At 68.3% G+C, this 54,575-nt stretch carries 58 protein-coding genes, 1 tRNA gene, 1 other RNA gene and 1 pseudogene (2 of these 61 running past the window's edge); 38 read left to right on the forward strand and 23 right to left on the reverse strand.

From position 1 onward, the window contains the following. Positions 1-855, forward strand: partial view of a glycoside hydrolase family 68 protein gene (locus C454_RS13125; protein WP_004976396.1) — the 3' portion only. 435 nt of this gene lie to the left of the window's left edge; the window shows 855 of its 1,290 coding nt (coding positions 436-1,290); its start codon lies off the left edge, out of view; the stop codon is at positions 853-855. Between the two features lie 13 nt (positions 856-868). Here the strand turns inward: C454_RS13125 and C454_RS13130 are convergent, their stop codons facing one another. Next, a complete protein-coding gene (locus C454_RS13130; protein WP_004976397.1) occupies positions 869-3,046 on the reverse strand; it encodes a GH32 C-terminal domain-containing protein in 2,178 nt (725 codons plus the stop codon). 173 nt (positions 3,047-3,219) lie between these two features. Here C454_RS13130 and C454_RS13135 point away from each other — a divergent pair, with 173 nt between their 5' ends. The 5 genes and pseudogenes from C454_RS13135 to C454_RS13150 all read left to right on the forward strand — a co-directional run bounded on the left by C454_RS13135 (position 3,220) and on the right by C454_RS13150 (position 5,766). Then, entirely contained in the window at positions 3,220-4,293 is a 1,074-nt protein-coding gene (locus C454_RS13135) for an aldo/keto reductase (RefSeq protein WP_004976398.1), read from the forward strand. After that, positions 4,293-4,463, forward strand: a complete 171-nt coding sequence (locus C454_RS20790) for a hypothetical protein (RefSeq protein ID WP_004976399.1) — start codon at positions 4,293-4,295, stop codon at positions 4,461-4,463. The genes C454_RS13135 and C454_RS20790 overlap by 1 nt, the downstream gene beginning before the upstream one ends. A 102-nt stretch (positions 4,464-4,565) precedes the next feature. Further along, positions 4,566-4,861 (forward strand): annotated as a pseudogene (locus tag C454_RS13140) (alkaline phosphatase PhoX); the annotation flags it as partial. Between the two features lie 49 nt (positions 4,862-4,910). Continuing rightward, entirely contained in the window at positions 4,911-5,378 is a 468-nt protein-coding gene (locus C454_RS13145) for an SHOCT domain-containing protein (RefSeq protein WP_004976401.1), read from the forward strand. A gap of 139 nt (positions 5,379-5,517) precedes the next feature. Continuing rightward, positions 5,518-5,766, forward strand: a complete 249-nt coding sequence (locus C454_RS13150; protein ID WP_049905183.1) for a hypothetical protein — start codon at positions 5,518-5,520, stop codon at positions 5,764-5,766. 183 nt (positions 5,767-5,949) lie between these two features. On the opposite strand, the gene C454_RS13155 is transcribed toward C454_RS13150, so the two are convergent. The 3 genes from C454_RS13155 to C454_RS13165 all read right to left on the reverse strand — a co-directional run bounded on the left by C454_RS13155 (position 5,950) and on the right by C454_RS13165 (position 9,994). Further along, positions 5,950-7,509, reverse strand: coding sequence for a heme-binding protein (locus C454_RS13155; protein WP_004976403.1), 1,560 nt, complete (start codon positions 7,507-7,509; stop codon positions 5,950-5,952). 105 nt (positions 7,510-7,614) lie between these two features. Further along, a complete protein-coding gene (locus tag C454_RS13160) occupies positions 7,615-9,402 on the reverse strand; it encodes a site-2 protease family protein (RefSeq protein ID WP_004976404.1) in 1,788 nt (595 codons plus the stop codon). A gap of 139 nt (positions 9,403-9,541) precedes the next feature. Next, positions 9,542-9,994, reverse strand: a complete 453-nt coding sequence (locus C454_RS13165; RefSeq protein WP_004976405.1) for a hypothetical protein — start codon at positions 9,992-9,994, stop codon at positions 9,542-9,544. 131 nt (positions 9,995-10,125) lie between these two features. On the opposite strand from C454_RS13165, the gene C454_RS13170 reads away from it, so the two are divergent. Both C454_RS13170 and C454_RS13175 read left to right on the forward strand, forming a co-directional pair. Further along, positions 10,126-10,665, forward strand: a complete 540-nt coding sequence (locus C454_RS13170; RefSeq protein WP_004976406.1) for an LURP-one-related/scramblase family protein — start codon at positions 10,126-10,128, stop codon at positions 10,663-10,665. Positions 10,666-10,762: 97 nt separating this feature from the next. Beyond that, a complete protein-coding gene (locus tag C454_RS13175) occupies positions 10,763-11,290 on the forward strand; it encodes a BGTF surface domain-containing protein (protein WP_004976407.1) in 528 nt (175 codons plus the stop codon). Positions 11,291-11,332: 42 nt separating this feature from the next. On the opposite strand, the gene lysS is transcribed toward C454_RS13175, so the two are convergent. After that, positions 11,333-13,006, reverse strand: coding sequence for a lysine--tRNA ligase (gene lysS / locus C454_RS13180; protein WP_004976408.1), 1,674 nt, complete (start codon positions 13,004-13,006; stop codon positions 11,333-11,335). A gap of 1 nt (position 13,007) precedes the next feature. Beyond that, positions 13,008-13,721, reverse strand: a complete 714-nt coding sequence (gene pyrH / locus C454_RS13185) for a UMP kinase (RefSeq protein WP_004976409.1) — start codon at positions 13,719-13,721, stop codon at positions 13,008-13,010. A gap of 93 nt (positions 13,722-13,814) precedes the next feature. Here pyrH and C454_RS13190 point away from each other — a divergent pair, with 93 nt between their 5' ends. The 4 genes from C454_RS13190 (at position 13,815) to C454_RS13205 (ending at position 17,099) form a co-directional block, all read left to right on the forward strand. After that, a complete protein-coding gene (locus C454_RS13190) occupies positions 13,815-14,159 on the forward strand; it encodes a hypothetical protein (protein WP_004976410.1) in 345 nt (114 codons plus the stop codon). A gap of 24 nt (positions 14,160-14,183) precedes the next feature. Beyond that, on the forward strand, positions 14,184-14,969 hold the full coding sequence (locus C454_RS13195) for a molybdopterin synthase (protein WP_004976411.1): 786 nt from the start codon (positions 14,184-14,186) through the stop codon (positions 14,967-14,969). Positions 14,970-15,276: 307 nt separating this feature from the next. Further along, the gene (locus C454_RS13200) at positions 15,277-15,522 is read left to right on the forward strand and encodes a DUF7123 family protein (protein WP_008096551.1); all 246 of its coding nucleotides are present in this window, start codon (positions 15,277-15,279) and stop codon (positions 15,520-15,522) included. A gap of 437 nt (positions 15,523-15,959) precedes the next feature. After that, positions 15,960-17,099 carry a site-2 protease family protein gene (locus C454_RS13205; protein WP_004976414.1) on the forward strand — a complete coding sequence of 380 codons (1,140 nt, stop codon included), beginning with the start codon at positions 15,960-15,962 and terminating at the stop codon, positions 17,097-17,099. Positions 17,100-17,126: 27 nt separating this feature from the next. Here C454_RS13205 and thiL read toward each other — a convergent pair whose 3' ends face one another. Beyond that, a complete protein-coding gene (thiL, locus tag C454_RS13210) occupies positions 17,127-18,017 on the reverse strand; it encodes a thiamine-phosphate kinase (RefSeq protein WP_004976415.1) in 891 nt (296 codons plus the stop codon). Positions 18,018-18,182: 165 nt separating this feature from the next. Between thiL and C454_RS13215 the strand changes: the two genes are divergently transcribed. The 10 genes from C454_RS13215 to C454_RS13260 all read left to right on the forward strand — a co-directional run bounded on the left by C454_RS13215 (position 18,183) and on the right by C454_RS13260 (position 25,959). After that, the gene (locus tag C454_RS13215; protein WP_004976416.1) at positions 18,183-19,211 is read left to right on the forward strand and encodes a lysylphosphatidylglycerol synthase transmembrane domain-containing protein; all 1,029 of its coding nucleotides are present in this window, start codon (positions 18,183-18,185) and stop codon (positions 19,209-19,211) included. A gap of 115 nt (positions 19,212-19,326) precedes the next feature. Further along, entirely contained in the window at positions 19,327-19,782 is a 456-nt protein-coding gene (locus C454_RS13220; RefSeq protein ID WP_004976418.1) for a 30S ribosomal protein S19e, read from the forward strand. A gap of 105 nt (positions 19,783-19,887) precedes the next feature. Next, the gene (locus C454_RS13225) at positions 19,888-20,253 is read left to right on the forward strand and encodes a DNA-binding protein (protein ID WP_004976420.1); all 366 of its coding nucleotides are present in this window, start codon (positions 19,888-19,890) and stop codon (positions 20,251-20,253) included. Between the two features lie 3 nt (positions 20,254-20,256). Then, positions 20,257-20,847, forward strand: a complete 591-nt coding sequence (locus C454_RS13230; protein WP_004976422.1) for a DUF7411 family protein — start codon at positions 20,257-20,259, stop codon at positions 20,845-20,847. 74 nt (positions 20,848-20,921) lie between these two features. Then, the gene (locus tag C454_RS13235) at positions 20,922-21,827 is read left to right on the forward strand and encodes an EamA family transporter (protein ID WP_004976423.1); all 906 of its coding nucleotides are present in this window, start codon (positions 20,922-20,924) and stop codon (positions 21,825-21,827) included. Positions 21,828-21,948: 121 nt separating this feature from the next. Continuing rightward, complete coding sequence (gene hisS / locus C454_RS13240) at positions 21,949-23,244, forward strand: histidine--tRNA ligase (RefSeq protein WP_004976424.1); 1,296 nt, start codon at positions 21,949-21,951, stop codon at positions 23,242-23,244. 117 nt (positions 23,245-23,361) lie between these two features. Further along, positions 23,362-23,829 (forward strand): universal stress protein, encoded by a 468-nt coding sequence (locus tag C454_RS13245; protein WP_004976425.1) that lies wholly within the window; start codon positions 23,362-23,364, stop codon positions 23,827-23,829. Positions 23,830-23,897: 68 nt separating this feature from the next. Next, the gene (gene truA / locus C454_RS13250; RefSeq protein ID WP_004976426.1) at positions 23,898-24,791 is read left to right on the forward strand and encodes a tRNA pseudouridine(38-40) synthase TruA; all 894 of its coding nucleotides are present in this window, start codon (positions 23,898-23,900) and stop codon (positions 24,789-24,791) included. A gap of 64 nt (positions 24,792-24,855) precedes the next feature. Beyond that, a complete protein-coding gene (locus tag C454_RS13255) occupies positions 24,856-25,503 on the forward strand; it encodes an HAD family hydrolase (protein ID WP_004976428.1) in 648 nt (215 codons plus the stop codon). 108 nt (positions 25,504-25,611) lie between these two features. Continuing rightward, positions 25,612-25,959 (forward strand): hypothetical protein, encoded by a 348-nt coding sequence (locus C454_RS13260; protein WP_004976430.1) that lies wholly within the window; start codon positions 25,612-25,614, stop codon positions 25,957-25,959. Between the two features lie 9 nt (positions 25,960-25,968). On the opposite strand, the gene C454_RS13265 is transcribed toward C454_RS13260, so the two are convergent. Next, positions 25,969-27,306 carry a M28 family metallopeptidase gene (locus tag C454_RS13265; RefSeq protein ID WP_004976431.1) on the reverse strand — a complete coding sequence of 446 codons (1,338 nt, stop codon included), beginning with the start codon at positions 27,304-27,306 and terminating at the stop codon, positions 25,969-25,971. A 138-nt stretch (positions 27,307-27,444) separates the two neighbouring features. On the opposite strand from C454_RS13265, the gene C454_RS21375 reads away from it, so the two are divergent. The 3 genes from C454_RS21375 (at position 27,445) to C454_RS20560 (ending at position 30,052) form a co-directional block, all read left to right on the forward strand. Next, a complete protein-coding gene (locus C454_RS21375) occupies positions 27,445-27,600 on the forward strand; it encodes a DUF7563 family protein (RefSeq protein ID WP_013035426.1) in 156 nt (51 codons plus the stop codon). 84 nt (positions 27,601-27,684) lie between these two features. Continuing rightward, positions 27,685-29,484 carry an oligoendopeptidase F gene (pepF, locus tag C454_RS13270; RefSeq protein WP_004976432.1) on the forward strand — a complete coding sequence of 600 codons (1,800 nt, stop codon included), beginning with the start codon at positions 27,685-27,687 and terminating at the stop codon, positions 29,482-29,484. Positions 29,485-29,878: 394 nt separating this feature from the next. After that, the gene (locus tag C454_RS20560; RefSeq protein WP_156224364.1) at positions 29,879-30,052 is read left to right on the forward strand and encodes a hypothetical protein; all 174 of its coding nucleotides are present in this window, start codon (positions 29,879-29,881) and stop codon (positions 30,050-30,052) included. 78 nt (positions 30,053-30,130) lie between these two features. Here the strand turns inward: C454_RS20560 and C454_RS13275 are convergent. Next, positions 30,131-30,204 (reverse strand) — tRNA-Lys (locus C454_RS13275). Positions 30,205-30,290: 86 nt separating this feature from the next. Between C454_RS13275 and C454_RS13280 the strand changes: the two genes are divergently transcribed. Next, complete coding sequence (locus C454_RS13280) at positions 30,291-31,535, forward strand: M20/M25/M40 family metallo-hydrolase (protein ID WP_004976433.1); 1,245 nt, start codon at positions 30,291-30,293, stop codon at positions 31,533-31,535. Here C454_RS13280 and C454_RS13285 read toward each other — a convergent pair. Further along, positions 31,523-32,197 carry a DUF7119 family protein gene (locus C454_RS13285; RefSeq protein ID WP_004976434.1) on the reverse strand — a complete coding sequence of 225 codons (675 nt, stop codon included), beginning with the start codon at positions 32,195-32,197 and terminating at the stop codon, positions 31,523-31,525. The genes C454_RS13280 and C454_RS13285 overlap by 13 nt on opposite strands. Before the next feature lie 191 nt (positions 32,198-32,388). Further along, positions 32,389-32,559 (reverse strand): hypothetical protein, encoded by a 171-nt coding sequence (locus tag C454_RS20795; RefSeq protein WP_004976435.1) that lies wholly within the window; start codon positions 32,557-32,559, stop codon positions 32,389-32,391. A gap of 304 nt (positions 32,560-32,863) precedes the next feature. On the opposite strand from C454_RS20795, the gene C454_RS13290 reads away from it, so the two are divergent. The 4 genes from C454_RS13290 to C454_RS13305 all read left to right on the forward strand — a co-directional run bounded on the left by C454_RS13290 (position 32,864) and on the right by C454_RS13305 (position 36,663). Next, complete coding sequence (locus tag C454_RS13290; RefSeq protein WP_004976436.1) at positions 32,864-33,187, forward strand: hypothetical protein; 324 nt, start codon at positions 32,864-32,866, stop codon at positions 33,185-33,187. An 88-nt stretch (positions 33,188-33,275) separates the two neighbouring features. After that, positions 33,276-35,054 carry a nitrite/sulfite reductase gene (locus tag C454_RS13295; RefSeq protein ID WP_004976437.1) on the forward strand — a complete coding sequence of 593 codons (1,779 nt, stop codon included), beginning with the start codon at positions 33,276-33,278 and terminating at the stop codon, positions 35,052-35,054. 85 nt (positions 35,055-35,139) lie between these two features. Then, entirely contained in the window at positions 35,140-35,424 is a 285-nt protein-coding gene (locus tag C454_RS13300) for a DUF6360 family protein (protein ID WP_004976438.1), read from the forward strand. 318 nt (positions 35,425-35,742) lie between these two features. Then, complete coding sequence (locus C454_RS13305) at positions 35,743-36,663, forward strand: DMT family transporter (protein ID WP_004976439.1); 921 nt, start codon at positions 35,743-35,745, stop codon at positions 36,661-36,663. A 44-nt stretch (positions 36,664-36,707) separates the two neighbouring features. Here C454_RS13305 and C454_RS13310 read toward each other — a convergent pair whose 3' ends face one another. Then, on the reverse strand, positions 36,708-37,655 hold the full coding sequence (locus C454_RS13310; RefSeq protein WP_004976440.1) for a DMT family transporter: 948 nt from the start codon (positions 37,653-37,655) through the stop codon (positions 36,708-36,710). A gap of 202 nt (positions 37,656-37,857) precedes the next feature. Here C454_RS13310 and C454_RS13315 point away from each other — a divergent pair, with 202 nt between their 5' ends. Together C454_RS13315 and C454_RS13320 are read left to right on the forward strand one after the other, a co-directional pair. Beyond that, on the forward strand, positions 37,858-38,346 hold the full coding sequence (locus C454_RS13315; protein WP_004976442.1) for an Lrp/AsnC family transcriptional regulator: 489 nt from the start codon (positions 37,858-37,860) through the stop codon (positions 38,344-38,346). A 44-nt stretch (positions 38,347-38,390) separates the two neighbouring features. Continuing rightward, positions 38,391-38,666 (forward strand): hypothetical protein, encoded by a 276-nt coding sequence (locus C454_RS13320; RefSeq protein WP_004976443.1) that lies wholly within the window; start codon positions 38,391-38,393, stop codon positions 38,664-38,666. 16 nt (positions 38,667-38,682) lie between these two features. Here the strand turns inward: C454_RS13320 and C454_RS13325 are convergent, their stop codons facing one another. Further along, positions 38,683-40,791, reverse strand: coding sequence for a PAS domain-containing sensor histidine kinase (locus C454_RS13325; protein WP_049905173.1), 2,109 nt, complete (start codon positions 40,789-40,791; stop codon positions 38,683-38,685). A 242-nt stretch (positions 40,792-41,033) separates the two neighbouring features. Here C454_RS13325 and C454_RS13330 point away from each other — a divergent pair, with 242 nt between their 5' ends. After that, complete coding sequence (locus C454_RS13330) at positions 41,034-41,408, forward strand: SHOCT domain-containing protein (protein ID WP_004976445.1); 375 nt, start codon at positions 41,034-41,036, stop codon at positions 41,406-41,408. A 195-nt stretch (positions 41,409-41,603) separates the two neighbouring features. Further along, positions 41,604-41,744, forward strand: coding sequence for a hypothetical protein (locus C454_RS20800; RefSeq protein WP_004976446.1), 141 nt, complete (start codon positions 41,604-41,606; stop codon positions 41,742-41,744). A gap of 49 nt (positions 41,745-41,793) precedes the next feature. Here C454_RS20800 and C454_RS13335 read toward each other — a convergent pair whose 3' ends face one another. Continuing rightward, positions 41,794-43,026 carry an MBL fold metallo-hydrolase gene (locus C454_RS13335; protein WP_004976447.1) on the reverse strand — a complete coding sequence of 411 codons (1,233 nt, stop codon included), beginning with the start codon at positions 43,024-43,026 and terminating at the stop codon, positions 41,794-41,796. Positions 43,027-43,111: 85 nt separating this feature from the next. Between C454_RS13335 and C454_RS13340 the strand changes: the two genes are divergently transcribed. Beyond that, positions 43,112-43,474: a hypothetical protein gene (locus C454_RS13340; RefSeq protein ID WP_004976448.1), complete on the forward strand. Its 363-nt coding sequence runs from the start codon at positions 43,112-43,114 to the stop codon at positions 43,472-43,474. A 91-nt stretch (positions 43,475-43,565) separates the two neighbouring features. Here C454_RS13340 and C454_RS13345 read toward each other — a convergent pair whose 3' ends face one another. From C454_RS13345 to rnpB, 4 genes are all read right to left on the reverse strand, one after another. Further along, entirely contained in the window at positions 43,566-44,798 is a 1,233-nt protein-coding gene (locus C454_RS13345) for a digeranylgeranylglycerophospholipid reductase (protein WP_004976449.1), read from the reverse strand. Positions 44,799-45,033: 235 nt separating this feature from the next. After that, positions 45,034-45,345, reverse strand: coding sequence for a hypothetical protein (locus tag C454_RS13350; protein WP_004976450.1), 312 nt, complete (start codon positions 45,343-45,345; stop codon positions 45,034-45,036). Positions 45,346-45,445: 100 nt separating this feature from the next. Further along, positions 45,446-46,564 (reverse strand): zinc metalloprotease, encoded by a 1,119-nt coding sequence (locus C454_RS13355; RefSeq protein ID WP_004976451.1) that lies wholly within the window; start codon positions 46,562-46,564, stop codon positions 45,446-45,448. An 85-nt stretch (positions 46,565-46,649) separates the two neighbouring features. Next, an RNA gene (gene rnpB, locus C454_RS13730) (RNase P RNA component) lies at positions 46,650-47,081 on the reverse strand. Positions 47,082-47,231: 150 nt separating this feature from the next. On the opposite strand from rnpB, the gene C454_RS13360 reads away from it, so the two are divergent. Next, positions 47,232-47,834 carry a TIGR00296 family protein gene (locus tag C454_RS13360; RefSeq protein ID WP_004976452.1) on the forward strand — a complete coding sequence of 201 codons (603 nt, stop codon included), beginning with the start codon at positions 47,232-47,234 and terminating at the stop codon, positions 47,832-47,834. An 88-nt stretch (positions 47,835-47,922) separates the two neighbouring features. On the opposite strand, the gene C454_RS13365 is transcribed toward C454_RS13360, so the two are convergent. From C454_RS13365 to C454_RS13380, 4 genes are all read right to left on the reverse strand, one after another. Next, positions 47,923-49,080, reverse strand: a complete 1,158-nt coding sequence (locus tag C454_RS13365; RefSeq protein ID WP_004976453.1) for a nicotinate phosphoribosyltransferase — start codon at positions 49,078-49,080, stop codon at positions 47,923-47,925. Positions 49,081-49,170: 90 nt separating this feature from the next. Then, entirely contained in the window at positions 49,171-49,488 is a 318-nt protein-coding gene (locus C454_RS13370) for a hypothetical protein (RefSeq protein WP_004976454.1), read from the reverse strand. Positions 49,489-49,524: 36 nt separating this feature from the next. Then, positions 49,525-50,955, reverse strand: coding sequence for an Hvo_1808 family surface protein (locus C454_RS13375; protein WP_004976455.1), 1,431 nt, complete (start codon positions 50,953-50,955; stop codon positions 49,525-49,527). Positions 50,956-51,000: 45 nt separating this feature from the next. After that, positions 51,001-52,446, reverse strand: coding sequence for an Hvo_1808 family surface protein (locus tag C454_RS13380; protein WP_004976456.1), 1,446 nt, complete (start codon positions 52,444-52,446; stop codon positions 51,001-51,003). 99 nt (positions 52,447-52,545) lie between these two features. Between C454_RS13380 and C454_RS13385 the strand changes: the two genes are divergently transcribed. Further along, the gene (locus tag C454_RS13385) at positions 52,546-53,118 is read left to right on the forward strand and encodes a cysteine hydrolase family protein (RefSeq protein ID WP_004976457.1); all 573 of its coding nucleotides are present in this window, start codon (positions 52,546-52,548) and stop codon (positions 53,116-53,118) included. A 48-nt stretch (positions 53,119-53,166) separates the two neighbouring features. Here the strand turns inward: C454_RS13385 and C454_RS13390 are convergent, their stop codons facing one another. Next, the gene (locus tag C454_RS13390; RefSeq protein WP_004976458.1) at positions 53,167-53,652 is read right to left on the reverse strand and encodes a PaaI family thioesterase; all 486 of its coding nucleotides are present in this window, start codon (positions 53,650-53,652) and stop codon (positions 53,167-53,169) included. 114 nt (positions 53,653-53,766) lie between these two features. Between C454_RS13390 and C454_RS13395 the strand changes: the two genes are divergently transcribed. Continuing rightward, on the forward strand, positions 53,767-54,575 hold the beginning of the coding sequence (locus C454_RS13395; protein WP_004976459.1) for a PAS domain S-box protein. The gene runs 1,780 nt beyond the window's last position; only the first 809 of its 2,589 coding nucleotides appear in the window; the start codon lies at positions 53,767-53,769; its stop codon lies off the right edge, out of view.

A 54,575-nucleotide genomic window follows, 5' to 3' on the forward strand; every position in this document is an offset into this window, starting at 1 on the left:
TACACCCAGCGCATCGCAGTCGCCACCGGGGGGACCGTCCGCACCGACGACGCCGGATTCAGCATCGAGGGGTCGTGGAACCACCGAATCATCCTCACGCCGGACGGCGACTGGTACGAGCGCGAGGACCAGTCGCGCGGGATGATATACACCTTCCGCGACCCGTGGTTCTTCGAGGACCCCGCGTCGGGCGAGACGTACCTCCTCTTCGAGGCGAACACGCCCGTCCCCGAGGGGACCGGCGAGTGCGACGACCCCGTCTGGGAGGAGTTCAACGGGAGCGTCGGCATCGCCCACTCGCCGACCGGCGACCCGACCGACTTCGAACTCCGGCCGCCGCTTCTCGACGCCGTCTGCGTCAATCAGGAACTGGAGCGCCCGCACCTCGTCGTCCGCGACGGGACGTACCACCTGTTCGTCTCCAGCCACGTCCACACGTTCGCGCCCGGCCTGACGGGCTACGATGCCCTCTACGGGTTCGTCGCCGACGACCTCGCGGGCGACTACGAACCCCTGAACGGCCACGGGATGGTTCTCACGAACCCGAAAGGCGCGCCCTTCCAGGCGTACTCGTGGCTCGTCTACGACCACGGCGACGACCTCCTCGTCTCGTCGTTCTTCAACTACTTCGACTACGACCGACCGAGCCTCGACGACGTGGGACTCCTCCCGCCCGAAGAACAGCAGCGCCGCTTCGGCGGCACGCTCGCGCCGACCGTCCGGGTCGCTCTCGACGGCGACGAGACCGACCTCGTCGACACCCTCGGCCACGGACACCTGCCGCTGCCGCGCGAGGAACTGCCGACGCCGTGGTGGGAGCGAGACGGGGACGCCACCCGCGGCGGCGACTACTGAACGAACGCGGCGGTCACGCTCGTTTTCGCGCCTCGAACGTCGCGTCGAGTTCCCACGCGTCGAGCGAGCGGACGTCGACCCGGCCGTCGCCCTCGCCGCGTCGGACCGCGACCGAGACGCCGTCGGCGTCCGCGCGCGTCGGGTAGACCCGGGTCGTCAGACAGCGCTGCTCGTCGGCGAACACCTCGACGACCGAACAGTCGACGAACACGCGGAGCGACACCGACTCGCCCTCGACGGGCATCGAGCGGGGCTCTCGGTCCGCGTCGTGGGCTCGGGTGATCCGCTCGCGGTCGACCGTGACGCGGTCGCCGTCGTACCGGAGGACGGTCCGCTCGCCAAGCGCCGGCGACTCGAACAGCCCGAGTTCGAACGCCCCGTCGCCGTCGACCGCGACGTCGACGGCGAGTTCGTAGGCGTTGCCCGAGAGGTCGAGCGACGCGTGCTCGTCGGCGTCGAGCGCGCTCGCGTCGAGTTCGACGTGACGGCCGCGGAGGGTGGCGAGTTCTCCGGCGGGTCGCTGTCGGAACTCGCCGGCGGCGGTCACCGAAAGCTCGCGCGGGAGCGAGAGCATCCCGGACCAGCCGGCGCGCCACTGCGCGTCGACGCCGCGGGTCTCTTTGACCCACCCCCACGCGAGCGTCCGGCCGTCGTCGACGACGGTGGACTGCGGGGCGTAGAAGTCGCCGTAGTCGAGCAGGCCCTCGCGTTCGACCGCGAACTCCGGGGCGTCGAGGTCGGCGGTGCCGACGAAGTAGCGCACGTCCTCGTAGTTCGAGACGTGCAGCAGTTGGTGGTCGCCGAAGTCGAGGAGCTCCGGGCACTCCCAGACGGTTCCGTGACCCTCGCTACCGGAGAGAATCGGACCGACGTACTCCCACTCGCGCAAGTCGGGCGAGCGATAGAGGAGCGCGACGCCGCCGACCGCCGCGATTGCGGAGCCGATGAGCTGGTACCAGTCGTCGCCGACCTTCCAGACGGCGTGGTCGCGGAACTCCGCGGCCCAGTCGTCGGTCTCGAGGATGTCGAGGTCGTCCGGGGGCGTCTCGATGACTGGGTTGTCGGGCGCTTTGTCCCACGACCGGAGCAGCGGGTCGCTCGTCGTCGCCAGACAGGGAAGCTGGTGGTGGTCGCGACCGCCCGTGTAGATAATCGTCGGCACGCCCTCGTCGTCGACGACGGCGCACCCGGACCAACAGCCGTCGCGGTCCGGACCGTCCGGGTCCGGGGCGAGCGCGACCGGTCGGTCCGTCCAGTGCAGGAGGTCCTCGCTGGTCGCGTGGCCCCAGTGAATCGACCCGTGGAACGGCCCGCCGGGGTTGTACTGGTAGAACAGGTGGTAGGTCCCGTCGTGCTGGATGACGCCGTTCGGGTCGTTCAGCCAGTTTGCGGGGCCGGCGAGGTGGTACCGGGGTCGGAGATGGTCGTCGCCGAGTCGCTCGCGCATCGCGGCGAACCCCTCGGCGTCCGCGGGGCGGTCGGTGAACGCCGGTCTGCGGTGGACGGGGCCGCCGAGGACCGCGAGCGCGTTGCGGAGGAGGTGCTCGTTCGCGCCCATCGTCTCGAAGTCGTTGCCGTGGTGGGTGAGAAAGGCGACCTCGGCACCGATGCCGTAGACCGCGCCCGCGCCGCGGTCCCACGCGACGACGGACTTGAGCGCGACGAGGAAGTCGTCACCGTGGAGCGTGCTGGCGAGGACCTGCCCGTTCTCGGGGAGGACGTGTTCGTACCGGGCGAAGGGGCGCGGCGCTTCGGGTGGTTGGAGGTGGACGCCCAGCGTGTCGAACCCGTCGAACAGCGGGTGGTCCGCGTGGATGGACTTCGTCAGCAGTCCGGTCGGGTGCGGCGAGTTCTCGGTCCCGACCGCGTCGGGCGCGACGGGGTCGATTCCCAGCGCGTCGACCGCCGAGAGGGCGTTGAGCGTCAGGAGGAGTCCGCCGCCGTCGGCGAGGTACGCGTCCAGTGCGGGCACACACTCGGCCGCGAGAGCGCGCACGTCGGCGTCGACGTGGCGGTCGGAGTGCCACCACAGCACGTCGAACTCGGAAAGGTCGGTCTCCCCGGCTGCGACGGCGTCGAGGGAGATTGTTTCGACGCTCGCTATCGACTCGGCCCACTCGAACGCCACTCGCTGTTCCTCCATGAGTTCGGTCGCGAAGAGAAATCCGACTCGAACCGGAATCACGTCCATTGCTGGCGTGGTTCGACATCACCGTGCATGAATCTGCGGATTCACTCGGTAGCGAGCAAATACACACAGCGCCCGGAGCCGAGCGCGGGCCGCGAGCGCCGCTCACGCCGGGGATTCCCACGAGACGGAAACAAAACACACCCAATAAGTCGCCCCAATTCGTAGGGCCGGCCATGCACTACCGCGAACTCGGCACCTCCGGAATCGAAGTCAGCGAGGTCGGCTTCGGTGCGTGGGTCGTCGGGACCGACTGGTGGGGCGACCGCTCGGACGAAGACTCCATCGAGATGCTCCACCACGCCATCGACCGGGGTATCGACTTCTTCGACACGGGTGACGTGTACGGCCACGGCCACTCCGAGGAGGTCGTCGGCGAGGCCCTCGCCGACTACCGCGACGAGGTCACCGTCGCCACCAAAATCGGCTACGACTTCTACAACAACCCGCAGGCCGGCCACGGCGAACTCCCCAAGGAGATAACCGGCGAGTGGGTCCGCGAGGCGACCGAAAAGAGCCTCGAACGCCTCGACATGGAGTACGTGGACCTCCTGCAACTCCACAACGCGAACGTCGACGAGGTCACGCCCGACGTGCTCGAAGCCCTCGACGAACTGAAAGAGGAGGGCCTCATCAAGGCCACCGGCTGGGCGCTCGGCCCCTCCATCGGCTGGCTGGCCGAAGGCGACATGGCCATCGAAGAGGAGTTCGACGCGCTCCAAATCGTCTGGAACGCCTTCGAACAGGACGTGGGCAACCACTTCCTCGACACCATCCGCGAGACCGGTTCCTCGACGAGCCTCATCGCCCGCGTGCCGCACTCCTCGGGCCTCCTGAACGAGCAGGTCCGCCCCGAGACCGAACTCGGCTCCGGCGACCACCGCGGCTTCCGCCCCGACGAGTGGTACGAGACGGGCTGGGAGAAGCTCGAACAACTCCGCTTCCTCGAACGCGACGGCGAGCGCACCATGGCACAGGCGTCCATCGCCTACCTCCTCGGCTACGACGAGACCGCGGCCGTCACGCCGACGTTCCGCACGAAAGACGACATCGACGAGTGGGCGAAGGCCTCCGACGTGCCGAAGCTCACCGACGAGGAGCTAACCCGCGTCGAGGACCTGTACGCGGACAACTTCGGCATCGACCGCTTCGATGGCATGGACGCGCTCCGCTCGTCGGTCGACGGCGACGACATCCGCGCGGCCGGCCTCGACAAGCGCGTCGCGAAGGGCGCGCGCAACGAAGCCTGATGGGTCGCCTGAAGACCCTCCTCGGCGTCACCGCGGTTGCCCACGTCGCGCTCGCGTGGCTGGTCAGCCTCGACGCCAAGAAGCGCGGCGACGACGCCGGTCGCTGGATAGCGCTGACGCTCCTCACCGGCGTCGTCGGCGCCGTGGACTACGTCCGAAACGGGCGCTGACGGCGCGTCCGCGGTCGACCCCGGCTGTTTTCCGTTCTGTCCGTTCGGTCACCGACGCTCACGAGGGCTCCCCTTCGATATATATCGCACTTAGCAGCCTACTACACCGCCGCCGCCGAACTCAACGACGACATGTCGAACGCCACCGGCGGCTCCAGCTCCAGCGGGTCGACGACGCGCTCATCAACGTCGACAACCTCGCCGTGATGGACGACGGTCGCGTGCTCTGTTGCGAGGACGCCGACCAGTTCGGCCGCTCGTACAAGAACGACTGCCTGTACGTCTACACGCCGGAGGACGACGACCGCGGCCACGGGAACGACCCCGACGGCGACGACGCCGATAACCCGGGACGAAGCGACGACGCTCCGGGTCGCGGGAACGGCGACGGAAACTAACCCGACCCGCTCACGCAGTTTTTTGTATTTCGAGAGACACGTTCGACCAATGGTCCTCGAACGATTCGGTTCGGCGCTCTCCCGTGAGGCCCGCGCCGTCGCCCGAAGCCCACCGCTCTTAGGCGTGGTTACCGGGGTGTGGATGATGCTCATCGCGCTGATGATGGGCCTCGAAGTGCATCTCGCAGTCGTCTGGTTCCTCGCCGTCGCTCCGTCGACGGCGGTGGTGGCCTACGGCGGGCGGCGCGTCCTGCGTCGCTTCCGCGGTGACCGCGGCGAGTCCGACGGCGAAGACGAGTGGGCGCGGAGGGCGGACCGAGGGACCTACGACCCCGTGGACGACGAGTCGGCCATCGAGCGGCTGCGAGAGCGCTACGCGGCCGGCGACCTCTCCGACGAGGAGTTCGAACGCCGCCTCGACAAGCTAGTCGAAACCGAGAGCTACGTCGCCGGGTCGCAATCGCGGTCGCAGTCGCCCTCCGGAAACGCGAGAGAGCGAGCCTTCGAGCAGAACTGACGGAACGGGAGTCGGCCGGACGCAGGGACGGCCGCGGCGACCGGTGACCGAGTCGGAGTCGGAGTCGGAGCGCGCCTCGCGGGCGACCCGCGTGCCGGGACCAAAAGAGACACAACGCTCGACCGAGTCCGGGACGACCATGCGTAGTTCACTCGTCGACCTGCTTCCGGACCTCCTCGAACTTCTCGTCTTCAGTCTCGGGAGTGCGGGGCTTTCGCTCGCCGGCGCGTACATCGAGCGCTTCGCGCTCATCACCTTCGAACAGGGCAACGTCGAAATCGCCGCGTGGGCGGTCGTGATGGGCGCGGTGGCGCTGTACTTCGCGTACAACGTCGGAACCGACAAGGTCCGCCCGAAGCTCCGGGACGTTCGCGCCGCGCTCGCGTAGAAAAAGCTGCAGTCTGATTTTGGGCGTTCGACCGCGTTAGGCGAGGAAGACGTGTCGCGGCCGGTCCGCGAGCACGTACACGCCACCTTTTCCTGCGCTCGCTCCGCTCACTGGCAAAACCTGGACAAAAAGGTTCGTCACCCCCGATGGGGATTCCTCACCCCGCTCCCGATGGTCGCGGAGCTACGCTAAGAACACGTGTCGCGGCCGGTCCGCGAGCACGTCGCGACCCCACTGGACCGTGTCGCGGAACGCGTCGGAGCGGAAGAACTCCATGGCGTCGTCCTGCGAGCGCCACTGGCTGGCGATGAACATGTCGTCTTCGTCTTCGACGTTGACCATCAGGTCCGTGTCGAAGTGGCCGTCCATCTCTTCGAGGAGGCCGCCGACGGTGCCGAACTTCTCGACGAAGTCGCCGCGGTGTTCGGACTTGACGGTGTAGAACATCCCCATCGTGCCGAAGCCGGACTCCTCGCCGGCGCGCTCGACGATGCCGGGGAGTTCCGAGAGGAATCCCGCGGCGGTCTCGGCCGCCGACGCCGTCTCCCAGATGGAGACGACGGCGACCCGACCGCGCTCGTTTGCCTCGTAGACGGCCGTCTTGACGTGCGTCGGGTAGTGGTCGAAGTTGCCGCGGAGGCCCTCGACCTCGTCGAACAGCTCGTCGGCGTCGGCCTCGGAGTAGAGGACCGTCGCGTACACGTCCTCGCCGTGGGGCTTGCCGGCGTAGATGTTCAGGTCTTCGAGCTGCCCGCGGATGTCCTCGTCGCCGGCTTCGTCGCCGCCGTCGTCACCGTGGTGGTGGCCGCCGTCGTCGCTCTCGCCGCCGTGATGGTGGCCGTCGCCACCCTCACCGTGGTGCTGTCCGCCTTCGCCGCCGTGATGGTGGCCGTCGCCGCCGTGGTGGTGGCCACCCTCGCCGTGCGCGTGCGCGCCGTGGTGGGACTCGTCTTCGAACTCGCTGGTCGGGACGCCGTCGCCCGCGAGGAACGCGCCGAGGTCCGACGGCGGGAAGCGCCGGCCGACGTAGAACTGGCCGAACTCGCCGTACTTCGAGGAGACCTCGTCGAAGCGCATCTCGTAGACGATGTCCTTGATGTCGGTCGGGTCGTCGCCGAAGAGCGTGACGCCCCACTCGTAGTCGTCGAAGCCGACCGAGGAGGCGATGACCTGCTTGATTTTCCCGGCGTACTTCCGGCCGGTGTCGCCGTGGGTGGACATCAGGTCGCGGCGCTCGTCGAACGAGAGGTCGTACCAGTTGTGCTCCTCGCCGCGGCGCTTCGACATCGGGTAGAAGGACATGTAGGTGTCCGCCGGGATGTCGGGCTTGAGCTTGCCCTCGATGTAGCGGAGCAGCCCGGTGTCGATGTCCTCCTCGTTACCCTCGAAGTAGTCGTCCGAGACGTAGCCGGACACCTCGGTGACGGAGACGTAGGAGGTCGGCTGCTCGGTGAAGGCCGCGAGCGCGGTCCGCTCGAACTGCCGCTCGGCGCGGGAGATGTCGTCGAGCGTCGGCCGGAAGTGGACGACCACGAAGTCCGCCTTGTGGCCGAGCACGGAGAAGACGGCGGACGCGCCCGCCTCGGCGTCCTCGACCGCCTCGTGGGCGTCGAGGTATGCGACGCCCTCCTCGATTGCGCGGCGGCGCTCGCGGTCGGGCGCGTCACGCCACGCGTCCCAGTCGACGGTTCGGAAGTCGTGCAGCGCGAACCAGCCCTCGTCGGTCTGTGGGGCCTCTACCATACGGGGGCCTAGGGAGTCATCCGGTATTGAAGTTGCGAGTCGTTTTCGCGGTTCGAGAACCGTCGAAGGCAGGCGAGTCGACCCCGACAGGGGCGGCCGAGGCGCTCAGCCGAGGAGCGTCGGCCCGAATATCATGAGCACGAGCGACGCGAGCATCGTGAGCCCGATCGAGGTCGTGATGGTCCGGACGACGGTGTGGGGGTCGTCGACCGGGAGCCGCGAGACCACGGCCTCGGTCGAGGTCCGGAGGATGCGACCGCCGTCGAGCGGGTAGCCGGGGATGCAGTTGAAAAGCCCCAGCTGGAGGTTTATCCACGCCGTCCAGAACAGGACGTTGGCGACGATGAAGACGCCGCCGCCGAGGAAGCCGAGCGGGCCGCCGACCTGGTAGAAGTTGATGACCTCGCCGGTGAAGCCGGGGAAGTTCGGAATCCCGAGGACGACCGACGCGAGGGGCAACAGGAGCGACACGTAGACGAGCTGGAGGGGCGACCCGGCGAAGGCGCTGCCGAGGCCGCCGCCGTCGCCGCCGTCACCGCCGAGAAGCGAGAGGTACGTCCCCGCGGGGTACTCCTGCGTGCCGAAGTCCGTCAGGAGCAGGCCGCTCGTCCCCTGGAAGATGTTGACGCCGAGGAACCCGTTTCCGTCCTGCGGGTTCTCGCCGAGCGTCACCTGCACCGTCTCGAAGCCGCCGTCGCGGTAGACTTCGACGGCGACGGTCTGGTCGGGCGCTGTCCGGTCGAGCGCCTCCTGAAGTCCCGTCGATGAGGTGATGCGCTCGCCGTTGAACGACGAGACGATGAGGGGTTGCGTCGTCCCCGTGGCGTTGTACAGCGGGCCGTCTTCTGCGACGTTCGTGATGTAGGCACCGACCGGGATGGTGCGCTCGCCGGCGGAGGTGTCGAGGCGGGCGAACCGCGAGTCGCCGACGGCCGACTCGAAGCCGGCGCGCGTCGAGACGGCGGTCCCGTTGACCGCGGTCACGCGAATCGGGTCGGTCCCGGACTCGACGGTGAGGTTCGCGGGGTTGCCTTCGACGGAGCCGGCGACGACGAGTTCGCGCGTGACCGAGACGGTCCGTTCGCCGTCGAGTTCGACCGACACCGTTCCCGCGTCGGTCGCGAGGAGCGCGGCGTCGAGTTCCTGCGTCGTGTTGACCGGCGTGCCCTCGATGGCGGTCACGCGGTCGCCGCCCGAGATGCCCGCCGCGTCGGCAGGTGAACCGGCGTACGCGCCGGAGACGGCGACGCCCGGCGCGACGGTGATAGAGCCGATGACCGGGCCGAAAAGCAGGGCGAACGCGACCAGCGTGACGGCGAAGTTGTTCGTCACGCCGGCGGCGAACATCCGCGACTTGCCGCCGCGGTCGGCGCGGCGCTGGCTCTCCTCGGAGGGTTCGACGAACGCTCCGATGGGGAGTATCGTCAGGAGGACGATGCCCATCGACTCCACGTCGATGCCCTCGACGCGGCTGAGGATGCCGTGGCCGCCCTCGTGGACGACGAGACCGACGAGGAGGCCGAAGAGGATTTCCGGAGCGACCGAAAGCGGGAGGAAGTCGTTGACGCCGGGGATGACGAGGAAGTTCTGCGGCTGGTTCACCTGCGTCGGCGCGGGCGGGTTCTGGAGGATGACGACCGCCTGGTAGACGAGGAGGACGAACGTCCCCGCCATGATGACGAGGGCGATGCCGAGGCCGACGTTGCTCCACGCCCGCCAGAACCGCTTGGGGGCGGCGAGCCTGTCGAGGAGTTCGCGGCCGCGACGGGTGTGGACCGTCGTGAGCGGACCTTGGACGCGGACGTACTCGGGGAGAATCCCGCGAGCACGCAACAGCGCCGCGAGGAGAGAGTAGGCGATGAAACCGGCGAGAACCCAAAGCAGCGTGTTCATCGCCCGAAGGGAAGCGGCGCGGGCCAAAAGGCGTTCGGGTTACGGTACCACCGTTCGGGTCACGGTACCGCTGTTCGACGACCGCGGGCGGGCGTCGGCGGCCGCGAGCGCCGCCGCCAGCCGGCCGTCACGAATGGGATTACTCGTCTTCGTCGCCGTCGTCGCCGGGCGACTCGATTTCGACTTCGACCGCGCCGTCGTCGTCCGCATCGGCCGCTTCGTCGCCGTCGGCCTCGTCAGTTTCGTCGTCGGACGCCGCGTCTTCCGTCTCGTCTTCGGGGTCGTGTTCGACGGTGACCGTGGCGTCTTCGTCGTCGGCCGCGTCGTCGTCGGTCGCCGTCTCGCTCTCGGCGTCGTCGTCGGCGAGCGCGATGTCGGTAAAGGAGTCGCCGGACGACGAGCGAAGCCGGGAGACGGCGTAGGCGACGCCCACGAGGAGCAAGGCGACGAGGAACAGCCGGCCGTACGAGCGGCCGCCCGAGGACTCGTCGTCGACGGCTTCCTGTTCGGAGTCGGCGTCGAACTCCTCCAGTTCGACGTCGAATTCGTCTTGCGATTCCTCCACGGACCGGATGAAGTCGATGAGAGACATGTGAAGTGTGGTGCGGCGAGGCCGCGGTAGGCGTCGTTCGCGGGGGAACGAGCCCGTCCATCTGTACGCGCGTCGGGGACATAAGTCGTCCCCCAGAAGGGTTTTAGCCACCCCGGCGACCATCGAGTACCGTGTTCGACAGTTCCCGCTACGAGGTCCGACAGAAGGTGTCCATCGGCAACAAGTACGTCGTCTACGAGGGCGACGACCCCATCCTCTCGGCGAAGCAAAAGAAGTTCAAGCTGAAAGAGGACTTCCGGCTGGACGACCACGACACCGGCGAGGAGCGCTTCCGCGTCAAGGCCGACAGCGTCCTCGACGTGTCGACCGCCTACGACATCGTCGACAGCCGGACCGGCGAGCGCGTCGGCGCGGTCAAACGCGGCGCGTTCTCGTTCGCCAAACACACCTACCAACTGCTCGGCCCCGACGGCTCCGTCGTGGGGCGAATCGTCGAGGACAACGTCCCGATGGCGGTCGCCAGACGGCTCCTCACGACGCTCATTCCCTTCTCGTACCGCATCGAGGACGCGGCCGGCGAGCCGGTCGGCGCGGTGGACGAGCGGTTCTCCTTCCGGGACAAGTACACTATCGACGTGGACCGCGAGCGTCTCGACCCGCGACTCGCCGTCGTCGGTGCGGTCGTGATAGACGCCATCGAGGAGAACTGAGACCGACCGAGTCATCGCCCCCGCGCCGCCGGTAACTCAAAGAGCTATTTGACATTTGAGTATCTATTTCTCCCGAATTCGAGTAGTGTCGGATGGCATGTTCGAACGAATCCGACTCCGTTGGTTCGTCGTCGCCGCCGTCGTCTGCGCCGCGCTCGTCGGCGGGGCGACCGCGGCCGCAGCACAGGACGCCCCGTCGGTGAGCCTCGCGACGACCGGCGGGAACGTGACCGTCACGCAGGCCGAAGACGCGACGATTCGGGGGACGAGCGACCTCGAAGCGGGGACGACGGTCTCGGTCCGCGTCCAGTCGGCCAGCGACACGAGCCCGCGGTTCCTCAAGACGAGCGAGGCCGTCGTCGGCGATGACGGGAACTTCTCGGCGACCCTCGACTTCTCGGATATTCCGCCGGGCTCGACGTTCTCCGTCTCGGTCCGCAACGAGTCGAGCGCGCTCGCGGAGGCCGAGGGCGTCGTCGTCGAGGACGCAGCGACGACGACCGCGTCGACGACCACCTCGGCATCGACGACCGACACCGGAATCCCCGGCTTCGGCGCGGGTCTCGGCGCGCTCGCGGTCGCGGGGCTCGGCGCGGCGGCGTTGCTCGCGGGTCGTCGGGCGTGAGAATCGAAGTAAACAGCGAACCGCGCCCTGCGAGGCGCGAGGTCAGTCCTCGCGGCGGAGCCGCGTGACGACGAAGTCGCGCTCTAGCTCGCCGAGGAACTCGCCGAGCCGCGGGCCCTGTTCGGCGTCGAAGAACAGGCGGTAGCCGGCGGCGAAGAAGTCGCCCATCTCGATGTCGTGGCGGCGCGCCGTCTCGTAGATTTCGCCCTGAATCGCCTCGCCGTCGTGGCCCTCGGCGACGAAGTCAGCGAGGTCGTCGAGCGCGGCCTCGACCGCGGGCTCGAAGTCGAACTCGGGGAGGTCGACCTGCAGGCGGTAGTTGTACTGGTTGTCCATCTTCTCGGCCCAGCGGCGGGCGCGTTCGACCCGAGCGAGCGCCTCGTCGACCACCTCGTCGGGCGTGTCCTCGTCGAAGAAGCCCTCGTTGCGGGCCATCTTGACGCGCAGGTCCTCGTCGTCGGTCATGCCGAGGACGGCCGCGAACGTGTACGGGAGCCGAACCCGGTCCTCGCGGACCTCGTCGACGACGAACGGGTAGGCGCGCTCGGCGAAGCGGGTCAGACTCTCGTCGTCGACCTCGCCGAAGTAGGCGCGCTCGAAGCGGTCGAAGTCGTCGACGAGCTGGTCGAGCCGCGTGAGGTCGAGGTCGCGGGCCTTCCGCGGGTTGAGCGCGAAGAAGTACCGGAGCACCTCGGGTTCGAGCAGGTCGAGCATCTCCGCGACGGTGACGATGTTGCCGGCGGACGACGACAGCGCCTCGCCGTTGAGCGTGAACCACTCGTACACCATCGGCACCGGCGGCTCGATTCCGAGGACGTTCTCGGCGATGTCCGTGCCGGAGGGCCACGAGCCCTCGGCGTGGTCCTTCCCGAACGGCTCGAAGTCGACGCCGAGGACCTGCCACTGGCCGGGCCACTCGAAGCGCCACGGGAGCTTCCCCTCGCGGAACGTCGCGGTCCCCTCGTGGCCGCAGCCGTCGATGGTGTTGTCGCCGACGGTCATGTCGGTGCAGACGTAGTCGACGGTGCCGGCGTCGAGGTCGATGTCCGTGACCGTCTCCGTGATTTTGCCGCACTCGGCGCAGACGGGGTTGAACGGGACGTAGTCCTCGTCGACCTTCGACTGGTACTCGCTCAGCACCTCGCGCGCGGTGTCGGCGTGTTCGAGGACGTGTTCGACCACGGGGTCGAAGTCGCCGTTTTCGTACAGCTCGGTGTTGGAAATCATCTCCACCGGGACGCCGAGGCGGTCGGCGTCGGCCTTCAGGAGCGCCGCGAAGTGCGCCGCGTACGACTCGGCCTCGCCGAACGGGTCCGGAATCGACGTGTACGGCTTGCCGAGGTTGCGGCCGAGCGCGCCGGCGTCGACCTCGCCGAGACCGACGATGTTGCCGTCGGCGTCCGCGAGCTTCCGCGGGAGCTTTCGGAGCGGGTCCTTGTCGTCGCTGGTGAACACCTGCCGGACCTCGTGGCCGCGCTCGCGGAGCACCTCGGCGACGAAGTAGCCGCGCATAATCTCGTTGAAGTTGCCGAGGTGGGCCACGCCGGACGGCGAGACGCCGCCCTTGATTACGACCGGCTCGTCGGGGTCGCGGGCCTCGATTTCGTCGGCGACCTCGTCGGCCCAGAAGCCGTGGTGATTGGCGGCCGCGTCGCCGTCGCCGTCGGTCGCGTCCGCGGCGGGAGCGTCGCCGCGGGAGGGGTCGTCGGTCGTCATCTCAGGGGGCCCAGTAGGTCGGTTCGTCGCCGCCCTCCGGGATGATGTCGGTGCCCGTGTGCTCGCCGCGGAGGACCGCCGGCGTGATGCGGTCGGGGTCCGTGCCGTCGAGGACGATGGTGCGCATCTTCGCGCGCTCGATGAGCTTCGCGGCGAGGAGGTCGACCGGGGCGGACGAGCCGGCGTTCATCTCGATGTCGCCGATGACGTCGACGAGTTCCGCGGCGGTCATCTCCTCGAACTTCGTCGCGTCGGGGTCGGTGTTCGGGTCGGCGCTGAAGACGCCGTCGACGCTGGTCGCGTAGACGAGCAGGTCGGCGTCGACGTACTCGGCGAGCGCGGCCGCGACGGCGTCGGTGGTCTGGCCGGGCATGACGCCGCCCATCACCGAGATGTCGCCGCGTCGGATGGCGTCGCCGGCGTCCTCGTAGTCGTGGGCGACCTTGGGGTCGACCTGTGAGCCGAGCGCCGCGATGAGCAGGCGGGCGTTGATTCTGGTCACGTCGATGCCGATCTGGTCGAGTTGAACCTCGTTCGCGCCGAGGTCGCGGGCGGCACCGATGTAGTCGCGGGCGACGCCGCCGCCGCCGACGACCGCACCGATTTCGCACCCGTCTCGCGCGAGCGTTTCGACGACGGAGGCGTGACCCTCCACGCGTCGGGCGTCGAGGTCCGGCGCGAGCACGCTTCCGCCGATGGAGATGACGACTCTCATTGCACACGGATATCCGTGAGCGCATCTTAAGGGTTATCAAGTGCGAGACGCCCGTGTCGGGGGGTTTAAACCACTCTCGCGGCGACTACCGGTATGCGACTCGTCACCGTGGAGACGGTCACGCTCATCGTCGTCGGCTGGGTGCTCGCCCTCGGGGCGATCCTCGCCCGCCACCGACGCGGCGAGTTCGACCGGCGGACCGTCTTCAACTGGGCGTTGGTGGCCTGTTTTTCGGTCGGCTGGGCGCTCTGGCAGTTCGACACGCTGCCCGCGACGGCAGACACGCCCGTCGGCGCGGCGGCCCCGTGGCTGGCGACGCTCCTCAGTCTGGCCGGCGTGGCCCTCGCCGTCCACCTCTATCGGACCCGCCCGCGCCCCGAGGCGGACGAGGCGGAGCCGCCGGCCGAGTCTGACGAGACCGGCACGGAGCAATCTTAAACCGCCGCGGGCCGTCCTTCGGGTATGCACGTCCTCGGAATCGTCGGCGCGGGCGCGACGACGCTCTGCGACCGACTCGCCGCGCAGTTGGACGGCCGCGTCGCCACCGTCGAATCGCTCCCCGAGAGCGCGACCGAACCGAAGTCGACAGACGGTGCCGCCGCCGCGTACGGGCTCTCGCCGGACGGCAACTGGGTCGGAACCGGCGACGACCGCGACCTCGACGACCTCCTAGACGACCTCTCGGCGGAGTACGACTACGCGCTCCTGTCGGGATTCCCCGACGCGCGCGTCCCGACCGTCGCGCTCGCGGGTGCCGACGCGGCGAACGTCGTCGCGGAGGCCGAAACGGCCGACGCGGCGGACGTGGGGTCTCTCGCCGCCGAAGTCGACTCGCACGAACCGCACGTCACGCTCGAAACGCTGGTCGAGCGCGCGAAGGCGGACCCGCTCGAAGTGTACGCCGGAGCGATTGCGACGTTCACCGGACGGGTGCGCGCGAAGGAGTCCGAGGACGACGACCCGACGCTCAGCCTCGAATTCGAGAAGTACGACGGCGTCGCGGAGTCGAAGATGGCCGCGATTTCGGAGGAACTGGAGGCGCGCGACGGCGTCCTCCGCGTCCTCATGCACCACCGGGTGGGCGTCGTCGGCGACGGCGAGGACATCGTGTTCGTCGTCGTCCTCGCCGGCCACCGGCGAGAGGCGTTCAGAACGGTCGAAGACGGCATCGACCGCCTGAAAGACGAGGTGCCGATATTCAAGAAGGAGACGACCACCGACGAGGAGTTCTGGGTCCACGACCGCTGAGGCGGGGCGGATTATTCAGAATACGCGGATAGTCGCGAAGGCGCGAAAATCGGCCGATATTGCGGAGGTTGTTGCCGCAAAATGCGGCGTCTGACGGCGCAAAACGGGGCGTATTTGCCCCTATATATTCAAAATATGATTTGCAGAAAGGATTCCTCAAAACCGGTTCTAAAAAATCTAAGCCGATTTCGAAGATTCCTAAAATGTACCATTTGAGTCGATTCAGGCTGAAAGCGGCCGAACTAATTCTAACGGACCTTCCTTTATAACAGGTGATGGGCCATTAGGTGGAAGTGAGGTGTACCAGATGAGCGCAACAGTATCCCCCTCCACCGACAGTGGCTCCAAGGAAGACCGCCTCAAGCAGTACCTGCTCGACCGTGCGAAGGACGGCGAGATGTACTTCAAGAGCAAATTCATCGCCGACGACGTCGGCCTGTCTCCCAAGGAAATCGGCGCACTGATGGTCAAGCTCCGCGACTCCGCGACGGACCTGACCATCGAGAAGTGGTCGTACACGAGCGCGACCACGTGGCGCGTCGAGACCGCCTGAAACCCGCATTGCCCGCCCCGGCCCCGACCGACGCCAGCGCCAACACCGCGCACCGCCCGGACGGTCCCCGGACGAACTGAACGCGACCCCGAAGCGACCCACAGCCCCACAGCCCACACCGAGTGCGCTCGGAACCCAAGCCGAGACGTGACTCGACTGCCCGACTGCCCCGCTCGGTTCGTGACGCCGACGAACCGATGTCCCTCCCACGGCGCAGCGTAACCGAACCCCCGCGTAAGCCCGCTGGAACGGCCTCCACCACACTCCCCCGGTGACGGCCCGCCCGCTCCGCGGTGACGACCGCACGTTTTCGCCGACGCTCCGGATTCTCAAGTTGGTCGCAGACGCCCGGAGCGAGAGCCGTCTCGATCGCCGCCGTCGGCTCAGAGACGGGACCGTCACGGGGTTTATCAACGTCCCGCGCCTACCTGCCGTCGATGGAGCAGCCCGAATCGGCGGACGGACCGCCGGTGGAAGCACTTCGCGCCGTCTTCGACGTTCACGAAGTGCGGTCAGACGGTCGCCGACGAATCTACTACGGCGAGTCGCTCGTCCCCGAGCAGATGCTCGTCCGCGAAATCTGGCCGTCGTTCCGGGGGGCCGGCTACGACGTGCAGGCGCAGGTCGGCGACCTCGGACAGACTGACGTGGTCATCGTCGAACCGGCCTCGCAGGGCGTCGAGGGCATCCCGTGGAAGAACATCGCGCTGTTCGCGCTGACGGTCCTCTCGACGCTTTTCGTCGGCGCGTACGCGTGGTACTACATCCCCCTGTCCGACATCGTCGCGAACCCGCTCGTGTTGCTTCGGGCGTGGCCGTTCACCGCCGCCGTGCTCGGCGTCCTCTCGGTCCACGAACTCGGCCACTACGCGGTCGGCCGGTACCACGGCGTCAACGTCTCGCTGCCCTACCTCATCCCGTTTATCTTCCCGTTCGGCACGCTCGGTGCCATCATCCGCATGCGCGGCCAGATGCCCGACCGGAAAACGCTGTTCGACATCGGCGTCGCCGGCCCGCTCGCCGGGCTCGCGGCGACCGTCGTCGTCACCGTCATCGGCCTCTCGCTCGAACCGATGACCGTCCCGAGCCGGGTCCTCGCGGGGTCGGGCGACGTCATCGTGTTCAACAATCCGCCGCTCCTCGACGCCATCGCGACCGTGCTCGGTCGGCCGACGGAGTACGCCGACCCCCGGACCGTCGTCCACCCGGTCGTCATCGGCGGCTGGGTCGGGATGTTCTTCACCGTCCTCAACCTGCTCCCCGTCGGCCAACTCGACGGGGGCCACATGGTCCGGGCGATGCTCGGCGAGCGCCAGGAGTCGCTCGCGGCGGCCGTGCCGCTCGTCCTGTTCGGCATCGCCGGCTACCTCCACTACGTTCGCGGCCTCGGCCTCAACCAGTCCGTCGGCCTGTGGTTCTTCTGGGGACTGATGTCGACGTTCATCGCCTACAACGGCCCGGCGAAACCGATAGACGAGACGCCGCTCGGACCGGCACGGATGGCCGTCGGCCTGTTCACGTTCGCCCTCGGTGCGGCGTGTTTCCTTCTCGTGCCGGTGCAGGTCATTCCGGGCTGAGGCGCGACGGCGGAGAAAACGGCGACGCTATCCGTCGCCGTGGGTGTAACCGCGGTCCGGTACGGGCTCGCCGTCGGCGACGACGGCGGCCTCGGCGGATTCCTCGACGACGCTCCCGACGACCGTGAGCGGCACGTCAGTCGCGGCTCGGGCGTCCGCGAGCGCCGACTCGGGGAGCGTGAACACGAGTTCGAAGTCCTCGCCGAAGAACGCCGCGAGGTCGCGTCTGTCGTCGGAATCGGTCGCCACCTCGGCGACGCCGTCGTGGACCGGGAGCGCGTCGAAGTCGAGTTCGAAGCCGCAGTCGCTGGCCTCCGCGAGCTGGTGGACCGAGCGGGCGAGGCCGTCGCTCGAGTCCATCATCGCCGTGGCCGACCCGCGGAGGGCGACGCCGGCGGCGACGCGGGGCGTGAACCGAAAGAGGTCGTTAGCGCGGTCGGTCTCGCCCGCCTCGAACAGGCGGACGGCGGCGGCAGACCTGCCGAGTTCGCCCGTGACGCAGAGCAGGTCGCCCGGCTCCGCGCCCGAGCGGCGAACCGGGTCGTCGGTGCGGCCGATGGCCGTCGTCGCCGTCGTGAACTCCCGGTGGGTGTCGAGGTCGCCGCCGACGTACGCCGCGCCGACCGCCTCGCACACGTCCCGCGCGCCCCGGACGAAGTCGCCGAGCTCCGTCTCGTCGAGTTCGACGGCGGCGTAGGCGGCGACGGCGCAGGTGGCGCTCGCGCCCATCGCGGCCACGTCAGAGAGGGACGCGCCGACGGCGCGCCAGCCGGCGGTGTAGCGGGTCGTCCCCGCGGGGAAGTCCGTCGTCTCGTGGAGCATGTCGGTCGTGACGACGAGGTCGTCGACGACGGCGGCGTCGTCGCCGGCGTCCGGCAGGTCCGCGGCGAGCAGTCTGAGGGCGGCGCGCTCGTCCATATGCGGACGTGTCGGGCGGAGCGGAAATGTCCATCTATCCGAAAGTGAGCAGCGGTGTCGCGGACCGGGGAGCGCAACCGAATCCGCGACGGCGGCGACGCGAGACCTGTTTCTCGGCCGTCGAATCCGGTGACTTAATGCCCGTCGTAGACGCATCCCCAGCAAATGGCCCGCGAGAACCTCCGCGCGACGGTGCTCGGTTTCGCAGCGGCGGTCGTCGTCTTCGCCGTCCTGTTCTACTTCGCGGGCGTGGACGAACTCGTCGACAGGGTGACGATGGCCGAGCCGACCTATCTGGTCGCCATCCTCGCCATCACGCTCGTCTGGCTCGTCGCGTGGGGCGCGTCGCTGAAGACCGTCCTCGGCGTGCTCGGCGTGAACGTCTCGACCGTCCGCTCGTTTCTCATCTTCACGGGCGCGACGTTCTCGAACAACATCACCCCGTTCGGACAGGCGGGCGGCGAGCCCGTGACGGCGCTCCTCATCTCCCGGAGCGCCGACACCGAGTACGAGACCGGACTGGCCGCCATCGCCAGCGTCGACACCATCAACTTCGTCCCCTCGATCACCATCGCGCTCATCGGCGCGGGCTACTACGCCACCGAAGTGACGCTCGGCCGCAACCTCGAAATCGCGCTCGTCGCCGTCATCGCCCTCGCCGTCGGCGTTCCGGCGGCCGTCTACACCGCGTGGAAGCGCCGCTACGGTCTCGAACGCCGGCTCATCGGTGCCCTGACGCCGTTCATCCGAACCATCGCGCGATACGTCCCGCGGGTGTCGGTGCCCACGAACGACGGCATCGAGCGCCGCATCAACGGCTTCTTCCGCTCTATCGAACGCGTCGGCCGGAACCCGCGGGGACTGGCGGTCGCACTCGGCCTGTCGGGGTTCGGCTGGTTCTGCCAGATGGTCGCGCTCTGGGTGGCGTTTCACGCCATCGGCGCGCCCATCGCCTTCTCCATCGCGCTGTTCGTCGTCCCCATCGGGGCGATAGCCGGCGTCACGCCGCTTCCCGGCGGCGCGGGCGGCATCGAGTGGACGCTCGCCATCCTCGTCGCCGCCGCGAGCTCCGCCGTCTCGTTCGACGTGGCGACCGCGGGCGTCGTCGTCTTCCGGGGGTTCGTCTACTGGGTGCCCGTCGTCCTCGGCGGCCTCGTGATGAGCACGGAGAGCGCGCGCGGGTGGCGGTCCTGACGGCGCGGACGCGGGCTGTCGGCCCGGCAGACGCCGGTCGGGGCGCAGGAGCCTCCAACCGCCCGTATCGGGCGAATACGATGCCTTTAAACGCCGCGATTATGAACCAATAGCCATGGTAACCATCTATGACGTCCCGGCGGACGCCCTCATCGAAGAGGTCGCCGGACGACTCGAGGACCGTATCGAGCAACCCGACTGGATGGCCTTCGCGAAGAGCGGCCAGACCCGCGAACTCCCGCCCCAGCAGGACAACTTCTGGTTCGTCCGCGGCGCGAGCCTGCTCCGCAAGGTCGCCATGAACGGCCCCGTCGGTGTCGACCGCCTCTCCACCGAGTACGGCGGCCTCAAGCGCGGCTCCAACCGCTACAGCGTCTCCGGTGCGCACAGCGACGCCGGCAGCAAGAACATCATCCGCACGCTCCTCCAGCAGCTCGAAGAGGAAGGCCTCGTCGAGACCGCCAAGGGCGAGGGTCGCCGCATCACCGCCGAGGGGACGAGCTTCCTCGACAACGCCGCGTCCGACGTGCTCTCCGACCTCGACCGTCCGGAACTCGAACGCTACGCGTAGAGCCGCCGACACACACCGAGAGTTCTTCTTCGACGGCGGATTCCCCGAGAGCCGTCTGTATGCGGGTCCGTAATGGTTTTCAGACATCGGACCGTGCGCTAGGGTATGAGTGGCAGTCCCGACGATGAGCGACTGGAGGAGCTTCGAAAGAAGAAGATGCAGGAACTCCAAGAACAGCGGGGCGGCGGCGGACAGGGCTCCGCCGAGCAACAGCAGGCCGAGGAGGCCGCCCAACAGCGCGCCGAACAGCAGAAACAGGCGCTTCTCAAACAGCACCTGACCGACGAGGCCCGCCAGCGCCTCAACGCGGTGCAGATGTCCAAGCCGGACTTCGCAGAGCAGGTCGAGCGCCAAATCGTCGCCCTCGCCCAGAGCGGACGCATCCAGGGCCGCATCGACGACGACAAGATGAAGGCGCTCCTGAAAGAGCTGCAGCCCGAGTCGAAGAGCTTCAACATCCGACGCCGGTAACACGTGGAACTCGCGCTCCTCTACAGCGGCGGCAAGGACTCCTCGCTCGCCGCGCTGCTTCTCGATACCTTCTATGACGTGACGCTCGTGACCGCCCACTTCGGGGTCACGGAAGACTGGACGCACGCCCGCGACGCGGCGGCCGAACTCGGCTACGCCTTCGAGACGCTGGAACTCGACCGCGAGGTCGCGGCGCAGGCCACCGCCCGCATGGTCGAAGACGGTTACCCCCGCGGCGGCATCCAGCGCGTCCACGAACACGCTCTCGAAGCGGTCTGCGGCCTCGATTTCGACGCCGTCGCCGACGGCACCCGCCGCGACGACCGCGTCCCGTCCATCTCCCGGGCGCAGGCCCAGAGCCTCGAAGACCGCCACGGCGTCGATTATCTCTCGCCGCTTTCGGGCTTCGGCCGCGGTGCGGTCGACCGCCTCGTGGAGTCGCATCTCGACGTGGAAACCGGTCCGTCCGAGGAGATTCCGAAGGCCGACTACGAGGGCGAACTCCGTCGACTCATCGCCGCCGAACACGGGCAGGCGGCGGTCGACGAGGTGTTCCCGGACCACGTCCAGAGCTACGTCCACGGTCGGCGCTGAGGACGCCCCGGCCGGGACTCGCCGGCTCGCTCCGTATCGCGTCGTTTTTCACCCCGCCGCGCGCCGGATGAATCATGGACCCCGGCATCGCCTACTCCGTTCTCGCCGCGTTCGTCTGGGGCGTCTACATCTTCGCCCTGAAGCGGTACTTTCCGGGGTACTCCGGCGCGGTCATCACGGTCGTCGTCAACGCCTTCGCCGTCCTCCTGTACCTCCCGGTCACGGCGGTGACGTACGACCCCGCGGCCGTGCCCTCGCTGGCCGAACTCGGCGCGACCGGCGTGCTGATCGTCGCCGGCACGGCCGTTCTGGTCGGCGTCGCGTTCATCCTGTTCGTCGACGCGCTCGCCGCCGGTGACGTGTCCTACGTCGCGCCCATCAACAAGCTCGTCCCGGTGTTCGTCCTCCCCATCGAAATCCTGTTTCTGAACCAGTTTCTGACCGGATTACAGGTCCTCGGCGTCGCGGTCGCCACCGTCGCCGTCTACGTGGCGAACTACGAGGGTGGGGCGTTCCTCGACCCGCTGCGGCGCGCGGTCCGCTCGCGGCCCGCCCAACTCGCGCTGGCGAGCGCGGCCTGTTACGCCGCCAGCGACGTGGGAAAGCGCGTCGCCCTGCAGGAACTCGGCATCCCGACGAGCGTGTTCGTCCCGGTGCTGTTCACCGGTGCGGCGCTCGCCGTTCTGCCCGTCGCGGCCCGCAACTGGACGAGCGTTCGCGGCGACGTTCCGAAGTTCGTCGCGGCGGGCGCGCTGGTCGCCGTCGGCGAGCACGTCACCTCGACCGCCTTCGGACTGGTGCCGGCGAGCATCGCCTCGCCCATCGTCAACACGCAGGCCATCGTCGCCGTCGTCCTCGGCGGGGTCGTCCTCAAGGAGTCCCAGTTCGGCCTCCGCCTCGCCGCGGCCGTCCTCGCGGTCGCGGGCGTCTCGCTCATCGCCCTCGGCGACCTCTCGGCGCTCGCGGCGCTGGTCGGGTGATCGGTCGCGGCTCGACGAACCGCACCGCGCCGGCGACTCGACAGCGAACCGACGGCGAACCGACGACCGCTCGCCGCCCCGAACAACAGGTTTCAAGCGCGACCTTCGCCAACCAACGCGCATGTACGACCGACTCAAGGGGTTTCGTGACTTCTATCCCGGCGAGATGTCGGCCCGGCGCGAGGTCGTCGACACCGTCGAGACCGCCGCCGCCCGCTACGGCTTCCGCGAAATCGGGACGCCCCACCTCGAACGGACCCAGATGTACGTCGACAAGTCCGGCGAGGAAATCGTCGAGGAGCTGTACGCCTTCGAGGACAAGGGCGGCCGCGAGGTCACCCTCACGCCCGAACTGACGCCGACGGTCGCCCGGATGGTCGTCGCCAAACAGCAGGCGCTGTCGAAGCCCATCAAGTGGGTCTCGACCCGACCGTTCTGGCGCTACGAACAGGTCCAACAGGGCCGCTTCCGCGAGTTCTACCAGACCAACGCCGACATCTTCGGCTCCTCGGAGCCGGAGGCCGACGCCGAGATTCTGGCCTTCTGTGCAGACGCGCTGACGGACCTCGGCCTCACCGCCGACGACTTCGAGTTCCGCGTCTCCCACCGCGACATCCTCGGCGGTCTGCTCCGGTCGTTCGACGCCGACGTGGACGTGGCCGACGCGGTCCGCGCCGTCGACAAGTCCGAGAAGGTCGAACGCGAGGAGTACCTCGGCCTGCTTTCGGACGCCGGGCTCTCGTACGACCAGGCCGGCGAGTTCGCCGACCTCATCGATCGCGGCGACCTCGACGAAATCGCCGAGTTCGGCGGCGACAACGTCGAGGCTGCGGTCGAGAACCTCCGGAACGTCCTCGCCGCCGCCGACGACTTCGGCGCGGGCGAGTTCTGCGAGGTGTCGCTTTCGACCGCCCGCGGGCTGGACTACTACACTGGCGTCGTCTTCGAGTGCTTCGACTCCACGGGCGACGTGTCGCGGGCGACCTTCGGCGGCGGCCGCTACGACGACCTCATCGAGTCGTTCGGCGGCCAGCCCACCCCCGCCGTCGGCGTCGGCATCGGCGGCGCGACGCTCCAACTGCTCTGCCAGCGCGCCGGCGTCTGGCCCGAGGAGGAACTGGCGACCGACTACTACCTCCTCACCGTCGGCGACACCCGCGCGGTCGCCTCCGACATCGCCCGCGACCTCCGCGCCGCGGGCAACGTCGTCGAGGCCGACGTGTCCGACCGGAGCTTCGGCGCGCAGATGTCCTACGCCGACTCCGTCAACGCCGACACGGTCGTCATCGTCGGTGAACGCGACCTCGAAAACGGCGAGGTGACGGTCAAGGACATGGCGAGCGGCGACCAGACCACCGTCCCCGTCGACGACTTCCCCGGCGACCGCGACGCGCCGACCTACGAGGACTACGAGTAGCGAACGCCGGCTCGCACCGGGAAGTCCGGTCCTCGTACCGGCCGACTCCCGCCGGATTCTCGCGACCCGGAACCGGCGCACGCTCTTTTGTTCCCGCCCGTCGTACAGACGAGTGACATGTACGACAGGATTCTCGTCCCGCTCGACGGGAGCGCCCCCGCCGACGAGGCGCTCGACCGCGCCATCGACCTCGCCGCGACGGCGGACGCGACGGTGTACGCACTCTACGTCGTCGACGAACGCGTCCTCCACGCGACCCAACTCGACGCCGGCGGCCTCGTCCGCGCCTACGAGGAGGAAGGCGAGCGCATCGTCTCCGAGGCCGTGGAGGCGGCCGACCCGGTCGGCGTCGAGGTCGTCACGGCCGTCGAACACGGCTCGCCGCACCGGGCGATTCTCCAGTACGCCGAGGAGGTCGACGCGGACCTCATCGTGATGGGCACCCACGGCCGCCGGGGCATCGAGCGCTACCTGCTCGGGAGCGTCACGGAGCGCGTGCTCCGGATGGCCGACGTGCCGGTGCTCACCATCCGAAGCGAGGACTCCCCGGTCGAAGAGGAGGAGTCGCTGGACGCAGACGCGTAGTCACAGGACGACCGGAGCCGTCGAACCGGGTGGAGTCGGTTAAGTAGTCCGCCGGGAAATCAGCCGGCATGCGCGCCTTCCGCGTCGCCTACGACGGACGCCCGTACCACGGGTTCCAGCGACAGCCGGACGTGCCGACCGTCGAGGACGCCCTCTTCGACGCCTGCCGCGCGCTCGGCGTCTGCGACGACGACGAGGAGCCGACCGACTACGCCGCCGCCGGGCGGACCGACGCGGGCGTCTCCGCGCTCGCCCAGACCGTCGCATTCGAGTGTCCCGACTGGTGTACGCCGCGGGCGCTGAACTCGGAGCTACCGGGGACGGTCCGAGCGTGGGCCGCCGCCGACGCCCCCGACGACTTCCACGCCCGGCACCGACCGACCCGGCGCGAGTACGTCTACGACCTCCACGCCCCGAGCGACGGATTCGACGACGACCGGGCGCGAGACGCGTTCGACGCCTGCCGCGGCGAACACGACTTCCACAACCTCACCCCCGACGCCCACGGGACGGTCCGGGCCATCGACGGCGACCTGACCCGCGACGGCGACTTCCTCCTCGTCCGCGTCGAGTCCGGCGGCTTCGCCCGCGAACTCGTCCGCAGACTCGTCTCGCTCGTCCGCGCCGTGGGGTCGGGCGCGGCCCCGCCGTCGAAGGTGGACGACGTGCTCGGTCCCGACCACCTCGCTGGCCCCGAGGGCGTCCCGGCCGCGCCGCCGACCCCCCTGCTTCTCACGGCGGTCGACTACCCGAACGTCGAGTTCGACGTGGACTCGATGGCCGCCGAGAGCACCGCCGCGGCTTTCGGCGAGCAGGCCCTCGCGGACCGCATCGGCTGGCGCGTCGGCTCGCGCATCCGCGACGGGGTCGAGCGGGCGGGCGACCTCGGTGACGGGAACGCCGACGCCACCGACGACGACGGCGGCGTCGGGGGGAGCCGCGGGGGCACAAGGAGTCAATAGCCCTCCGGAGCGGTTGGGGTCGCACATAGTAACGTTATCCTGGCCCGGGTGCGAACCCCCGACCATGTGCTACGACGCTGTCATCTTCGACAACGACGGCGTGCTGACGAAGCCGACGCTCCTCGAAGTCCAGCGGGAGGCGGTCAGACGGGCGTTCGCCGAGTTCGACGTCGAGCCGACGACCGAGACGGTCGACGGCGTCATCAACGGCGGGCTCACGCGCCTGCGCCGCATCTGTGCGGTCCACGACGTGCCGGTCGACGACTTCTGGTCGCACCACGAGAGTCACGCCGCGGCGACCCAGCGGGCGTGTCTGGAAAACGGGACGAAGCCGCTGTACGACGACGTGGTCGCCCTCGATGACATCGACCACCCGCTGGCGGTCGTGAGCAACAACCAGCACGCGACCATCGAACACATCCTCGACGTGTTCGACATCGACGACCGCTTCGAGGTGGCCTACGGCCGCGACCCGACCGTCGAGGGCGCTCGGGTGAAGAAGCCGGACCCCCACTACATCGAGCGCGCGATGGGCGAACTCGGCGTCGACTCGGCGCTCTACGTCGGCGACAGCAACGTCGACGTGGTCGCGGCCGACCGCGCCGGCATCGACTCGGCGTTCATCCGCCGACCCCACCGCGACGGCTACCAGTTGGCCGCCGAGCCGACCTACGAACTCGACTCGCTGGACGAACTGCTCGCGGTGTGCTGACGGCCGGAGGAGCGACCCTCCGCCGCGGCCCCGTGCCACGCGCCCGCCGCAGCCCTACACCGCCTATCGACCAGTAGACACATCACGCGGCTCGCCGTCGGCTCACGCATGGACCGGTCCGCCGCGTGGGACGCCACCCTCCGCATCGTCTTCGGCCTGTTTATCATCGGAATCGGCAACGCCGTCGGCGGCTTCCTCGCCAGCACGACGGGCATCGCCGGCCTCGCGCTCTACCTCCTCGTCGCCGTCCCGACGTTCGTCTACGGGATGTACTACGTCGTCATCGGGGCCGGGATGGTCGTCGAAGCCGCGACGAAAAGCGCGCTGTCGAAGGCTGACCTGACGGTTGAGGTCGCAGACGGCGAGACAAACGGGCGCGACGGCTCGGACGGCGACCGCGGCGACGACCCCAGCGGCGACCGCGACGGAGGCTCCGACCCCTCCGCAGGCGACTGACCGCGCTTTTCACTCCCAGCCGTCGGGCCAGATGCCCGCGGCCTTCATCCCAGTCTCGAAGTCGGCGTCGCGGAACGCCGCGGCGAGTTCGTCGTCGTCGAGCCGCGGTATCTCACCGTCGGCGGCCGCCGCCGCGAGTTCGCGGACGATGAGCGCGGTCAGCATCCCGTGTTCGCGGACGTTTCTGTCGTCGACCTTGTCGCGGGTGTCGGCGTGGGTGTGGCCCCACCCGCGGCCGCGCTCGCCGCTCTCGCTCCTGAGTTGGAGCGCCGGAACGCCGGCGCGGACGAACGGCCACTGGTCGCTGAAGGGGTGCGGCTCGGGTTCGATTTCGACCGGGTGGCGCGTCTCGTTTCCGACCCGGGTGGCCACCTCGGCGGTCGCCTCGGAGGTGTGGCTGTGGGCGACGAGGTCGCGGAACCGCCCCGCGCCGTCGACGTTGACGACGGCGGCGACCCGGTCGAAGTCGAGGCGGTCCGCGAGGTGCTCGGAGCCGGTCAGCCCGAGTTCTTCCGCGCCGACGCCGACGACGCGGACGCCGAGGTCGAGGTCCATCTCGGAGAGGAGTCGCGCCGCGGTGACGACGACCGCGATGCCGCAGCCGTTGTCGAGCGCCCCCTCGGCGATGTCGTGGGCGTCGAAGTGGGCGCACAAGATGAGTTCGCGGTCGGTGTCGGGGCCGACGCGGCCCTCGACGTTCCGACTCTCGCCGGGCGTCGTCTCGGCGTCGACGGCGAGGGTCGCCTCGCCGCCGCGGGTCGCGTAGTCGGTCAACCACGACCCGGTCTCCGCGCTCACGCCGACCGCGGGAGCGGCGGCCTCCTCGTCGTAGCGGAGCGCCCCGGTCGGCGGGAGTTGCCCGGGGACGTGGTTGACGAAGACGAAGCCGACCGCCCCGGCGTCGATTGCGTAGTTGAACTTCTCCATCCGGTGGACGAACCGGCCGCCGGCGGGGGTCGTCGTGCTGGCGACGGCGAGCGCGCCGTCCACGTCGGCGGCGTCGATTTCGCTGGGCGTGCCGTAGCCGACATCCACGAGTGGGCCGGAGACGGTCGCCGGCGGGGCGTACGGGAGCGCGACGGCCTCGAAGCGCCGCTCGTCGGGGGCGGTGAGGTCGAGCGCCGTGTCGCCGCGAGTCCACCGGGCCATCTCGAAGGGGTCGAACTCGACGCGCTCGACGCCCGCGTCGGTCAAAGCGTCGGCGACGAGCGTGCTCGCGCGACGGTCGCCCGGCCCGCCGGCCATCCGGTCGCCGATGGCGGTCAGGTCGGTGAGGAACGCCCACGGGCGGTCGTCGACCCACGTCCGGGCGAACGCCTCGCGGACTGCGGGGGAGAGGTCGTCCATGGGGCTTCCACACGCCCGCCGGTCAAAGTGGTTTGCGCCGCCGGAACTCGCCGGGCGAGCCTCGCATCCGATTCCGGTGTCGGCTGGCGAAAATCGCCCATAACATCTAACTCAGTTGACGTGGTACGCACGACCGCCATGCCTACATGTCAGAACTGCAATTCTTTCGTCACGGAAGGCTACGTCAGGGTGTTCGCCCCGGAGGGCATGGACGCCCCCCGCGTCTGTCCGCACTGCGAGGATTTAGTCCGGGACGGCTCGCAGGTCCGAGAAGCGAGAGCGACCCGACACTAACCGCGACGCGACCGCCCTCCTCGACCCCGCTTCGCCCGTCGATTGATAAGGCTTACCACCCGCGCGTGCGTCGAATCACCCGACATGAGTTCGGTTCCCGAGCGGAGCGACATCGACGAGGAGTACAAGTGGGACCTCGACAGCATCTACGCCTCCGACGAGGAGTGGGAGGCCGCGTACGAGGACGTCGCAGAGCGCGTTCCCGAGCTGGCGAGCTACGAGGGCCGCGCCACCGAGGACCCCGAGACCCTCCTCGAACTCCTCGAGACGATGGAGTCGGTGCTCCGCGAGGTGTCGATGGTCGTCTCCTACGCGAACCTCCGCAGCAGCCAGGACACCCGGAACCAGGAGTACCAGGCGCAGGCCGGCCGCGCCGAGGCGCTGGCGTCGAAGGCCCGCAGCGCGGTCAGCTACCTCGACCCCGAACTGCAGGAACTCGGCCGCGACGGCGTCGCCGAGTTCGTCGAGGAAGAACCCGAACTCGACGCCTACGAGCACTACTTCGACGACGTGCTCCGGACGAAAGAACACACCCGCTCCGCGGAGGTCGAAGAGGTCCTCGCCGACCTCTCTGACGTGACCGGCGCGTCCAGCGACATCTACTCCATGCTGGCCAACGCCGACCTCGAGTTCCCGACCGTCGAAAAGCCCGACGGGACGTCGGTCGAAATCACGCAGGGCAACTTCACGAAGCTCCAGAAGCACCCCGACCGCGAGTTCCGCCGGACCGTCCACGAGGAGTTCTACGACCGCTGGGCCGACGTGCGCAACGCCGTCGGCACCTCGCTGAAAAACAGCGTCAAGAAGGACGTGAAGACCGCGCGCATCCGCGACTACGAGACCGCCCGCGAGGCCGCCCTCGACGGCCCCAACGTCCCGGTCGAGGTGTACGACAACCTGCTCGACACCGTCCGCGACAACCTCGGGCACCTCCACCGCCACGCCGAGTTGAAGCGCGAGGCCATCGGCGCGGACGAACTCCGGATGTGGGACCTGTACGTGTCTCTCACCGGCGACCACGGCCCCGAGATTCCGTACGAGCAGGCGAAGGAGTACATCGTCGAGGCCGTCGAACCGCTCGGCGAGGCGTATCAAGAACGGATGGCCGAGGGGCTCGAAGACCGCTGGGTCGACGTGTACGAGAACCGCGGCAAGCGCTCCGGGGCGTACTCCGCGGGCACCTACGACACCCAGCCGTTCATCATGATGAACTACCAGGACGACGCGGCGTCGATGTTCACGCTCGCCCACGAACTGGGTCACTCGATGCACTCCGAACTCGCCAACGACGCCCAGCCGTGGCACGACGCGAGCTACGAGATTTTCACCGCCGAGGTCGCCTCCACGGTCAACGAGACGCTCCTGACCGAGTACCTCCTGGAGAACGTCGACGACGACGAGCTCCGGACGCACGTCCTCGACGAGTACCTCGAACGGTTCCGCTCGACGCTGTTCCGCCAGACGATGTTCGCCGACTTCGAACTCCAGATTCACGAGATAATCGAGGACGACGGCGCGCTCACGCCCGACCGCTTCGACGAGCTGTACGGCGACCTGAAGGCGGCGTACTACGAGCCCGCGGCGACCGACGACCGCATCGCCCGCGAGTGGATGCGTATTCCGCACTTCTACTACAACTACTACGTCTACCAGTACGCGACGGGTATCTCCGCGGCGGCGGCCATCGTCGAGCGCATCCGCGAGGAGGGCGAGTCCGCCGCGGCGGACTACCGCGAGGCGCTCGCGCTCGGCGGCAGCGAGTACCCACTCGACGTGCTCCGAACCGCCGGCGTCGACATGACCGAGCCCGAACCCATCGAGGACGCGATGTCGGTCTACGCGGAGTTCCTCGACGAGGCCGCGACGCTCCTCGACCTCGAATAACCCCAAGAGCCGCGGGCGGGCGCAACCGACCTGAGCGAGCGTGGCCTGCCCGGACGCGCTGTCGGTGCGGACGTCGGACTCGCCGGTGCCGTCGCGAACGTCTTCGGGCGCTCGGTCGCCCCCTGCCACCCGTCGGCGGCTGCCACGGGGCGGAGGGTGTTCGCCGCTTCCGGACTGCGACCGACTGCGCCGACGACGTGAGCGCACAGTGTCGCCCGCGCGGGGACGCGTCAGCAGTGTGGGCGAACTGCACGTCCCATTCACGAGCTCCGAGGATTCTCGCATGAACACGGGGTGACAGTTATCGGCCGTGTCCGAATTTCACACGGAACTGTGCGTCTGCCAGAACATTTGTGTGGTTGGATGAGTAACACGTTTCGGGGGGCTACCAGACGTGGCAGAAGAGTATCTAACGCTAACTTTGGACGAGGCGACGGGGGTCGACGAGGTGGTGCTCGGCTTTCGAAAAGACGGGGAGTTCTACGAGCTCATCAGTCTCGAGCCGCCGGTGGAGGCGGAAATCAGGCAGCGAGAAGACGACGCGACCGGTGAGGATAGCGAAGCGTAGCTTTACGTTCCGCGCGACTCGCCACCAGATTCGACGACTCCAGAGCCGTTGCACTCCGCACGAAGTCCGTCGCAGAAACGGGCTGGGAGGGACTTGAACCCCCGACCGTCTGGTTAAAAGCCAGACGCTCTGCCTAACTGAGCTACCAGCCCTCGGAGTTTCTTTAAATGGGGATACTGATAAGCGTTTATTTTCACAGCCCCCGCCTGCTTTGTACCCTGTTGCCGTCCCCCATAATATGGACCTGCGCGACTTCGCGGACACCCTGCTCCGGTTCGAGAGCGTCGCCCGCGCCGAGGCCCCGGCCCAGCAGTGGGTCAAAAACCGGCTACACGACTTCGGCTTCGACACCTACGAGTGGACCGCCGACCCGGCGCGTCTGGCCGAACATCCGTCGTTTCCCGACGACCCCGACGACATCGACGCGGCGAACCGCCCGAGCGTCGCCGGCGCGTTCGAGTTCGGCGACCCCGACGCGGGCCGGACGCTCGTCCTCAACGGCCACGTCGACGTGGTGCCCGCCGACAGGGAACTGTGGACCCACGACCCGTTTTTACCCGACTGGGACGACGACGCGGGCACCGTCAGCGCCCGCGGCGCGGCCGACATGAAAGCGGGGCTCGCGGCGTGCGTCTTCGCCGCGCTCGACCTCCGAGACGCCGTCGAGGCGGGCGACCTCGACCTCGACGGGCGAGTGGTCGTCGAGAGCGTCGTCGGCGAGGAGGAAGGCGGCATCGGGGCCGCGGCGGCCGCGCTCGACACCCCCTACCCGTTCGAGCGAGACGCCGCGCTCGTCGCCGAACCGACGCGGCTCAAGCCGGTCGTCGCCACCGAGGGCTCGGTCATGAAGCGACTCCGCCTGACCGGGCGGACGGCGCACGCGGCCTCGCGCTGGCGCGGAGTGGACGTCATCGAGAAGTTCGAGGCGATTCGCGGAGCGTTCTTCGACCTCGAATCGGAGCGGACCGACGCGGTCACCCACCCGCTTTTCGACTACCCGATTCCGTGGCCCGTCTGCGTCGGCCGCGTCGAGGCGGGGACGTGGGCGTCGAGCGTCGCGGGGACGCTCACCGCGGAGTGGCGACTCGGCGTCGCGCCGGGCGAGACGGTCGCCGAGGTCGAAGCCGCATTCGAGGAACGGCTGGCGCGCGTCGTCGCCGACGACGAATGGCTCTCGGCGCACCCGCCGGTGTTCGAGCGCTTTTCGGTGCAGTTCGAGCCGGCCGAAATCGACGCCGACGAACCGGTCGTGGAGTCGTTGCGCGGGGCGCTGCGGGCGGACGGCCGCGACGACGAACCGGTCGGCGTGACCTACGGGGCGGACTCGCGGCACTACGTCGAAGCGGGCATCCCGACGGTGCTGTTCGGACCGGGCGACATCGACCAGGCGCACTTCCCTGACGAGACCGTCGAGTGGGAAGAAGTCGGGGTCGCGCGGGACGTGATTCGGGAGACGGCGACGCGCTTTCTTCAGTCGAGGTAGTCGTCGAGGGCGTCCGCGACCACGTCGCCGGGGGCGGCGTCTTCGAGCGAGGCGCGGCGGCGGAGTTCGAGATAGACGTCGGCCGGGAGCGTCACCTCGAGCGTGCCGATATCGACGCCGTGGGCCGAGAGCGCGTCCACGACGGGCGTGCCGTCGTTGACCTCGCTGGCGAGGCGACGGACCTCGCGGACGGTCAACCCGGCGTCGAGCGTGGCCCACGCGAGGTGGAGTCTGGCGTCGCCGGAGACGCGGGCGATGTGCTTTGCGGCCGTGGGAGCGATTCTACCGCGGGCGACGTGCCGGCGGACCGACTGCGGGAGGTCGTGGACGCGGGCCCACTTGCGGATGAAGGAGACGGACACGTCGCCGCCGGCGCGCTCGGCGGCGCGCTTGTAGGAGCCGACGCCGCGGACGAGCGCGGCGCAGGCGGCCGCGCCGCGGAGCATGAACACGTGGTCGTCGTCGCCGGCGGTGGACTCCGAAAACGAGCGGACCGTTCTGGCGGCCTCGGCGAGGCTGTCGGGGTCGGTGGGGTCGAAGCCGACGGCCTCGCGGGCGCGGTCGCCCGTGACGGCGGGGTCGCCGCGGACGACCGGTTCACCGACCGGTTCCCGTCGGTCGGCCGGGACCTCAGTCGTTCGTCGGCGTTCGTCGTTCGTCATCTACGAATCGGTAACGCGTTCTGGCTTAAAAACGTCCCCCCGAGAGGCGAGATTCGCGCGCGACCGGTCGCTGGGCGGAACACGGGCGAGCGGCTGGAGGCCGGCAAACGAGGGACGGCCGGGGCGGGGATACGCCGACGCCGACCGATTACGGGCGGGCGGTAGATGGTCAGCGGCCGGTCGACGGGCGGTTACTCCTCGCGGGACTCCGAGAGGTGCGACCAGATTTCGGTACAGCCCGCACCGTCTTCGAGGTCTTTGAGGTGAGCCGTGGGGTCTTCTTCGTCTACCTCAGTCGACGACTCGACCTCGGCGTCGGCCTCGCGGTCGCGTTCGGGTTCGAGTTCTGCCTCGCCGGTCATGCGTCGCCCTCCCGTGACGGTTCGAACAGCTCTGGGGCGACGTCGGCGGAGGCGTGTTGTCGGACGGCGGTGCGGTGGTCACTCATCACCACCACGTACCGGGCGGACCCGCATAAGGGAATCCGCACCTGTAATGTGTACCCCCACTCCCGGCTACCGGAACGGGTTGCCCCTACCTCTGACGGCCGATTTCGGCCACAATCGCACGACTACGCCGGAACGACCGCCGGAACGCGCGTCGCGCTCCCCCGCGGGGATTGCGGGCGTCGCCCCGCATAGGTAGCCGGAGCGCGGAGGGTGAGGTATGAGCGTCTCCCTACGCGTCCTCGACGACGGGGCGTGGGTCTCCGTGAACGACGCCAGAGAAGTGAGCGTGAGCGAACTCTGGCGGCTCGACGACCCGTCATTCTGTGGGTGCGAGCTTCCCGACTTCGTCGTCGAGAACGTCCTCGACGTCGGCGCGGACGGCAGAACCGTCTCCGCGAAGGTGTACGGCCAGTGCATCGCCTGCGGCCACGCGGGCGTGCCCGGCTGGGTTCCGGTCGGGAGGCTCCGCGAGGGCGAATTCGTCGATATCGACCGCGAGCGGGTTGTCCTCCCGGTTCGACGCGGCGACGACGACGAATAGGCAACATTCTCCGCTTTTGGGCAGCACCGGGAAGGGTTGACGGTACGCTCGGGGCCTTACGTGGGCACGTATATGGACATTCATACGAATGCCCACGGACGTCGAACGCTGGAAGTCGGAGGTCTACGGTAACGAGATACGAGAGCACCTGCTCGAATTCGCCGAGCAGGGCTGGGACACCATCCCGGAAGACGAGCGAGACGCCTGGTTCGAGCGCTTCAAATGGTGGGGCCTGTACCACCAGCGCAACGGCCAAGAGAGCTACTTCATGATGCGCATCGGGACGCCGAACGGCGTGCTGACGCCCGGCCAGACCGAAGTCGTCGCGGAAGTCGCCGACGAGTACGCCCGCGGCCCGGCCGAGAACCCCATCTTCGGCAACGGCTACGTCGACTGGACGACCCGCCAGTCGATTCAGCTCCACTGGATCAAACTGGAGGACATCCCGGAAATCTTCGAGAAGCTCGAATCGGTCGGTCTCTCGACGCAGCAGGCCTGCGGTGACTCGTGGCGGAACATCGTCGGCTGCCCCGTCGCCGGCAAGGACAAACACGAGCACGTCGACGCGCTCCCCGTCGCGATGGAGCTCAACGAGACGTTCAAAGGCAACGACGACCACTCGAACCTCCCGCGGAAGTGGAAGGTCTCCATCACCGGCTGCCGCGAGGGCTGCGGACAGGGCGACATCAACGACCTCGCGCTCGAACCCGCGACCAAGGAGATAGACGGCGAGGAGACGAAGGGCTTCAACATCCGCATCGGCGGCGGCCTCTCGCGGAACGAGCCGCGGCTCGCCCGCGACATCGACGTGTTCGTGACGCCCGAGCAGGCCGCCGAGGTCTCGGGAGCCATCTCCGCGCTGTTCCGCGAGAACGGCGACCGCGACAACCGCTACAACGCCCGCATCAAGTTCCTGATGGACGAGTGGGGCGCGGAGAAGTTCCGCAACGTCCTCCAGGAGGAGTTCGTCGACTTCGAACTGGAGACCGCCGGCGAAGACCTGCGCTCGGAGTACTCCTACAACTCCGGCTACGCCAACGGCGGCCACGCCGACCACGTCGGCATCCACGAGCAGGCCGACGGCAACTACTACGTCGGGCTCAACGTCCTCGTCGGCCGCATGGGCGTCGACGAGACGAAAGAGCTCGCCCGCGTCGCCGACGAGTACGGCTCCGGCGAGGTTCGCGTCACGCAGCGCCAGAACGTCATCATCACCGACGTGCCCGAAGAGAAGCTCGACGCGCTGCAGGACGAGGAACTCCTCGACCACTACTCGCCCGACCCGCACCCGTTCATGCGCGGCTCTATCGCCTGTACGGGCACCGAGTTCTGTTCGCTCTCCATCGTGGAGACGAAGAACCGGCAGGTCCGCTACGCCCGCTGGCTCAAGGAGAACGTCGAACTCCCCGCGGGCGTCGAGGACTTCCACATCCACCTCTCGGGCTGTACGGCCTCCTGCGCCCAGCCGCAGATTGCGGACATCAGCCTCCGCGGCATGAAGACCCGCAAGGACGGCGAGCCGGTCGAGGCGCTCGACATCGGTCTCGGCGGCGGTCTCGGTGAGAACCCCAACTTCGCCGAGTGGGTCACCCAGCGCGTCCCCGTCGACGAAGTTCCGGGTGCCATCAAGAACCTGCTCGCGAACTTCGAAGCGCGCCGCGAGGGTGACGAGACGTTCCGCGAGTTCGTCGCCCGGACGGACGAGGAGGACCTCGCCGAACTGGTCGAACCCGAAGAGACCAGCTACGAGGACCCGATGATGCACAACACGAAGCGCACGTGGTACCCCTACGCGGAAGACGACTCGATGGACGCGAGTCCCGCGCCGACCCACGCCGACGGCACGCCCATCACGAGCGACGACTGAGCGGGCCCGTCTCGGGACCGACCCGCGTCGGTGACGACTCGCCGCCGCGCTACCTATTTACGACGACACCATACACTACTCACAGATGCCAGACCGAATCCTGAAGGTCAACGCCTACACGACGCTGGACCTCGTCGACGCGTCGGCGACGGGTCACGACTTCGAGGAGTCGGCGTTCGCGGTGTGCAACGTCACCTCGCCGCGGAAGCACCCCGACGAGATTACCCTCGAACTCGAACTCGACTGGACGCAGCTCGACGCGCTCCCGCCGCACGCCGACAAACTGACGCTGTCGCCCGAGGAGGCTCGAACCCTCGCGGCCGACCTCGAAAAGCACGCCGACCGCGTCGAAGCCGAACAGCGCGACTGACCGCGGCCCCCCGATTTTCGACGACCGTTCGACGCCCCGAGCGGCGCGACCGCCCGCGCGATCCCGACGGTTCGTGGCAACACCACCCATGAGAACTTCTATCCCGATTTAGTCAACGAATCGTGTGAATCCGTGTCTCGAATGTTAGAATTGTGTTGCAACAGAGCCAATCGTTAGACATATGACTTCGGAACCCGCAGGATGTATTGTGATACAGACGACGCCCTTACGCCGTCCACGCACCGAGCGTCGACCGCACTCCACCTCCCGCGCTCACCCGGCGAATCGAACGCCGGCCACAGCGCGGGGGGTGGTGGCGTGAGCCGTCACCGGACCCTCGTCCTCTTCGTCGCGGCCGCGGTGCTGTTCGGCACCTCCTTCGTCGGCATCAAGGCCGCCATCGGCTCGGTCCCGCCGGTGCTCTTTGCGGCCTTCCGCGTCGACGTCGCCGCCGTCGTCCTCCTGACGCTCGTCGCCGTCCGCGGCGGCTACTGGCTCCCGCGGACCCGCGCGGACGCGCTCGGCATCCTCGCCAGCGCCGCGTTCGTCCTCGGAGCGAACAACGTGTTCCTCTTCCTCGGCCAGCAGCACGCGACGACGGGCGCGGCCGCCGTCATGTACAGCATCATGCCCGTGGCCTCCCCGGTGTTCGCCGTCTTGCTCCTCGACGACGCGCGCATCTCCGCGGTCGACGCCGCCGGCATCCTGCTCGGACTCGTCGGCGTCGTCGTCATCGTCGGCCCCGAGAGCGTCCTCGGCGGCGGGAGCGTCGGACAGGCGCTCATCGTCTGTTCGGCGCTGTCGGTCGCCTTCGGGACTGTGCTGCTCAAGCGCGTTGGCCCCTCTATCGGAACGCTCCCGCAGACCGCGTGGGCGATGGCGGCCGCCGCCGTCGGCATCCACGCCGCCAGCCTCGGTCTCGGCGAATCAATCGCGCAGGTCGCGTGGTCGCCGGAACTCGTCGCCGCGATTCTCTACGTCGGCATGCCCGCGACCGCCGCGGCCTACCCGGTCTACTTCGCGCTCCTCGCGGAGGCCGGCCCGGTCCGCGGCAACCTCGTCGCCTACGCGATGCCTGTCGTCGCCACCGTCACCGGCTGGGCGTTCCTCGGTGAGTCCGTCTCGCCGGCGACCGTCCTCGGCTTCGGGGTCATCCTCTCGGGGTTCATCTTGGTCCAGCGCGACAGCGTGGCCCGGGTGGTCGGCCTGCGGGGAAGCGTCCCCGCGGAAGCTGAATAAGCGAAGAGAACAGCATAGAACAGAACTCGAAACGCGGACCGATTTCAGGCCGCGACCCGCCGCCGGACCGCGACGGCGACCGACACCAGCGTCTCCTTTTTCATCGCCGCGAAGCCGAAGAAGATGGCTCCGAAGCCGACGAGCGCCGTCGTGTCGATGACGTGTCCGAGGAGCGCCCAGCTCATGAGCGCCGCGACCACGGGCTCGACGTAGCCGATGAGGTTGAGTTCGGTCGGCCCGAGGCGGTCTAAGAGTTCGAAGTAGAGGAGGAACGCCACCGCGCCGGAGACGAGCGTCAGGTAGAGGAACGACGCGATGCCGGCGGGGGCGAACTCGATGGTCGAAAGCGACTCGCCGCGGACGAGTGCCCAGCCGTGAAGCAGGACACCGCCACCGAGCATCGACCACGCCTGCATCGACTGGACCGGGAGGTCGCTCCGGAGCGGGCGGGTGAGGACCGCACCGAGCGCGAACGACACCGCCGCGAGGAAGATGAGGACGATGCCGAGTCCCTGCGCCGACCCGGACGACCCCGAGAACGCCGAGACCGGGTCAGCCACGAGCACGGCACCGGCGAACCCGGCGAGCAGCCCGAGCGTCCCGGTCTTTCCCAGCGACCCCTCGGTGAGGATAACGGAGGCGAAGACCGCAGTCAGGATGGGCGAGAGGCTGATGATAATAGAGGCCACCGCGCCGGGGACGTGTTCCTGTCCGAGGTAGAGCAGGCCGTGGTAGGCGGCGATGATGAACACCGCGCCGATGGCCGTCGCGAGCAGTTCGTCTCTGGCCTCGGGTCGCCAGCGGTCGGTGGAGTAGCAGGCGTACGCCAGCATCACGAGCCCCGCGAGTTCGTAGCGGAGCGCGGCGAAAGAGAGCGTCGGGAAGAACTCCAAGCCGACCTCGATAGCGACGAACGAGGTGCCCCACATCGCCGCGAGCGCGACGAAAAGCAGGGGCGTCGTCGGAATGTTTCTCCAAGTGGTTCGCGTCATGGTCGAATCTGTTTCAGTTCTCAGAGACGCGTCTTGTTAAATCCTTCTACAAGAGATTTGTTTTGAATTGAATTTTAGAGGAAGAATTCTGGGTTTTGCTGATCTAAAGTTTCTATAATTCGTGATAGTTCGAGAGCGAGAGAGAGGTGGCGAAAACGGCGGACAGAACAAGGACTTACGTCACCGACCGCAACGAGAGGGTATGGACGAACGCGACGTGCGCCTGTTGAAGGCCATCGCGGACCTCGGGACGGGCAGTCCCGAGAAGCTACACGAAGCGACAGACATCCCTGTGTCGACCATCCACTACCGCCTGAACAACCTGAAGGACGACGGCGTCATCGAGAACGACCTCTACGACATCGACCTAGAGGCGTTCGGACTCGGCGTCACCGTGGTCGTGGAGGTGCTGGCGGACTACAGCGGGTCGTACGAGGAAGTCGGGAACAAACTGCTGGAGATAGAGGGCGTCACGCAGCTCTACTTCACCATGGGCGAGACGGACTTCATCGTCGTCGCCCACCTCGCGGACTCCGACCGCGTGGAGCGCCTCATCAGCGACTTCGAGGCGACGCCGGAGGTCGAGCGGACGAACTCGACGTTCGTCATCTCCGCGATGCGCGACAGCCACCGGGCGCTCCAGAGCTACACGCTGGAGACGCTCCTCGACGAGCTCGGCATCGAGGACTGAGAATCGGCCGGGGACGTATCACGGTTCGTCGCGTACTATCGACCATGTCGAACGACGTGCGAACGTGGCTGGTCGAACGGACCTACTCGGACGACGAACAGAACATCATCATCCTCGTGTACGCGACCACCGACGGGACGCGCTACCACCGCAAAGAGCGCTCGCTGACGAGTTTCGAGTCCGACGTGCGCGACACCTACGCCGCCGTCGACGTGCCCGAGGACGAACTGGGCCGCGTCTCCGACGAGGAGACGAGAGCGGCGTACGCGGCCGCCGCGACCGAGATGGCCGAGTCGCACGAGCCGACCGACACGGTCTGAGAGCGTCGCGGTCGGCTCAGTCCGCCGACGCGAGCGGGAGCGAGACGACGACGACCGTGCCGGTCGGCTCGTTGTCCTCGAAGTGAATCTCGCCGCCGAACGAGTCGACCAGTTGGTGGACGAGGTAGAGTCCGAGGCCGGTGCCGGTACTCTCCAGTCCCTTTTCGCCCTTCCCGAAGACGACCGACTTCCGCGCGTCGGGGATACCCGAACCGTCGTCGGCGATGCGGATGACCGCCATGTCGGCGTCGTCGTCCACGGTCGCCGAGACGGTGACGACGGTGCTGCCGTCGTTGTGCTGGACGGCGTTGTTGAAGAGGTTACCGAGCACCGACGCGATGAGCGGGTTCGCGCGCACCGCCACGTCGGGTATCTCGCCGTCGACCTCGAACGTCGCGTGCGGGAACGCCTCGCGGCGGACCGCGAGTTCGCGCTCGACGGCGTTCACGAGCGACATCGGGCGCGTCTCGACGCCGCCGCCGCTCATCGTCTCCATCAGGTCGCGGGCGACCTCGGTTATCTCGATGGTGTGGCGACCCGTCGAGAGGATGCGCGAGAGGATGTCCGCGCCCTCTCCGTCGACGTGTTCTCGGAGTAGCTCCGCCCAGCCGACGACGACGGCCATGTCGTTTCGGATGTCGTGGCGGACGATTCGGTTGAGCGCCTCCAGTTCGGCGTTCGTCCGTTCGAGTTCGCGCTCGCGGGTGCGGCGGGCGGTCACGTCCTGAATCGTCCCTCTGAGCGCCGCCACGCGCCCGTCGCGGATGACGGGCTCGCCGCGGGTGCGGACCCACAGCTCAGACCCCTCCGCGGTCACCAGTCGGTACTCGTCTTCCCACGGGATGCCCTCGGACCGACAGCGGTCCAACAGCTCGCGGACCCGGTCTCGCTCCTCGGCGGCGTAGAACTCGATGGCGTCGTCGACGTTCGGCTCGTAGTCGAGCGGCACCTCGTGGATGCGCTTGGTCTGGTCGGTCCACGCCAGCGTGTCGGTCGTGAGGTCGAGCTCCCAGCCGCCGACCTTCGAGATGCGCTGGGTGCGTTCGAGGAAGTCACGGCTCCGTTCGAGTTCGTCCTCGCGCGCCTTCTGCTCGGAGAGGCTCTGGAAGACGATGACGTTGCGGTCGCCTTCGAGGGACGTGATGGAGAACCGAACCGGGACGAGCTCGTCGTCGGGCCGGCGAATCGCCACCTCGCCCTGCCACTTGCCGTCGGCTTCGAGCGCGGGCGGAATCGTCTCTCTGAGCCGTTCGAGCTCCGACTCGTCGTGGAGGTGATTCCAGCCCGTCCCGAGCATCGACTCGGGGTCCGAGTAGCCGCAGATGTCGGCCGCGGTCTCGTTGACGTACGTGTGCCGGTCGTTCTCGGTGATGGTGACGCCGGCGTCGACGGCGTCGACCGCGCCCTTGAACGCCTCGAGGTCGCGTTCGCGCCGGCGCTCTTCGGTCACGTCCTCGACCGTCGAGATGAGTCGGTCCCGCCCCGATATCTCGGCGACGGTGAGGCTGACGCGAATCCAGACGGTGTCGCCCGACGCGTTCTCGATGGGCCACGTGAAGACGGACCCGCCCTCCTCGCGGGCGGTCTCGACCTCGTCGAGGGCGCGTTCGTCGTCGTAGCCGGGGAGGTCCGCGGTCACGTGCGTCGGACTCGTGTCGATGACCGCCGCGCGGCCGACGCCGAGGATGTCCAGGTAGTGCTGATTGATGTCGACGAGTTCGAGCGTTTCGAGGTTTCGAACCGCGAGACCGACGTTGACGGCCTCGAAGAGCGCGCGGTGGTCGAGCGAGCCGACGGTGTTCCGGGCGGCGTCGTAGACGACGCGGCCGAGGTTGTCGAGGTCGTGTTCGTCGGGGGCGGGCCGCTCGAACGAGACGAGCGGAACGCCGTCGACCCGCAGCTTCGAGACGAGCGGCTGACCCTCCGAGTCCGTGATCCCAGTGGAGACGACGAGACAGTCGATACGAGCGCGTTCGAGTTCCGCGTGGACCGCGTCGAGGTCGTCGACGGCCGAGACGCGGACGTCGGTCGTCGCGTCGCCGATCGAATCGGGGAGCTCGGTCGCGAGACGCTCGCGAACGGCGGCGTCCTCGCTGACGACGAGGACAGTCAACCGACCAGGCATACCGGCGAGAAGAGAGCGAGGTTCAAGTATGAACCGACAGCTGTCGGTTCGGAATCACGAGCCGCGGTCCGACCGACCGTCGGACTCGCCCGCGTCGAAGATTCCAAAGTTCGGGCGAGGAGAAACCGACGAAATCGAACCTTCATCCCCCATCGGACCCGAAGCGTCGAAGCGACAATCGACCTAAACGTGGAGCGCGTACTGACACCTGTGGGGCGGACACCACCGCCTCGGTGAACACCATGACGACGACAAACGACTCGACGCGACTCGCGGGCATCGTCCTGCTCGCGCTGGCCGCGCTGTTCGCGCTCCCCGTCCTCTTCGGGATGGCCGGCCTCGGCGGCGGCATGCCGATGGGGTGGGGCGGCGGCTGGATGCACGACACGTGGATGCACGGCGGAACCGGCGGGACCGTCCCGTGGTGGATGTGGGGGATGGGACTGTTCGGCCAACTGCTCGTCCTCGCGGCCGTCGTCGGCGGCGGCGTCCTCCTGTTCCGCGCCCTGCGCGGCGGGAGCGACGACGCGCTCGACGAACTCCGCCGGGCCTACGCCCGCGGTGACATCGACGACGAGGAGTTCGACCGCCGCCGCGAGCGACTCGAACGCGACTGACGCGTCGAAACTCGGGACAGTCGCCGCGTTGCAGGCGAAACGAAGGGGTTCGGCCGGATAGCGGTCGGCGAAAGGCGGTCGGCGAAAGGCGGTCGGCGAGAAGCGGTCCCGGGGAGTCGGCGCGCGGCCGCCTCCGTCGGAGAGAGTGCGCACGCCGACCGCAACGACTATAATTATTTAGGCCAACCTAAAACCATGAGTTCGGATTCATCCGATGGGTCGTTCGGTTCGTTCCTCGGTCGCTTTCGGTCGCGGCGAACGCGACTTCGCGTTTCCGCGTGCGTCGCCGCGAGCCGGTCGATAGCGGTCCCGGAGACGGACGACGAGCGCGACTGAGCGCCGGAGACGGAGACGTCGGGTCGCTCCGCGCTGGTCGCCGCGCGCCTCAGACCTCGACCGTCGCTCCGATTTCTGGAGCCGCGGCCTCGTAGCCGTCGGCCCGGAGTTCCTCGGCGAACGTCGCACAGCGGTCGCCGTGGTTCACGAACACCGGCGCGCCGCGGTAGTCGTCGAGAAACGACAGGAGCCCGTGCCGGTCGGCGTGGGCGGAGAAGTCGTACATCTCGGCGCGGGCGGCCACGGGGACGACCCCGCCGTTGAGTTCGCACCGGCCGCGCTCGACCAGTTCTCTGCCCGGCGTCCCCTCGACCTGATAGCCGGTGAGACAGATTTTGTTCGTCGGGTCTCGCCGAATCTCGGGGATGTACGTCATCGCCGGCCCGCCCGAGAGCATCCCGCTCGTCGTCACGATGACCGAGTTCTGCCGGGCGATGCGCTTTCGCTGACCGTCTCGACCCGAGACGATTCGCGCGTTCGACTTCGCTCGCTTGAGCGCCGCGGCGTCGCGGACGTAGTCGGGGTGGTTCCGGAGCATCCGCAGCACGCGCGTCCCCATGCCGTCGACGTAGCAGTCGATGTCGTGGGCGTCGAGCACCATGAGAATCTCCTGGGTCCGGCCGATGGCGAACGCGGGGACGACGACGGTGCCGCCCTCCCAGACGGTCGTCCGCACCGACTCCACGAAGCGCTCTTCGACGGTCGCGCGGTCGTCGTGTTCCACGTCGGAGTAGGTGGACTCGCAGATGACCACGTCGGCGTCCGGGCGGTCGGTCGTGCCCGAGACCAACCGCTGGTCGTCGGTGTGGAAGTCGGCGCTGTAGAGCAGACGCGTCTCCCCGTCGTCGACGAGGACGTGGGCGCTGCCGGGGATGTGCCCCGCGTTGTAGAACGTGACCTCGTGGCCGGCGGCCTCGAACGGCTCGCCGTAGTCGTGGTGTTCCGACTGCTGGGTCATCCGCCGGACGTGCGTCTCGGTGAACGGGCAGTTGTAGCTCCCGCCGTGGAGTTTGAGCGTGTCGCGCGCGAGCGTCCGGGCGAGTTCGTCGGTCGGCGGCGTCCAATGGACCGCCGGCCAGTCGTCGCCAGAGAGGAGCGAGGGGACCGTCCCGACGTGGTCGAGGTGGCCGTGCGAGACGACGACGGCGTCGGGGTCGACGGAGCCGACGGGGAACTGCGGGGGGTTCCCGGTCAGCATCCCGTAATCGAGCAGCAGCGAGTCGTTGACGAGAATCGCGCTGCGCCCGACCTCCTCGGCCCCGCCGAGGAACTGGAGTTTCATTGCCGGCAGTACCGACCGGAGGGGCTTTTGCTCGTCGGTCCCGCCGCACTCGACGCTTTTCACGCCGGCCGTCGTCTCCCGAGGTGTGACCGGCTCCGACCCCGAATCCGACCGCGGTGGCGACGACCTCGAACCAGACACCGAGGCCGACCGCGACGACCTCGACCGACTGGTGACGACGCTCCACGACCGACTCGCCGCGACGGCGACCCGGCCCGTCCGCGAGGAGGCGAGCCGGTGGCTCGGCGAGGCGGAGGCCGTCGCGGGCGACCTCGCGGTCGGCCCGCTCCCGGACGACGAGGTGGTTCGGAGGCGACTCGGCCACGTCGAACACCTGCTGTCGAACGTCGGCGAAACCGAAGACGAGGCGGCGGACGAACACGTCGCGTCGGCGCGGGCGGCGCTGGCCGACGCGCTGGCGACGCTCGGTGACGGCGGCGGCGAGTGAGTTTGGGGAGACAAAGAGAGGCGAGACGGGAACCGCGAGAGATACACAGCGAAGCGCGGGGACCGAAAGAAACGCGCGCGCTTCCCGGCGCTCAGTTCGAGAACCACTCCCTCGCGGTCGACGCGAGGATGGAGAGGTCTTCGAACTTGAGCATGCGGAACATGGCGAGGGGACTGCCGCCGTTGGCGGCGTCCAACTGCTCGTTGGGGAGGCGATGGAGGTCTTCGAGCAGTTTGTCGTAGCGCTCGTTGGAGGCGCGGTAGAGCATCTCCGTCATGAACAGACGGTTTTTGACCTTCGGCGCGACGCGCTCGTGCCACAGTTGGTCGTAGATGGCGAGTTCGGACGCGGAGGTGTCGCGCTCGGAGTTCGTGAGCGCGCGGTCGGCGGTCGCCGCCGCGACCCGGCCCGAGCGCATGCACTTGTCGATGCCCTCGCCCCACAGCGGGTCGACGGTCGGCACCGTGTCGCCGATGGCCATGAAGTTGTCCGTGCTCATGCGGCCCGGAAGCTGGATGTGCGCGGAGCCGCGGTGCTGTTTGCCCGCGATGCGCTCCGCGTTCGCGAAGCGCGGGTCGGTGTCGAGCCAGTACTGGAGGTAGTCGTCGATGGTGTAGCCCGACTTGGCGTTGTGGCGGTGTCCCTCGTTTTGGATGTAGCAGACGCCGACCTTCGCGGTGTCGCCGCCGGTGTGGAATATCCACGAGTAGCCGCCGGGCGCGATGTCGTGGTCGAGCCGAAGCATCATCGCGTCGGTGAGGTCGCCGTAGCCCTCGGGCGCGAGGTCCATGCCCTCGAACTCGAACTCGATGCCGATAGCCTGCTTCTGTCGGTTGAGATCGCACACGTCGAGGGCCTTGGCGAGCGGCGCGCTCGGTCCGGTCGCGTCGATGACGATGTCGGCGTACACTTCTTTGTCGCCGTTGTACCGGACGCCGACGATTTCGCCGCCCTCCATGATCGGCTTGGAGACGCGCGCGTCGAAGCGGTACTCCGCGCCGTCGGCTTCCGCCTCGTCGACGAGCCAGTTCTTGAAGTCCGCGAACTCGAGGACCGCACCGGGCTGGTGCCGGTAGTAATGGTGGTTCGGGGACTCCAAGACGACATCGTCGGTGAAGTTCATCACGACCTCGTCGGGGATGTTGAACGAGGCCATCGCCGACGGGAACGTCCCGGCGGTCGACTTGTTGCTTCTGGAGGGGAACTCGTCTTCGGACTCGGTTTCGAGGACGCACACGTCGTAGCCTCGGGCGGCGAGGTCTCGTGCCGCCTGTCCACCTGCAGGGCCCGCGCCTGCGATAATCACGTCGTAGTTGTCTGTCATTGTAGAGTAGGCATCACCGGTAGGGTTGGTCGTACGCGTTACACACCCTTTCTGTAACAAGCGTGTAATCTGCTTTGGTTTTGAACGGTCGGAAATACGGGGGCGTTCGGCGTATTCCGACCGCTCAAAGGCGACAGATACGGCGGAGAGACGGCGGACGATGGAGGGCGCGACACGTCGCTCGACACGGGGAGAGACGGTGGCAAACGCGGCCACGGCGCGGCTAAAACTCGGGTCAGGCTTTCGGGATGCGGCGGACTTGGAACTCGCGGTAGCCGCCGTAGGCGGCTTCGAGCGCCCCGAGCCACCAGTTCCAGCGCGTCGCGGGGCCGCCCTCCGGCGCGTCGCGCATGTTCCGCACGATTTCGTCGCCCGTGAGCGCCGCGCCGCGGTCGGCTTCGGCCTGCCCCGAGTCGGCGAGGTCGCGGGCTTGACGCGCGACGACCCGACGCTCCGCATCGGTGCCGCCGAACTCGGCGAGCGCGTCGCGGAACGACTCCTCGTCGAAGGCGGCGTGGGCGTCACCGTGCCTATCGGTGGGAATCACGACTGCTCCTACGGGGGCCGTCCCAAAGAAGGACTCGGCCGATTCGACCGGGCGAGAACCGTCGTTTTCGGCGCGAAGCGCGCCGGCGCGGGCGACGGCGCTACGTCCACCACTCGCTCCGGCGCTCGTTGTACGTCGCGTTCCGGAACGGCTCTGGCTTTTCGTCGTCGGCCTCCGCGCCGAGGTAGTGTGCGGTCCAGTAGCCGACGTGCCAGCCGACGGCTTCGGTGTCGAGGTCGACGAGGATGACCCGATAGCTACCGTACGTCTCTAACGCGCCGTCGCCGTCCGGGTCGTAGCCGCTGACGGCGGCACAGGAGACCGCGCCCGGGGCGCACGGCGAGGAGTCAGCAAAGGAGATGCGAACCTCGGCGTCCGCCGGGTCGTCCACGTAGGTGTAGGTGAGGTTGTCGGGCATCCCCGGCGCGCCGTCGGCGAAGTAATCGAGGGCGTGACGGACCTGCTCGCGGGCCGCGTCGGGGTCCGAGGCGTTCGCGTCGTCGACGTAGACCGTGAAGTTCGGGTCGTCCCACGGGAACGCCTTCTCGGTCGCGTTCGTCCGCGGGAGCGTGTAGAGGATGCCCGTGGCGTTCATCAGGGCCGCGGGCTCGTCGCCGTGGGCGAGACCGAGCGTGTGGCCCAGTTCGTGTTCGATGATTTCGACCGTCGAGTCGTCGCTGAACCCGGTTCGGATGTAGACGGTCTCGGGGCGGTCAATCTGCCGGGCGTCGGTGATGTGCGGCGCGCAGCCGACCGCGTCGGCCTGTCCGCTACACTCGGGGATGGTGTCGGAAAAGCGGACCACCATGTCCGGGTCGCGGGCGTCGGCGTCGACCTCGTAGTCGACCTCGTAGCCGAGGTACCGCGCGTCGTTCGCCTCCCAGAACGTCGTCGCCTCGCTCACGAGCGCGGCGTAGTCGCGGTCGTTGGCGGCGGCCTCGACGGCGACGACGACCGGCTCGGAGCCCCACGGACCGTAGCCGGAGGCGGGCGTGAACGTCTCTGTCGGCTCGGCTGTCGGCTCGGGCGTCGGCGACGCGGTGGGCGTTGCAGTCGCGGTCGCTGACGGAGCCGTAGTCGAGACTGCGGTCGACGGCGTTTCGGTGGTCGCCGCGGTCGGAGCGGTCGTCGAAGTCGTCGCGTCGTCTCCCGGCGACACCGGCGCGGCACAGCCGGCGAGGACGACGAGCGCCGCGACGAGGAGGGTCGAACCGCGCATACCGAGACTGCGGTGGCGAACGGTCAAGAGCGTTTCCCGACGCCGCGACCCGACCGACGGCGCGGCCGCTCGGGCGTTCGAAAGCGGCTGAGAGGAGTAAGCCCCCTTCTGTTCGTCCCAGCATTCGGCTCAGCGTCCGCGTCCTTCTCGGGGCGAGCCCCGAGGGCGCGACGGGCGAACCCGACGCGCCGTCCGAACTACCTTCGCGGCGCGGACTTGCACCGGTGAGGATTCGCCGTTCCATCCGTTCTCGACCGTCAGAGATGGCGACGCCATCTCACTCCCTCTGCGGGTTAACTCCCTTCCCTTACGGGTCGGTTCGCACGCGGACGGGTCTCCCGTCCGCGCCGGCGACGGCGGAGCCGTCGCGCGCGCATCATCGGTCAAGTCGAGCGGTCTCGTTTCTGTTCCAGCGCCAGCCGTCTCCGACTCCGGGCTTGCGCCCGGTCACCCGTTCGGACGGTGGGGGGACTTTCCTCATGCCCGTCTCGGGCACGGGAACTGGGCTCTCTCTGCCGACCTACCCTAGTCCGGTCGGTCGGATAAGCGGTTCGATTAACGGGGTCATACGCGGGTTTAGTCGCCCGTTATGTGGCACCGATTCTACATAACAACCCGATAACATTCGAGGGAAGCGTTGAAGTCACCACAGGACTTGAATGATAATATGTCCGAGGCGCAGACCGTACACCTCACCTACGAGGATGGGGCGCGGGCGGTCGAACTAGCGCGGGAATCGGTCGAATCGTACGTTCTTCACGGACAGAGAGAGCAACCGGGCAGCATGCGCGACGCATTTTACGCCCGAACCGGGGCGTTCGTCCGCATCAAGTCGACACGTGGGCGCGGTCGACTGCGGGGCTGTGCGGGCGCGTATCGGGGGAAAGACCAGCTCGGTCACGCCATCGTCGACGCGGCCATCAAGGCCGCGTCGGGCGACTCGTGCCAAACCGAAATCGAAGCACCCGAACTCCCGAATCTGAACATCTCTGTTTGTATCGTCAACAATTACACGCTGACTAACGACCCAGTCGCCGACATCGAACTCGGCACGCACGGGGTCGCCATCGACGCCGGCGGCACCCACGGCTGGATGTACCCGACCCTGCCCATCGAGCTCGGCTGGTCGAAAGAGGAGTTCCTCACGAACGCCTGTCGCAAGGCCGGCCTGTCGCCGCTGGCGTGGCAGGACGACGACACCATGATCACCCTGTTCGAAGGGCAGGTCTTCCGCGAGCGCGACGACGGCGGGAGCGTCGAAGCGCTGTAAGTCGTCGCGGCGACGACTCGACTCCTTGGGGGGAGAACCGAACTGGCGAGCGACGGCTTCGAGCGTCGCCGCAAAACGAGAACGCGTCTTACTCGTCGCCGAAGCCGACCAACTCGGCGTCCTCTCTGGCCCGCGTCGCGGCCGCGTCGATGTCGAACTCGAACTCCGAGACGACCTCGCCGTCGCGGATGAGCGGTTCGAGGAGCGCCTCGCCGTCGGTCGGGCCGGGGCGTCCGCGGAGGCCGACGTGGTGGCCGCCGTCGGCCGTGCGGTAGACCTCCTTCACGCCGGAGAGCTTGCCCCGCTTGGCCGCGGGTTCGCCGTCGACTTCGACGATGTCGAGCGCGAAGTCCACCGGGTTGGCGTTCGAGATGTAGCCGCCGACGCCGAACCCCTCGACCACGTCGCGGAGGTGCCGGAGTTCCGCCGGGCCGAGGCCGCCGCTCACGAAGATGCCCACGTCCTCGTGGCCGCGGGCGTCGAGTTCCCAGCGGACCTCCCGGACGATGTGTCGGAAGTCCCCCCGCCGCGAGGACGTGGTGTCGAGGCGGACGCTGTCGAGGTCGTCGCCGAGCGTCTCGACCGCCTGCAGCACCTCCTCGGTCTCGTCGCCGTAGGTGTCGCAGAGAGCGACCCGCGGCACGTCCTCGTCGACGGCCTCGTCGAAGGCGCGGAACGCCTCCGCCTGGTTGCCGCGACCGAAGGCGATGAGGAGCGCGTGGGGCATCGTCCCCGACGCCTCCTTCCCGAGAATCTCGCCGGCGGCGACGTGCGAGAAGCCGTCGAGGCCGGCGACGAGGGCGCTCCGCTCGACCATCGCGGCGATGGAGGGGTGGACGTGGCGCGCGCCGAACGAGAGAACCGTCGAGTCGGGGGCCGCCGTGCGGGCTTCGAGGGCGGCCGTCGCACAGCCCGAGGCGTGCGAGAGGAAACCGAGCAGCGAGGTTTCGAGCCGAGCGAACTCGAGGTAGTCGCCCTCGATTCGCATCACCGGACCGCCGTCGAACAGCAGGCCCTCGGGCATGGCGTCGACGTCGATATCGCGGTCGGAGAGCAGTTCGGCGGCGTCTTTCACGCCGGCGAACAGCTCGAAGTCGCCGTCGGGGAACTGGTCGGCCGTCACCTCGGCGACGACGCGGGGGTTCTTGCCCGCGTGTCGGAGGGTCGCCTCGGTCCGCTCGAAGTAGGCGTCGGTCGCGACGCCCTCGCGGATGGCCTCGGGACCGACGATATCGAAGTCACTCATTGGCGCGGATTCCACCCGGCCGATGAAAAAGGTGTATAATCGGTCACGTGCGTCGAAGAGGAATTTTCTTCACCGCGATGGACGGGCCGATCAGCAAACGAGGATGCTCGTGCGGTAGGTGGTGTCGTCTTTTTTCACGTATCCATTGCCGACACTCCACCGACGGTCGTCAAAGCCCGCGGGAGACTCGGAAAGCGCGTCGTCGAACAGCGCTTGCTCCTCTGGCGAAAGCGAGTCGTACGGAACGACGTCAGCGTCCGCAGGAACGTCGTCGGCTGGGTCGACTCCCAGAGACTGACCGCAACTGTTCGACCACGGAACGAGCGTTCCGGTGGCGAAGAGGAAGACGACGACGAACAGGACGAGCGAGAGGGAGACGATAGCGAACAGACCGAGCCGACGGGGCATACAACCTAATGTCAGTTATGACACAAGTGCTTTCTCCTACCTCTGACGGTGAACCTCGTCTAACCGCTCCACCGTCGGCGCGTTGACGACGGTGACGGTGTCGCCGTCTCTCGTCACCCGGTAGGCGTCCGCGAAGGGGCCGTCGTCGACGAGGTAGGTGTTCTCGCCCGCGTACGACCCGCCGAGGCGGAGCTTCAGCGTGTAGGTCACGTAGGCCCGCTCGAACTGCTCGGCGTCCGCCTCGGAATCCCAGACCGTCTTCCAGACGTAGCCGCGCTCGTGCGGGTTCGCCTCGTAGGTCTCGTCCGACGCCGGGCGGTAGGGAACCACCGCGTCGCCGGCCCAGCCCTCGGAGGGACCGGCCGTGTAGTTGTACGGCGAGTACGCGCCGGTGTCCTGTTGGAGTCGCCCCCGGTCGATGGCGCGGTGCTTCCAGAACGTCGCGAAGATGGACGCCTCGCCGACCGTGTCGGCGACGGGGTCGGTGTCGTAGCGCGTCCACGCGGCCGACGAGCGGTCTTCGACCGTCACCTCGACGGGGCGCTCGTCGGGGTATCGCTTCGGGTGGAGCACCTGCTCGGTCGAGGCGGGGCGGTCGGCGTAGGCGTCGTCGACGGCCGCCCAGCCGCCGCGCTCGCGCAGGTCGGCGACGAACGTCGGACCCTCGCTGTAGGGCGCGTAGATGGTCAAGAAGACCGGGTAGTCGTACGACCCGCTTCCCGAGCCGCTGGCCGGCGGCCGGGGGACGCACTCCCAGTCGGTCTCACAGCGCTCCTCGTACAGTCGGTCGACGTAGCGGGCGTCGCCTTCGACCAGTCCGTTCTCGGCGAGTTGGGCGTCCTGCGTCGGCGGCGAGCCGTCCAGCCCGAAGTGCTGGTCCTGCAGGGCGTGGTGGAGTTCGTGAGCGAGCGTCCGCCGGTCGATGGTCGGTCGGTCGTCGTCGCTCACGAGGACGATGCGGTCCTCCGAGGGCGAGTAGTAGCCGAGCACCGCGCCGCCGTACAGCTCGTCGAACACCTCGTCGATGGTCCGGTCCTCGCCGACCAGCAGGAGCGCCTCCCACACCTGGTCGTTCCAGTCGCTGTGGACCGGGTCTGCGGGCTCCTCGGACTGGTTTCGGTACTCGGCGCGCGAGATGACCTCGACCGGCACGGACTCCTCGAACTCCAGTTCGCGCACGACCTCGACGCGGGCCATCGTCCGGGCGACGAACGCCTCGCGCTCCGTCGCGTTCAGGCCGTCGGACTGGTTGACCGCGATGGACTCGTTGTACCAGTAGCCGGCCTCCCAACCCAGCCGGTCGGTCGGCGGGTCGTCGGGCCACGCCCAGTCCTCGGCCGGGTCCGCGGTCCCGTCCGCGTCGTTGGACGCGTCTCCCGCGGCGTTCGGGTCGGAGACGGGGGCGGCACAGCCCGCGACGACGAGGAGAAGGGCGGAGAGAACGGCGGCGAGGCGGCGGCGATTCATAGCGGATGCAGGGGCGGGAGACGAAAAAGCGTCTCGGCGCGGGGGTTACGACGCGAGTCCCGGCCGAATCTCGTCCACGTCGGCGGGTGCCGGCCCGTTGACGATGACGACGCGGTCGCCGGTCCGGACGACCCGGAAGGCGTCGTTGAACGAGCCGTCCTCGATGACGTAGATGCCGTCGTCCCGCTGGGTGGCGTCGTTGGCGCTGAGGATGTTCAGGTAGGCGTCGTGGAACTCCTGTGCGTCGCCGTCGGTGTCCCACTCGGTCACCCAGACGTAGCCGTACTCGGTCTCAGCGCCGGCCTCGTTGCGGTAGGGGAACAGGCGGTCGTTCGCCCACCCGTTCGACGGCGCGGCGTCGTAGTTGTACGTGTCGTACCGCGAGTTCGTGTCGAGGATGGACTGGACGCGGACGGTCTGCGCGCCGGACGTGCGGGCCTGATACCAGAACATCGAGAACATCGACGCCTCGCCGACCGTGTCGGAGCCCTCGACGCCCTGTTCGGGGAAGGTGGTCCAGCCGTTCGTCCCCTCGTCGGCGAAGGAGATGGGACGGGGCGACTCGTCGGTCACGTGGATGGTCTGTTCGGTGGACGCCGGCGGGTTGCGCAGGGCGTCGTTGACGGCCTCCCAGCCGCCCCGTTCGTACAGGTCGTGGACGTAGACCGGACCGTCGGAGTACGGCTGGTAGATGGTGAGCAGGATGCCGAGGTTCGGACCGCCGCCGCCCGACCCGCCGCCGGAGCCGCCCGCGGCGGGCGTGACGACGCAGTCCCACGCGCCGGCGTCGCACTGCTCGACGTACTGCCGTTCGACGTACTTGGCGTCGCCCTCGACGATGCCGTCGATGGCGAGGTCGCCGTCCTGCGTCTCGCCGCGGAAGCGGGCGTCGGTCAGGTCGAAGTGCTGGTCCTGCAGGGCGTGGACCAGTTCGTGGACGAGCGTGGCGTTGTCGATGGTGGGCTCGTCGGTCGAGTCGGTGACGATTTTGATTTCGTCGTCGGACGGCGAGTAGAAGCCGAGGACCGAGCTCCCGGTCGTCTCGGAGATGGCGCTCGCGCTCCCGGTCGACTCGCCAGTGATAAACAGCGCCTCCCACACCTGGTCGTTCCAGCGGTTGAACTCGGAGTCGGCCGAGCCGGAGCCGCCGGCGTTGCCGCTGCGGTAGTCGGCGCGGGAGATGACGTCCACGGGGACGCGTTCGTCGAACTCCAACTGTCGGATGTGCTCGACGCGGGCCATCCCGCGGGCGACGTACGCCTCCATCTCGGACTCGTTGAGGCCGTCGGACTGGTCGACGTCGATGGCCTCGTCGTACCAGTAGCCGTCCTCCCAGCCGAGCACGTCCCGGTCGGGGTCGGCGAATCCGTCTCTGTCCGGGTCGGGCGTCGCGGGCGGCGCGTCGCCGCCGGGCGCGGCCGTGGGGGCGGCACAGCCGGCGAGAACCAAGAGTAGGGCGGCGAAAACGGCGCGGAGACCGGTCGTTCGCATATCGTACCCTTGGACTCCGGAGTGAAGTACCTTGTCGGGTTCGGGCGTCGAAACGGGCCGGCGCGTACTGTTTTGGTCGTCCCGGCGCAACCGACGCGTATGGCACTCGACCCGAACCGAACCGCGGTGGTCGTCGTCGACATGCAGAACGGCTTTTGTCACCCCGACGGGAGCCTGTTCGCGCCGGGGAGCGAATCAGCAATCGAACCCGTCACGGACCTCGTCGACGCCGCCCGCGACGCCGGCGCGCGCGTCGTCTACACCCGCGACGTGCACCCGCCGGAGCAGTTCGACGGCAATCACTACTACGACGAGTTCGAGCGCTGGGGCGAACACGTCGTCGAGGGGACGTGGGACGCCGACCTCCACGGCGACCTCGACGTCCGCGACGAGGACCTCGTCGTCGAGAAGCACACCTACGACGCGTTCTACCGGACGCAACTGGAGGGGTGGCTCGACAGCCACGGCGTGGACGACCTGCTCATCTGCGGCACGCTGGCGAACGTCTGCGTCCTCCACACCGCCGGGAGCGCCGGCCTGCGGGACTACCGGCCGATTCTCGTCACCGACGCGCTCGGCTACATCGAGAAGGAACACAAGGAGTACGCCGTCGACCACGCCGACTGGCTGTTCGGCGAGACGGCGACGCTCGCGGACGTGGCGTTCGAGTAGGCCGACGGCCTCGCCGGGCACGACTGCAGCCGCGACCTGAGCCGCTCCTCACTCCCGAAAGAGCCGGTACGCGCCCTGTCCGGTGGCGACGGCGTCGTTCCAGTCGCTCGACGGCGACTGCCGGGCGGCCACGTCCGAGTCCTCCTCGGGGTCGGTGCTGACGACGGTGATGGTGCTCACGCCGACCGACCCGCCGGCGCGGACGACCTCGGCGACCGCGGTCAGGTCGCCCGACGCCCGCCGCAGGTAGTTCACGTTGAGGTTGATGGTGGCGACGCCGCCGGCGAGCGGGTCGTCGAGCATCGTCCGCAGGGCGATGCCGCCCGCGGTGTCGATGAGCGTCGCCGCGATGCCGCCGTGGATAGTCGGCGGCGACACGGTGTTGGTGAGCTTCTCGTCGTACGGGATGGTCATCACGATGCGACCGCGCTCGATGGCGTCGACGCGGGTGTTGAGCCACGACAGGTAGCCGTGTTCGTCCTCGATGTGCCGCTGGACGATTGCCGCGGCCTCGGCGGGAAAGTCGTCGGTCATGTCACGAACGAGTGTGTCAAATGGCATGTAACCGACGGTCGGGGACGGTCTCGTCGGACACTCGTCAGGTCGGTATCACGTGAGATATATACAGTTTCCCGGACTGATAGGCGTATGAGCGATTCCCGCGTCGTCTTCGTCGACGAGTGCCCCGACGGTCTCGTCGAGGCCGTCGAGCGACGCGGTTTCACGACCGAGACGTGCGCGGACCTCGACGCGGTGGTCGAGGGCCTCGACGCCGTCGACGGCGTCGTCTTCTGCGGCGACATCGACACCGAACTCGTCTCGCGCGTCCGGAACCGAATCGGCGTGATACCGGTCTTTTTTCTCGCCCGTGACGGACCCCAAGGCTCCGCCAAGTCCGCCCACGGGAACGGAGCCATCGTCATCGACTACCCGAAGACGGAGAAGGCGGTTGCCGCGGTCGCCGCGCGAATCGAGCGCGCCATCGAGTTCTCCCGGTGGGCGTCGAGCGAGCGGGACTCGGACTCGCTGTACCGGACGGTCGTCGAGCAGAGCCACGACGCCATCTTCATCGCGCAGGACGGCGACTTCCGGTTTTGGAACCGCCGGCTGACCGAACTCACCGGCCGGAGCGACGACGAACTCGCCGAGACCGCGCTCTTGGACGTCATCCACCCCGACGACCGGGAGAAAGTCAGGCGCATCTCCGAGACGCGGCGGCGGGGCGGCGACGCGCCCGTGAGCTACGAGGTCCGCCTCGTCGACGCCGACGGCGACGTCCGCGAGTGCGCGGCGAACGTCAAGGACATCGAGTACCACGGCTCGTACGGCGTGCTCGTCTCGATGCGCGACGTGACCGAACAGCGCGCCACGGAGGCGCAGTTCCGCGGCCTCGTGGAGCTGGCGCGCGACCTCGTGACCCTCGTCGGGACCGACGGGCGAATCAAGTACCAGAGCCC

It is taken from the genome of Haloferax gibbonsii ATCC 33959 (assembly GCF_000336775.1).
Taxonomy (GTDB): domain Archaea; phylum Halobacteriota; class Halobacteria; order Halobacteriales; family Haloferacaceae; genus Haloferax; species Haloferax gibbonsii.

What these genes read in the sequence shown, in the direction of transcription:
- C454_RS13300 (WP_004976438.1), top strand. Translation starts at nt 35,140, where the DNA reads ATGCCAGACCGAATCCTGAAGGTCAACGCCTACACGACGCTGGACCTC.
- hisS (WP_004976424.1), top strand. Translation starts at nt 21,949, where the DNA reads ATGTACGACCGACTCAAGGGGTTTCGTGACTTCTATCCCGGCGAGATG.
- C454_RS13335 (WP_004976447.1), bottom strand. Translation starts at nt 43,026, where the DNA reads ATGAAACTCCAGTTCCTCGGCGGGGCCGAGGAGGTCGGGCGCAGCGCG.
- thiL (WP_004976415.1), bottom strand. Translation starts at nt 18,017, where the DNA reads ATGGACGAGCGCGCCGCCCTCAGACTGCTCGCCGCGGACCTGCCGGAC.
- C454_RS13280 (WP_004976433.1), top strand. Translation starts at nt 30,291, where the DNA reads ATGGACCTGCGCGACTTCGCGGACACCCTGCTCCGGTTCGAGAGCGTC.
- C454_RS13360 (WP_004976452.1), top strand. Translation starts at nt 47,232, where the DNA reads ATGTCCGAGGCGCAGACCGTACACCTCACCTACGAGGATGGGGCGCGG.
- C454_RS21375 (WP_013035426.1), top strand. Translation starts at nt 27,445, where the DNA reads ATGCCTACATGTCAGAACTGCAATTCTTTCGTCACGGAAGGCTACGTC.
- C454_RS13325 (WP_049905173.1), bottom strand. Translation starts at nt 40,791, where the DNA reads ATGCCTGGTCGGTTGACTGTCCTCGTCGTCAGCGAGGACGCCGCCGTT.
- C454_RS13145 (WP_004976401.1), top strand. Translation starts at nt 4,911, where the DNA reads ATGGTCCTCGAACGATTCGGTTCGGCGCTCTCCCGTGAGGCCCGCGCC.
- C454_RS13315 (WP_004976442.1), top strand. Translation starts at nt 37,858, where the DNA reads ATGGACGAACGCGACGTGCGCCTGTTGAAGGCCATCGCGGACCTCGGG.
- C454_RS13255 (WP_004976428.1), top strand. Translation starts at nt 24,856, where the DNA reads ATGTGCTACGACGCTGTCATCTTCGACAACGACGGCGTGCTGACGAAG.
- C454_RS13150 (WP_049905183.1), top strand. Translation starts at nt 5,518, where the DNA reads ATGCGTAGTTCACTCGTCGACCTGCTTCCGGACCTCCTCGAACTTCTC.
- pepF (WP_004976432.1), top strand. Translation starts at nt 27,685, where the DNA reads ATGAGTTCGGTTCCCGAGCGGAGCGACATCGACGAGGAGTACAAGTGG.
- C454_RS13290 (WP_004976436.1), top strand. Translation starts at nt 32,864, where the DNA reads ATGAGCGTCTCCCTACGCGTCCTCGACGACGGGGCGTGGGTCTCCGTG.
- C454_RS13385 (WP_004976457.1), top strand. Translation starts at nt 52,546, where the DNA reads ATGGCACTCGACCCGAACCGAACCGCGGTGGTCGTCGTCGACATGCAG.
- C454_RS13390 (WP_004976458.1), bottom strand. Translation starts at nt 53,652, where the DNA reads ATGACCGACGACTTTCCCGCCGAGGCCGCGGCAATCGTCCAGCGGCAC.
- lysS (WP_004976408.1), bottom strand. Translation starts at nt 13,006, where the DNA reads ATGACGACCGACGACCCCTCCCGCGGCGACGCTCCCGCCGCGGACGCG.
- C454_RS13225 (WP_004976420.1), top strand. Translation starts at nt 19,888, where the DNA reads ATGAGTGGCAGTCCCGACGATGAGCGACTGGAGGAGCTTCGAAAGAAG.
- C454_RS13190 (WP_004976410.1), top strand. Translation starts at nt 13,815, where the DNA reads ATGCGACTCGTCACCGTGGAGACGGTCACGCTCATCGTCGTCGGCTGG.
- C454_RS20795 (WP_004976435.1), bottom strand. Translation starts at nt 32,559, where the DNA reads ATGACCGGCGAGGCAGAACTCGAACCCGAACGCGACCGCGAGGCCGAC.
- C454_RS13130 (WP_004976397.1), bottom strand. Translation starts at nt 3,046, where the DNA reads ATGGACGTGATTCCGGTTCGAGTCGGATTTCTCTTCGCGACCGAACTC.
- C454_RS13380 (WP_004976456.1), bottom strand. Translation starts at nt 52,446, where the DNA reads ATGCGAACGACCGGTCTCCGCGCCGTTTTCGCCGCCCTACTCTTGGTT.
- C454_RS13370 (WP_004976454.1), bottom strand. Translation starts at nt 49,488, where the DNA reads ATGCCCCGTCGGCTCGGTCTGTTCGCTATCGTCTCCCTCTCGCTCGTC.
- C454_RS13320 (WP_004976443.1), top strand. Translation starts at nt 38,391, where the DNA reads ATGTCGAACGACGTGCGAACGTGGCTGGTCGAACGGACCTACTCGGAC.
- C454_RS13375 (WP_004976455.1), bottom strand. Translation starts at nt 50,955, where the DNA reads ATGAATCGCCGCCGCCTCGCCGCCGTTCTCTCCGCCCTTCTCCTCGTC.
- C454_RS20800 (WP_004976446.1), top strand. Translation starts at nt 41,604, where the DNA reads ATGAGTTCGGATTCATCCGATGGGTCGTTCGGTTCGTTCCTCGGTCGC.
- C454_RS13285 (WP_004976434.1), bottom strand. Translation starts at nt 32,197, where the DNA reads ATGACGAACGACGAACGCCGACGAACGACTGAGGTCCCGGCCGACCGA.
- C454_RS13200 (WP_008096551.1), top strand. Translation starts at nt 15,277, where the DNA reads ATGAGCGCAACAGTATCCCCCTCCACCGACAGTGGCTCCAAGGAAGAC.
- C454_RS13205 (WP_004976414.1), top strand. Translation starts at nt 15,960, where the DNA reads ATGGAGCAGCCCGAATCGGCGGACGGACCGCCGGTGGAAGCACTTCGC.
- C454_RS13135 (WP_004976398.1), top strand. Translation starts at nt 3,220, where the DNA reads ATGCACTACCGCGAACTCGGCACCTCCGGAATCGAAGTCAGCGAGGTC.
- C454_RS13265 (WP_004976431.1), bottom strand. Translation starts at nt 27,306, where the DNA reads ATGGACGACCTCTCCCCCGCAGTCCGCGAGGCGTTCGCCCGGACGTGG.
- C454_RS13195 (WP_004976411.1), top strand. Translation starts at nt 14,184, where the DNA reads ATGCACGTCCTCGGAATCGTCGGCGCGGGCGCGACGACGCTCTGCGAC.
- C454_RS13310 (WP_004976440.1), bottom strand. Translation starts at nt 37,655, where the DNA reads ATGACGCGAACCACTTGGAGAAACATTCCGACGACGCCCCTGCTTTTC.
- C454_RS13295 (WP_004976437.1), top strand. Translation starts at nt 33,276, where the DNA reads ATGCCCACGGACGTCGAACGCTGGAAGTCGGAGGTCTACGGTAACGAG.
- C454_RS13215 (WP_004976416.1), top strand. Translation starts at nt 18,183, where the DNA reads ATGGCCCGCGAGAACCTCCGCGCGACGGTGCTCGGTTTCGCAGCGGCG.
- C454_RS13355 (WP_004976451.1), bottom strand. Translation starts at nt 46,564, where the DNA reads ATGCGCGGTTCGACCCTCCTCGTCGCGGCGCTCGTCGTCCTCGCCGGC.
- C454_RS13245 (WP_004976425.1), top strand. Translation starts at nt 23,362, where the DNA reads ATGTACGACAGGATTCTCGTCCCGCTCGACGGGAGCGCCCCCGCCGAC.
- C454_RS13175 (WP_004976407.1), top strand. Translation starts at nt 10,763, where the DNA reads ATGTTCGAACGAATCCGACTCCGTTGGTTCGTCGTCGCCGCCGTCGTC.
- C454_RS13365 (WP_004976453.1), bottom strand. Translation starts at nt 49,080, where the DNA reads ATGAGTGACTTCGATATCGTCGGTCCCGAGGCCATCCGCGAGGGCGTC.
- C454_RS13220 (WP_004976418.1), top strand. Translation starts at nt 19,327, where the DNA reads ATGGTAACCATCTATGACGTCCCGGCGGACGCCCTCATCGAAGAGGTC.
- pyrH (WP_004976409.1), bottom strand. Translation starts at nt 13,721, where the DNA reads ATGAGAGTCGTCATCTCCATCGGCGGAAGCGTGCTCGCGCCGGACCTC.
- C454_RS13160 (WP_004976404.1), bottom strand. Translation starts at nt 9,402, where the DNA reads ATGAACACGCTGCTTTGGGTTCTCGCCGGTTTCATCGCCTACTCTCTC.
- C454_RS13235 (WP_004976423.1), top strand. Translation starts at nt 20,922, where the DNA reads ATGGACCCCGGCATCGCCTACTCCGTTCTCGCCGCGTTCGTCTGGGGC.
- C454_RS13165 (WP_004976405.1), bottom strand. Translation starts at nt 9,994, where the DNA reads ATGTCTCTCATCGACTTCATCCGGTCCGTGGAGGAATCGCAAGACGAA.
- C454_RS20790 (WP_004976399.1), top strand. Translation starts at nt 4,293, where the DNA reads ATGGGTCGCCTGAAGACCCTCCTCGGCGTCACCGCGGTTGCCCACGTC.
- truA (WP_004976426.1), top strand. Translation starts at nt 23,898, where the DNA reads ATGCGCGCCTTCCGCGTCGCCTACGACGGACGCCCGTACCACGGGTTC.
- C454_RS13260 (WP_004976430.1), top strand. Translation starts at nt 25,612, where the DNA reads ATGGACCGGTCCGCCGCGTGGGACGCCACCCTCCGCATCGTCTTCGGC.
- C454_RS13330 (WP_004976445.1), top strand. Translation starts at nt 41,034, where the DNA reads ATGACGACGACAAACGACTCGACGCGACTCGCGGGCATCGTCCTGCTC.
- C454_RS13155 (WP_004976403.1), bottom strand. Translation starts at nt 7,509, where the DNA reads ATGGTAGAGGCCCCACAGACCGACGAGGGCTGGTTCGCGCTGCACGAC.
- C454_RS13345 (WP_004976449.1), bottom strand. Translation starts at nt 44,798, where the DNA reads ATGACAGACAACTACGACGTGATTATCGCAGGCGCGGGCCCTGCAGGT.